This is a genomic window from Methylobacterium sp. E-012, from assembly GCF_057836545.1.
Genome location: NZ_JBYQEY010000004.1, coordinates 1 through 50,194, shown reverse-complemented (window position 1 = coordinate 50,194; position 50,194 = coordinate 1). Strand labels below are relative to the sequence as shown.

Below are 50,194 nucleotides of genomic sequence, written 5' to 3'. Positions count from 1 at the left end.
TGGTAGCCCTGACATACCGCAAGCCTGAATACCTGCAAGCCTGCATCACGCTTTGCAGGCAACGCGGTTTTACCAGAACGCGGATGCGAGGAATCCCGCGGCTGACTGCGCACCTGAGAGAATGACGGCCACAGCCGTCCAACGGGCGGCGCTGGCGTTGAGCGCCGAGCTGGTGCCGCCAGCGGTTATAAGGGCTGCAATCCATGCCATCTGCTGCATGTACGGGTCCGCGGGCTCGGACAGACCCGGCCCCCATCCTGGGTCAGGCGGCACGAGGCTGGCGCGATACCAGAGCCACGCGGCACGCAGCCTGGTACCTGCTGCCCTGATCGCGGCGAGCCCCGGTACCGCCGCGAGGGCTCCGGCCAGCGTCATCGCTTCACCGGCTGACGCCGCTCGACCACCGGCGGCTTGCGGTGCTTGGTCAGCACGTCGTTGAACGCCTCGACCATCAGCGTCTCCAGCGGAACGTCTCGGTCCTGAGCAAGGCGGGACATCTCAAGCCAACCGGCGCGGTTGACGCGGACCTGCATCGTCTTGAGGTCGGCCGGGCCAGCGGTCGGGATCGGATCGGCCTCGGCGGTCTCGTCCGGCGAATGGCCCTCGGCCTGAATTGTAGGAAGCGGTTCGGGCGGGCGCCCCTTCGGCTCGACGATGCTCGACAGGGTGGGGCGCTTCGGTGCGGCCATCTCGGATGCCTCGTTCGCGGTATGCAGCTTTGCAGGGATGCAGGAATGACGGCTTACCGCGTCAGCGGCTTACCGGTTTGCGGGGGAAGTTGCGGGCCAGCTCGGCGACCGCGGACCACATGGCCGCAATCTCGCCGGCCGCCCTGCCCTCGGGGTCGTACTCGTTCACGGCTTGGCCGGAGATGAGCGCGTGCGAGAGGCTGGCGCGCTGCGACACCTGACCGGGCAGCACGGGTGCGCCCATGTCGGCGAGCATGGTCCGAGCCTCTGCGACGATCGAGGTCTCTGTTTCCCGTGTCGGCGGCGGCGCCGCGTTGATGATGCAGGCGATCGGCGCCTTGAGGCTGCGGGCCATGGCAAGAGTCGCGGCCACGGCGTCGAGGTCGAACGGTCCGGGTCGGACGGGGATCACCGTGACGGTCGCGCGGGACATCAAAGACGCGGTTAGCGGAGCGTTGTGCGGCGGACTATCGACGACGGCCCAGGCGATGCCATCGGCGGCCGCCGCGTCGAGGATGCCGGCGATCGTGTTGCCGTCAGCCTTGGCGAGCAGCGGGGTCTCGGCCGCGCGCCGCTTGTACCAGAACGACAGTGAACCCTGCGGATCTGCGTCGACCAGGAGCGTGCGGCCCTCGCGCTCGGCCAACGCGCCGAAGTGAGCGCACAGGGTGCTCTTGCCCGAACCGCCCTTCTGGGTCGCCACCAGGATCACATGCATCGCGGCTTCCCTGCCTCGCGGAATGCCGGAATAGCGGCACACCTTCAGCCCGCGGATGCGCTCTGCCTGTCTGCCTCGATGCCGTTTCTGCGGAGTGGCGTGAAGCCGGTTTGCAGGTATGCAGGCATCCCGGCTGGCAGGCTTGCCGCGGGCCCGCAGATCCTGCACACTCGCGGACGCAAGACAAGAGACATTATCTTGCGTTGGCATTTTTCGATCGTGGCTTGGAGGGGGAGGATTGCGGGCATGGAGATCATAGGTCCAACCCAGTCGCATCCCGGCGGGCCTTGGCATGTCAGTGTGTCCGGTCTCGAGCGGAAGTTCCCCACTCGCGAAGCCGCTCAGTTCTGGATCGACGCTTGCCGGCTGGCCGGCCGTCCCCTGCCCGGGTATGGCGAGCCGCTGCCATGAGCACAGCCCTCGTTCCGATCGCCAACCTTGTCGAGGCGCTGCCGCCCACGCAGGCCGACGACGACGCGCAGATGGTCCGGTTGTGGCTCGCTCGATCGTCCAGCCCGAACACCCGCAGGAACTACGAGCGCGAGGCGCGGCGCTTCCTGGCCCATGTCGGCAAACCGCTCGGCTCGGTGCGGATGGGCGAACTGCAGGACTTCATCGCGAGCCGCCCGGGGGCCTCGGCGACGGTGGCGCTGACAGCGGCGGCCCTGAAGTCGCTGTTCACGTTCGCGCAGGAGGTCGGGTTCCTGCGGTTCAACATCGGCGCAGCCGTGAAGGTGCCGCCGATCAAGAACACGCTGGCCGAACGCATCATGGCCGAGGCCGACGCGCTGCTGATGATCCGGCAAGAGCCGGTGCTGCGAAACCGCGTGCTGCTGACCGTGCTCTACGGCGGCGGGCTACGCATTTCGGAAGCCTGTGGGCTGCGGTGGCGCGATCTCATGGCGCGCGACGAGGCCGGGCAAGCGACAGTGTTCGGCAAGGGCGGCAAGACGCGGGTCGTGCTCCTGTCCGCCTCGACGTGGAAGGTGCTAACGGCGCTCCGGCAGGAGCAAGTCGCAAACTTGGCAACTTGGTCGGCAGATGAGCCGGTGTTCCGCTCGCGGAAGGGTGGGGCGCTCGACCCGAGCGCGGTCCACCGGGCCGTGAAGGCTGCGGCGGCTCGCGCCGGTCTGCCGGTTGAAGTCTCGGCGCACTGGCTTCGGCATGCCCACGCCTCGCACAGCCTCGACCGCGGCGCGCCGATCCATCTGGTTCAGGCAACGCTCGGGCACGCCTCGGTGGCGACGACGGGACGGTACCTGCACGCTAGGCCGAGCGAGAGCTCGGCACGGTTCCTGGGTGTGTAAGTGTCAGGCTGTAACAGCAGCCCGAAACGGGCGCAGGAGACGGCCGCGAACGCGCGTCGGTGTCGGCATGGACTTTTCGGGGAACGCTTCTCTAAGGTTCAGCATCGTTTGCGGCCTTGGAATGACGAAATTCCGCAAGAACTTCTGTCACGATCGTCGGCACCGGCTGCTCGTTCTCCTCCAGCAGCAGAGAAGCTATCCAAAGCGTTTTCGCCTTTGCGACTGGGAGGTTTCCCTCCGTCAAACGCTCCATCAGTATGCGATCGGCAAGCGTCACCGCCATCGCGCTAACTTCGCCAAGTCGTTCCTGCGGCAGTGCAGCATTCATAGCTGATCCTCCACTCCGGTACTGCACACAATACCACCTGACGCTGGTGATGACAGTCTACTCTGACCAATTGCTCACATCTGTTCGCGGCAAATCAATGACCGTTGTACCTCGATGAAAAGCGAGTGGTTTCTGAACATCTGACGTGTCAAAAAAGGGATTGGCGGATTAGGTCGAGGCAGCAGACCCCGGCGGCGGCTCGATGACGATGCGGCAAAGATATGCGCCATTACTAGGCCAGACCTCACAGCCACAGCATCGCGACCGCCAGGACCGCGACCTGGAACGCGAGCATCACGCTAATGAGGGCTCTAGCATCACGGTCGTCGAGCGCCGGATCCTCGCGCTCTTTCGCGGTCATGTTGGAGGAGCTACACTGGCGCGACCGGAATAGGTGAACAGCATGCGCCCGGAGGCATCGGTGACCGTGGCGACACGGGGACGATCGGGCTTACTACCGTCCACCTCGTAAAACGCGATCGTGATAGCGTCCGCCTCGTCCGTCGCTTGGTAAACTCGGGGCGCGCTCCGCGGCACCCCAACCTTCCCGATGCGATCGATCCTGACTCTGTAGGCCATGTCGGACGCCTCCATATCGGAGGCCTGCGCTGGCGGCTCGGGAGGAGAAATTGCCAGCGCAGGCGGTGCCAAAGCCGTTGGTCCTCAGCGTTGACGCACCAACGTTGCACACGTTCAAGATCTCAAATCGGAAATTTGACGACTTTTTAAAACTTAAAACAAAAAGCCGTCTTATTCTGATGATCTAACTCTGCGGTGGCACGAGAAGCGCAAGACGCTCTTGAACGCGTGCGGCAATCAGATGCCGCGACGGAGCGAGTGTCCGGATATGCCCTTAGGGATTGATGAGCGGGCTGTGTTTATCGCCGCCTGCCTTGCCGGTCCCATCGTTGACGCCGGAGTTGTAGGGGTTGACCTCGTGGTGCTGGTCGCGCGGCGGATCGGGATAGTCCGTGAGCGCGCGCCAGGGAGTGGCAGAGGTACCGAGGCGGACAGCGCTTGGAAGGCGGAACAGCCAAAACGCAAGCACCATCCACGGGACGACGAAGAACACGAAAGCAGTCAGACCCATGGCAATCCTCCCAGAGGTGCCTACTGGATCTATGGAGAGCAGCGGGCAGGTCGTTCCTAATCTCGCTGATCTGTACCTGCGCCGTCAAATGATTGAAGCAGAAGCCGGATCGCCTGATCTTAGGCGTCTACAGCTTCCTCGGCCTTCCGCGGCCGCCCAGCTTTATTTGGCTTGTCGGAGACGGTCTCAGCGGGCTCAGCAGCCTTCGCAGCTGCCTTCTTCCGCTGCTGGCCAAGGCCGAAGCTCTTGGCGAGTGCCGAGCGCTGCGCCGAGTAGCTGGCCGCCGTGGAGGGATAATCTCGCGGCAGGCCGAAGCGCTCTCGGTACTCCTCGAACGTCATTTCGCTCTTGCTGAGGTGCCGCTTCAGGGTCTTGTACGGCTTGCCGTCGATGAAGCTGATCAGCGCGTCCGGCGTGATCGACTTGCGGATCTGGGCGGCTGTGAGCTTCTCAGTGGTAGGAGCAGCAAGTGTGCCGGCATTGCCAAGCCCCGTGAGTGCAGCGTGCGTACTGGCGATCAGCTCCGCCATGTCGGCAGGCCGTACCGAATTTCTGGACACATAGGCCGAGACCAGGTCAGCCGTGAGTTCTAAATAATCGGTGGCAGCAGCCTCGATGGTCCGTGTGTTCTCGTTCACGGCGCACCTGCTTGAGTGAAGCAAGCCATCTGCGCCAGCGAACACAACAAATCAATGCACGTTTAGGACTTTTCGCTTCTACCTGCTGATTTTTAGCTTGCCATCGCTCGCATCTCGGGTGCGCCTTCGCGCAGCACGTAGCCGCGGCCCCAGACGGTCTCGATGTAGTTCTTGCCCTGGCTGGCGTTGGCGAGCTTCTTGCGCAGCTTGCAGATGAACACGTCGATGATCTTCAGCTCGGGCTCGTCCATGCCGCCGTAGAGATGGTTCAGGAACATCTCCTTGGTGATGGTCGATCCCTTCCGGAGGGCCAGGAGCTCCAGCATCTGGTACTCCTTCGACGTCAACGGGATGCGCTTGCCGTCGATCGAGGCCATCTTCTCGTCGAGGTCGAGCACGAGATCGTCGATCGTGATTTTGGACTGAGCATGCCCCTTCGAGCGCCGCACAATAGCGTGGATGCGCGCCACCAGCTCGTCCTTGTGGAACGGCTTGGTCAGGTAGTCGTCGGCGCCAAACCCCAAACCTTTCACCTTGTCCTCGATGCTGGCCATACCGGACAGGACGAGGACGGGGGTCTGAATTTTCGACACGCGGAGCGAGCGCAGCACCTCGTAGCCTGACATGTCGGGCAGGTTCAGATCGAGGAGGATGATGTCGTAATCGTAGAGCTTGCCGAGATCGATTCCTTCCTCACCGAGGTCGGTGGTGTAGGTGACGAAGCTTTCCGATTTGAGCATCAACTCAATGCTCTGTGCGACGGTAGCGTCATCTTCGATCAGCAGAACGCGCATGACACCACCTCGAACTGAGGTGCTTCATACTCTCTCAGCAATACTGAACCGTTAACAGGCGGCTTTGCCGTTCAGTGCCCGGTGACGAACCGGGCGGCCCACTCGTCAGGGGATAGCTCCGGGCCGGTGAGGCACAGCACGCCGTTGTTCACGGTCGCTTTCCCTTGGGCAGTCCAGCGTTGCCAGTTCGTGAGCGCGTCGGCCGCGGCGAGGTCGCCGGCCACGTCGCCGATCGGGTGATCCGTCAGGAGTGCGGTCGGGGCGCCCCCGCGGCGACCGGCCTCGATGCGGGCGAGGCGGCGTTCTAGGTCGATGATGTTCATGGTGCGCCTCAGTGCTTCACGACGCGGCCAGCGCGCTCAGTAGCCTCGAACAGCGCATCGTCTCGGCCGCGGATCCGGTCGCGCACGCCTAGCGTCGAGATGGACTGAGCGACGCGCCACATCCTGTCTTCGGTCAGTGAGGTGCGTTCGCCATTGAGCGGAGCGGATAAAACGATCCCGATTAGAACCGCATCACTCATGGCGCGGGTCTTTTCCTCCTGCCTCGGGTCCACGGCATTGATCTCGGCTTCGGTCGGCTGCGGCAGGCCACGCCGGCGCGTCTCTGCTCGGCATGCCGCCAGCAGATCATCATGGTAGCGATCGACCTCGCCCATCAGCGCGCCGAACTCGGTCCTGCTGAAGGTGTGCATGTCGTCGTGCGCCCACTTCGGCGCTGGTATTGGGTACTCAGCCGGCCATGCGCAGCGCACGATCGGCTCGCCGTCCGCGACATGGCCAGTCTCGCGAGCCCGGCTCACAGCCGCCTCAATCTCGGCCGGGGTGCAACCCCAGACCACGAAATACAGGCCGCGGGGCGGGCGCCGGGACGCCTCGATCTTCGCCAGCCGACGCTCAAGGTTGATGACGGTCACAGTCCGCCCTCTTCAATCCGGGCCAGCCGCTCGGCGAGGTCCGCGGTCTTGATGGCGTTCACGTGCGCGTCGACCAGCTTAGACAGCTCGGCCGCCTCGCTCGGCGTGATCTCGCCGGCAGCCACACCCTGCATCAAGGCGTGCGTCGCCCGGGTCAGGTCGGCCGGCTTCTCGATCGGCGGCAGCGTGAAGGTGATGGGGCGATCGCGGCGGACAGGGATGAGCCGGTCTAGGCATAGGCGCATGGCGGTCGGATCGCCGTCCTTCGCCATCTCTACGGCCTTGTTCAGGATCGCCTCGGCGTCACCGTCGAGGATCTTTTCCAGCGCTGCGGTCGCGCGGTTGCGCGCACCCTTGGGGCGGCCGGCAGGATTGCCGCTCCTGCCCTGCTCGAACTGGCCCTCTTCCTTAGGCATCACGCGGCCGTCCCGTCGCTGGCTGTCCTGTAAAGATCAGGATGAAAACAGGCGGATGATAGATAGCACCCGCTATGAGGTTTCACGACTGCGCCCGTCACTGCATCACCCGCAGGCAGCCATCGGTCTCGCATTGCGCGTGCAGGTGGCCGTTGTAGCTGTCGCGGCGCCACGACAATTGGCCCTTGCACGTCGGGCACTCGACGGTGCCGCTCTCGGCCGGGTCCGCGGCGATCGTCGCCATGATGCGGCGCAGAGGATCGGTCTCGGCTGGCGGGGCGATGAACACCGCGTGCATCCCGGCCGCGAGACCGTGGAGCGCTGCGACGGCGGCCTGCTGGCGGACCTCCCGGGCGTCGTCCCGGGTCTCCATCGTCACGGCCGCGGTGAGCGCCATCTGACGGGCGGTCTCGATGCCGGCGGTGAAAGCGGCTTGCTCGCGCGGGGTCATGGTCTCGCCCTCCCGCCGGGGCCGGGGAGCAGATCAGCCCAAGCCGCGCGCAGGATCGCGGTTCTGGCATCGGCGCGGTTCGGGCCGGCGCCGACTACGGCCCCCATCAGATCGTCTAAGGCCGCGAGACCGCCGGCATGGTCCGCCTCGATGCCTTTGCGGCGCAGGGCGGACCGGAAGGCGAGAGCGGCCGGAGCGTTCAGGCCATGCCGCTCAATGCCGTCCAGAAGGGCCAGGATTGCAGCGGGCGTGACGATGTCGCCGCTCACACCCTGCACACTCTGCTCGCTCACGGGCGCGCACGCGCGCGAGGCCGAGGCGCGGCCGGGATGGGGGAGGCGGTCGGGATCGGACTTGCGGGGCATGGCGTCTCCTTTCAGACGGCGGGACGGTTCAGGGCGGCGTAGCTCGCCCAGACGCGGCGCTTGTCGAGCGGGTCGAGGGCGGTGAGGGCGGACAGGGACGGCGCCAGCAGGTCGGGATCCCGCTCGGCACGGCGCAGCAGGTCCGCCAGGGCGTGACCGCGCGGGCCGGTCGACAGGTGGACGATGGCGCGCAGGCACCTCAACCGCGCTTTGCGCTCGGCGGGGTCGATGTCGGGCCGGAACGGGCCCCAGGCGTCAGCGGCGGGGATCACCGGGCGCCCCCATTCCCGAGAGGATAGGGGTTTGACGGATTAGAGGGGTTCGTTTTGGCCGCTACACGCAAACTGTCATGTACGCGTGCGCTTGCGGGTGCGGGCACGCCCGCAACATGCAAGCGCCAATTGATCCTGACAGTTCTTCGCGTTGGGATGAAACAAACCCCTAAAAGGCCTGAAACCCCTATCTCTGGCGCTTGCATCAGAACACCGGTTCTGAAGAGGCCCGATATTCGGGCGCGACCCGGTCGCCGGGGAAGGCGTCAGTCCCGGCGACCCGGCAGAGCGAGAACCGATTTCCGTTGCTGCTGTCAGCGCGCATCTCAATGCGGTGCCCGCCGACGACGCGGCCCTTGATCCGGGACAGCCATTTGCCGAGGCGCCGACTGTTCACCGCCCCGCCGTCGCCGGCTTGGCGCAGCAGCAAGTCTCGGAACTCGGGGGCGCGGAATTCCTGCACATTGTAGTCGAAATTCGACCCCGGGCCTTTCTCACAGGCGGTCTTGGTGATGGCGTTGGTGGTGTAGCCGCTCGACAGGTGCAGATGCTCGCGCCAGTGCTCGAACAGCTCGCGGATGGCGGACAGTTCGGGATCCTCCTCGCGGGCGGTCTCCATGCTCACGACCGGATCGTCATGGCCGAGCCAGACGAGCGGCGAGCGCACCATGGCGGACCAGTCCTCGTAGCTCCCGAGCGAGCCGCAGACGGTCGGCGAGCCAGCCACCTGGTAGGCACGGATTACGGTGAGCGCCGCGGCGACGTAGGCTCCGCGGTCCGCCATCACGCAGTCGATCGGGTTGAAGCTGAAATCCCGCAGCTCGGGCCGGTCCATCTCGGCGTCGAGCGAGCAGAGCACGGCGCGCCTGGTCATGTCACCGGCGAGCACGAGGTTGTTGCCGGTGGCGAAGGTGGTCGACCGGCACTCCAGTTCGGGCGCTTCCGATTTGCCCAGGATGCGGACCCGCACGAGCGGGCGCTCGGTGAGCTGGCACAGCATGTCACCGCCCAACTCGCCGTTGACGTTGTCGATGGACACGACCGGCACCGCGTCACGCAGGAGGGCACCCAATCGCTTCTCTGTCTCCTCTTCGGTCTTGCCAGCGGCGATCACCGGGCAGCGCCGGCCGGTGGCGATGACGGCCGCGAGGTCGACCAAGAAGCTCTTGCCCGTGCCGGGGCTATGGGCCCGGATCGCGTGGAGCGGCGCCGTCGGGAGCACGCCGCGCACCAGGGCCGTCAGGATCCCCGACAGGGCCACGGCGCGGTCGACTGGGCCCACGAACGGGAAGCCGACCAGCAGCGCCTCGATGAAAGCGAGAGCCGCAACTGCCTCCTCGCGGTCAGGCCGCTCCATCAGCTCCGGCATGGTGAAGCCCGGATCATGCGCGAGATAGAGTCGGGTCGCGCGATCGTACCCGGCCGCGGTGAGCAGGGACCCGTCGGGGCGCAGCGTCGGCGTGGTGATGATGCCGGCGACCGGCGGGACGCGCCATTGCCCCTCGCGGGCCAGCAGCGTCAGGGTCATCTCGCTCGGCGGGTTGATGTCCAGCCAGTCTTCAGCGCGCCAATCGAACCGCTGCACCCGCATAATGCGGGCGGCCATGTCGGCGAGGCTGACGGCCACCAGCGGGCTCATCCGCGCCACCGTCGTCATCCGGCCCTTGGCTGCGGGCACCTCGTCAATGACGGGCCGCACGAGGGCGCCGGCACGGGAGTAGATCTGCACCCCGGCCGAGAGCAGCAGCGCTTCCATGCGGTCGACCGCCTCTGGCACCTTGCCGTTGACGAACCGCACGATCGGCCGACCGTCGTCTTCCTCGCTCGGGGCAGCCTCCGGGTCCGCGCTGGCGCGGCGCTCGGTCCGGTCTTTCTTCGGTGCGCCTGAGCGGCCCGCGCCCGGCCGCTTCCACCCGTTCTCGGCGGCGTGCCAGAACAGGGTTGCGATCTTGACGGAGCGGCCGTTAGCGAAGGCCGAATATTTGCCCGCAGTGTGAGCGGCATCGTCCTTGGGTGAGGTCGCGGACCAGCTCTCCCAGAGGTCACGGCCGCCCTCGCCGAGACCATCGTAGAGCGCGTACCCGATGCGGATCCAACCGTCGTAGTCGAAGTCGTTCGGGATGCTGCGCAGCGCGTCGGCGACGGTCTCGCGGTCGGGCTTCTCATGCAGCCCGAAGCCGCCGGCCTTCCGCCCCTTCTTCTCCTGCGACGTCTAGGTTTGGGCCCTCTTCTTCTGGTCGCGCCGTGTCGCCGCTCCGGCTGCGCGCAGCATCTCTTCGGCAACGGCAACGAAATCGCGCAGATCGTCCTCTGTGATCTCCGGCAGGTCGGCGAAGGGGACGGTCAGCGGCGAGGCGTCCGGCCAGCGGTAGGGCGCGGCGGTCTCGGGGTGGATGCCGAAGCTGACGAAGTGCTGGCCGGATAGCAGCACCTCGACCTTGGTGTCCTTCTCCTTGGGATCCTCGGTGAAGAACAAGGCCGGGGTCTGGATCTTCTTGAGGGGGATCGCGAGCCGGTAGCCCAGCAACAGCTTCGGCTCGCGGCCGATCCGAACCAACGGGGTATGCCCGAGCATTCCGCGCGCGCGCTCGGCGATGGAGGCGGCCAGTTCCGGCACCCTCACGTCGATGTCGACGCCGGCCAGCCGGCCGCACAGCAAGCCGGTGTTGGTGCTGTCCGGGTAGGATCTCGCCCATCGGCGGATCTCATCCGGCGGCGCATTGAGACACCTGCGCTCCCAAGCCGGCATGACGGGGCGCTTGCCGGCCGAATTGACGTCCATGCTCGGACTGGAGACCGGCACCGGGTGGTAGCCGTTCTCACGCAGGGCGAGGCGCAGGTCGGTTTCTGACGGGAAGGTGTGCGCCGTCATGCTGCGCCTCCGAAATGGTGGGAAGGATCTTCGAAGGTCGCGCCGAGGCGCTGCGCGGCGTCGCGGGCCAGTGACACAGCCTCTGCGAGAGAGGCGGCCGCGCCGACAGAGCCGACGGAGTCGCCGGAGGCCGACCAATGGTCGACGCGCCAGCGGTCGCCGGCCCGCTTGTCCAGCCAGATCGAAATTTCGCCTCGGCGGCGCCGGCTCGGCACCGACTGATCCAGCACGACCGCGAGCGGCCCGCTGAGCACCGAGACCGGGATGCCCTGGTGCCGAGCGGAGTAGGCCCGCGCGTCTCGGAGCGCGTGCTCTCTGTCCGGCGTGCGCTCCAGAGCGACATAGCGGCCGCAGGGTAAGAGCAGCCAGGCGATCCACACGCCCGCGGTCGGGCATAGGATCACCTCGACAGCGACCGGCGTGCGCTGGGTGGACATGGGCGAGGGGAAGCAGATGACGTTGTTCATGCTGCCTCCCCGCGCTTCACGGTTTCGGGGCGGGCGAAGGCCGAACACCAGTCGTTGCCGAGCACGTCAGGCCACAGGGCGTCGCCGGTTTTCTTGTCCCGGCGCGGAGGCTTGGCGCGGCAGTCGCCGCGGGGCTGCTCGCCGATCGCACCAAGGACCCCACGACCGCCGTAGACGTAGGCGGTGCTGGTCTGGGCGAAGTGCTGGCACCAGGCGCAGGCCTTGGCCTTACGCGGAGGTTTGATGAGGCGCTGCATGTCAGGCCGCCTCCCCGCGCGCGCCCGGCTGGGCGGGCTCGAAAGCCCGGCACCAGTCCGTAGCCGTCACGATCGGCCACGCCGCGTTGGTTGCGCCGATCTCCTCGGGATCGCGCGCGGGCGGGTGGGCTCGGCACTGCCCTGTCGGCTTGCGGCCGATGTGGACGAGAACGCCACCGCGCTCGTCGGCCACGCCGATATCGCCGTAGTCGCCCCAAGCGGTACAGTTGAAGCACGCAAGCGCGCCGGGGACAGGGGTGAGGATTCGGGTGGCGCTCATCGGCCGCCCCCGTCCTGCTGGGCGGGCCGGAGCGCCTGGGCCGTCGAGGCGGCCGCCGCGAGGGCGACCGCGGCCTGCCGAAGCGAGTAGGCCATGCCCTTGGCGTCGCGAGCCAGGGCGAACTCGCCCGCGGCGCGCGTGTAGCTCTCGGCGATCGCTGCGGCTTCGCCGACGGCGTCGAATTGGAGAGCGGCAGTCGGGGTGATGGTGGCGGCTGTCATCAGCGGGCCTCGCGCATCTGCGGGCCGATGCCGGCAAGGCTGGCGAGGACGGCGGCAACTGGATCCGACACGCGGCACCGGTCGGCCAGGCGGCGTTCGATGCGGGCCTGTACGGCGGCCGTGTCGGGGATGGCCTCGTGGGGCCGGATGGCGAGGGAACGGCTGTAGGTCTTGGTTTTCACGGTAGGCACTCCTGCGTTGAGGGTGCCGGTCCAGAAATCCTTGAGACTGTGCGTCGGATGCTATAACTACGACGGTACCAAGCGTTCGTAGATAAGACCCCGCCGCCGTCCCAATCCGGGCCGGCGGCTTTCTTATGCGACGATGGCTGGGCTCCCGCGGCGCCAAGCTTCCCACAGCCAAGCAGTCGAGACGAACTTTTGCCCGCCCACCTCGACAGTGGGGATGTGGCCGGTCTTGGCAGCTTTGTAGGTTGTATTCCGACCAGTCCCGAAAAACCGTCCCGCTCGAACCAGCGGTGTGAACGGCTTGCGGAACAGCTCGCGGTCCTCCTCGGGGAGAAGCGCAAAAAGAGGATCTGCGAACGGAGAAGGTGTTGGGGTCGGCGCCTGTGCGCTGATCGAAGGTTCGGTCATCCCGGCCTCGCTGGCGGATCGTGTTATGGAAACACGACTAAAACCAACTTAGCTCGTTCCATGCCCTTGGCAAGAGGTTTTTGTCGTGCGAGCATAACACGAGTTGGCACACACGGGGATAGGCTGTGACGGATCAGGAACCGCAGCGGAAAAAAGGCGGGCGACCGCGGAAGCATTCTCCGGATGCGAAGCGTCCGACGATGGCCTTCCGGATGAGCTCCCAACTTCACGAGAGGCTTGTCGCTTCTGCTGAAGCTAGCGAGAGGTCATTGAGCGAGGAAATAGAGCGGAGGCTTGAAGATAGTTTTGGAGAGCAAGAGCGTCTAATAGAGCGTTTCGGCGGTCCAGAAAACTTGAACTTGCTGACAACTATTGCGTCGTCTTGGAAGCTCATCGAGATAATGTCCAAGCAAAAATGGACTGAAAGCCAAGATGTATTAAATGCGATGCGCGTTGCCGCATCCGATGTGCTGGCTATGGTGAAGCCGATAGACGACAAAGATGCTGCCAGTTACGCGCCTGGGGGCGGCCTGGCGGCCCTGGGAGAGCCGTATAGGCACTATCAGACCGTCGGGAAGCTCGGGGCAGCATCAGCCGCTTTTGCGGTCTCGCTCGCAAAGCGGATCGATGTAAGCGAACAGATCATGGAAGCCATTTCGATGTCGACAGTGCATTTCAACAGACGGAATGACAAATACGACTCTAAGACCTAAGCCATGCGCTCTTTGCGGAGCTAGGTTGCGATAATTTGGCAAGAAATGACCAAATTTGCTTCAACTTTGGTCTGTTTGTCAGGATTGTTTGGCAGTCGATATTCCATAAATGCGCAAGACGTAGCCTGCGCCTTGTGCGTTAATGCCTCGACAACATCGAGGCACCGCACATGCGCTGCAAGTTTCCTGCTCACCTCTACATCCGCGTCGATCGCGATCTGCGCGCCGCGCTGAGCGATGGCGCCAAAGCATCCGGCGAGAACGTGTCGACCTTCGCCCGGCGCACGCTACGCGCGGCCGTCGGCGCTCCGGACCGCGACCCGCCCCCGCCGGCCGCCCCTGGCGCTCGCCAGCCCTTGCAGGTGGCCGCGTGATGGCCGGCGCCGATCTCCCCGAGGGGTTTGAGCTCGACCAGGCGCCTCCGGCCGACGAGGGCGAGAACCTGACCCTGGACGGAATCCTCCGCGACGCGGGGATCGATCCGCGGGAGGTGCTGCGGCAGAGCCGGCACGAGCGGATGGCCCAGGCCCTGCGCCCAATGGCGAACCCGACCGGTCGCACCGTCGTGGAGTTCGACGACACGCCGGAGAAGGTCGCCACCTGGATCAACGCCAAGGCTGGGCGGCCTCTCGGCTATGAGCCGACGTGGATCCGCTGCATCCGCCCGGACCTCAACCGCGGCGCCCTCTTCGTCCTGCACAGCCCGCACCCCGACAACGAGGCCGAGCTGATCGTGCTCGCCGACCCGGGCGTGCTCACGCGCGGGCTGATCGTCGATGTCTGCAAGTGGGCGTTTTTCGGCCTCGGTCTGTGCCGCGTCGTGGTGCGGATCCCGGCTGATCGCCCCGACCTCGCCGACCTCGCGCGCCGTGCCCGGTTCCAGTTCGAGGGCACCGCCCGCCGGTTCTACCGCGGCACCCTGGACGCCCAGGTCTGGGCCATGACCGGCCCTGACTGCCCGTGGCTCACGCCGCGCTCGGCAGCGACGAAGCCCAAGGCGCAGCCGCTCCCGGCGCCGATGCTCCCGCTCCCGCCCCCTAGCCCGACGGTACACTGATGGGCCTGCTCGACCTCTTCACGGGAGCGGCCAGCCAGACCGCCGCCAAGAATAACCAGTACGCGATCGGCACGGGCGAGACCCAGGCCAATACTGCGCTGGGCGATGCGTACAACAGCGCCAACGGGCTGCTGTTTAACAACGCCCTGCCGGCGCTCGGCGCGGGCTACAATGCCGGTATCTCCAGCCTCGGATCGGGCTACGGAAACCAGGCGATCGCCCTGAATGCGGGGTATTCCACTGGCCAAGACGCGCTTAACCAGCAGTACGGCAGCGCCCTCGGCGCCATCGGCGGCGGCTACGGCAGCGCTCTCGGCGCAGTCGGGGGCGGCTACGCCAACGCGCAGAACCTGATCGGGCAGGGCTACGGGAACGCCGCTTCCGACCTGATAAACCAGTACGGCAACGCGGCCAGCGCCATCAACACCAATTACGGCAACGCTGCGAACCAGCTTTCGGCAGGATACAACTCCGCGAAATCCGACACCGGCGCGCAGTACCAGCTCGCCGCCCAGGCGCTGCAGAACCAGTATGGGCAGGCGACCGCCGACACCAATTCGAACTACGATCGAGCCCGGCAGGATCTCAGCGGCCAGTACGGCGCGACGCAGAATTATTTGGGTCAAGCGACCGCTGCCTATAACCCGCTCGTCTCCGGCGGGGCCGGTGCGTACACGAACTACATGAACGCGATCGGCGCGAATGGCGCCGCCGGTTCGCAAGCCGCAGAGCAGAATTTCACAGCAGCACCGGGCTATCAGTACGCCCTCGACCAGGCGCTCGGCTCGGTCCAGCGCAGTGCTGCCGCGCGTGGCGGTCTAGCGGGTGGCAACGCGACCGCCGACATCCTGAGCACTGCGAATGGTCTCGCGAGCCAAGGCTATCAGCAATACGTTTCAAACCTTCAGAACGGCTCGAATTTCTATCAGACCGGCATCCAGGGGCAGGCTTCCGGGCTGACGGCGCAGGGGAATGCTTCCCAGAATTACGGATCCGCGCTGAGCAGCCTCGGCCAGAACGAGGCGGGGGCTCTGTCGGGGATCTCGCAGAACCTGGGCAACCAGCTCTCGTCCGTGAACCAGGGTCTCGGAAACCAACTGGGCAGCTACGACGCGGCTCAGGGGACTGGTCTGGCCGGGATTTCCCAGGCCCAGGGCAACGCGCTCTCGGGCATCAGCCAGAACCTCGGCAACGCCCTGGCGGGCAACGACACCGGGCTCGGGACCGCTCAGGCCAACCTCGCGACGCAGGGCGGCAACGCCATGGGCACCCTGTACACGGGACAGGGCAGCTCTCTCGGGTCGCTCTACCAGGGCCTCGGCAACGCCCTGAACACCAACAACGTGGGGCTCGGCACGTCGCTCGGCTCCTCCTACGCGAACCTGGGAACGGGCCAGTCGTCGCTTGATGTCGGCAGCGGCACCGGGACGGCTGGCCTCTACGGCAGCGCCGCCTCGAACCTCGCGTCCCTTGGGAACGCGCAGGCCGGCGTCATCAACAACGGCACCAACGCGCTGGTCTCAAACAACAACAATCTGGCTCAGAGCCAGAACGCGGCCGGGGCAAACGCTCTGTCTGGTCTGCTCGGGCTCGCGAACCTAGGGGCCGGTGGTGCCGGCTCTGCTGCAGGTGGTGGCGGGTTCGGCAATACGCTGGCCGGCAACGTCGTCTCGGGCATCAAAAACATCTTCTCGTGAGGGCGGTATGAGTGGTGGGTTCGGACTTCCTGTCCTCGACATCGCGGGCATGCTGGGCAAGGTCAGCAAGTCCTATCATGACAGCTACGACGCAGCGAAGCGCGACACCGCCCTCTCGAAGCTCGGTGATCAGATCCAGGGCGGCGATTATGCCGGCGCGGCGCGCACGGCGTTCAACGCCGGGGATCCGACGGTCGGCCTCAATTTGCTCAAGCTGGGGCAGACGCAGGAGCAGCAGAAGCAGGCGGCTGCGGGGATCGCCGGCCTGACCAGCATGTACGGCGGCGGGTTCGGGGTCGGCGGTTCGACGCCCCAGTACGGCTCGTCCAGCGCCCCAGCCAATCCCTACGGGGGTGTTCCGAGCTTCCTCGACAGCTCTGGGCCGCAGGGCAATTACCTCGCGGGCCTCGTCAAGCGTGAGAGCGGCGGGGATCCGAATGCGCAGGCGTCGACCTCCTCCGCGAAGGGCTTGACGCAGTTCATCCCCTCGACTTGGAACGAGACGGCTCGCCAGCACCCCGAATTGAACCTGACGCCGGTTGGGAACGGTCAGGACGGGCGCACGGACCCTGATCAGTCGATCCGCGCGGCCAAGGCGCTCACGGCGGACAATGAGTCCGTGCTGGGTCGTGTCGGTCTGCCCGTCACCGATGCGTCGCGCTACGCCCTGCACTTCCTCGGGGCGAGCGGTGGCGTGCGTCTCGTGGGCGGGGCCATGCGCAGCCCCGATGCGCCTGCCTTGAGCTACGCCGACCCGAAAGCGGTCGCGGCCAACCGGCCGGTTTTCTTCAACCGCGACGGCAGCCCGAAAACGGCCGGCCAGGTCATGAACGATTTCGGCCGCAGCTTCGGCGGCGGCCAGGGTGCTTCGCAGGCCGGTGCGCCTCAGGTGGCGAGCGCGGATCCGAGCTTCATGCCGTCCGCGCCGACGCCGCTCAATCGGCCGCTCGCGCCCGTGCAAGGCATGAACCCCGACCGGGAGCTGCCGTCCATGTACGGCCAGCCCGCACCGGCCGAAATCGGTGCGGAGACCAACATTCTGACTACGGCGATGCGGCCGAACGGCGGGGCGCCGATGGCTGTGCCGCCCGCTCCTCGCCCACCGCAGACGCTCATCCCTCAGTCCATGTCGGGTGCTGGCATCCCCGGTACCATCATGGATCGCGGCAATCCCGTCGCCCAGGTGGGCGGCACGGATCAGGCGGACCTCCCGGCTCCCAACGCGCAGAACGCGCAGTTTCAGATCCCGCCGGGTTCGCAGCCCATGCCGGGGTCGGTGGCGTCCCTGCCGGCTGGCCTGAGCAGCCCGCAGCCGCGCGCTCCGCTCCAGCCGCAGGGCCCCGCCCTGCCATCCTCGGACAACGAGGCGGTGAACCGACCGCGCGGCGCGCTGGCACCCCCTGCCGCACCCGCGTTGCCGGATCCTGGAGCCCCGGCACCGTCTCGCGTCATGACGATGCCGGGCCAGGATGGGGGCGCCCCGTCGCCTGAGGCTCGTGCGCAGCTCTCCGCGCAGGCGCCGCAGCACCTCGCGCAGGCGGGGCTTCCTCCGGCCGCAGCCCAGGCGCGCGCCGTGGGCGCTCCTGGCTCGTCGCAGCGGGTCGGCGCTCTGATGCGCGTCGCGATGCTGCCGGGTCTGAACGAGGGGCAGGCGGGCGTCGTGAAGGCTCTGCTCTCGAACGAGCTGGAGCAGACCAGGCTCCCGGACGACGTGAAACAGTACATGTTCGCCCGCAGCCAGGGCTTTGCCGGCTCGCTGGTCGACTACAAGAACGAACTGCGGAAGCCACTGACGCCGACCATCGTAGCGCCCGGCGACGCCGCGATTGCGCCGGGCGAGCGGTCTCCGTTCTATGTGAACCCGCGGGCGCCGACGGCGGTCTCTGCCGGCTCGACGCTGTTCGATACCGCTACCAACCAGCCGGTGTTTACCGCGCCGGCTCGGGAAGGTGCAGATGAGGGCGCGAAGCTCCGGGCGCAGATGGAAGTCCGTCGGGAGGCAGCGCCAGGGCTGGGCCTTGAGCCCGGAACGCCCGCCTACCGGTCTTTTGTGGGCGCCGGGAAGATTGGCGCCGATCGCGACATGTCAGCGGGCGACAAGAAAGCGATCATGGATGCGGACAGCCAGACGTTGGCGGCGCAGTCCACCATCGACATGCTGAAGCAGGCCAAGGAGCTGTCGGCGCAGGCCTATGCCGGTCCGTGGGCCGGGCCGCTGGCAACGGTGACTGGCGCCGTCGGCAGCAAAGCCGGGCAGGCGACGCAGGATTACGACAACCTCTTGAAAACCCAGGCGCTCGGTCAGCTCAAGAGCATCTTCGGCGGTAACCCCACCGAAGGCGAGCGCGCGATCCTGCTGGAGATCCAGGGCAGCAGCAGCAAGCCGCAGGTCGTCCGGGATCGGATCCTAGACCGCGCTATCGGCCTCGCCCAACTCCGTCAGCGCCAGAACCAGGAGAAGGCCGACGAGCTGCGCGGCGGGACGTATTTTCGCCAGGGCGGCGGCCCCGGATCGCAGCAGGGCGCGTCTGCAAGCGGCCAGTCCGGTGCTCCGGCCCTGCCGCCACCGACGCCCTCGAACCGGCCCGGTGCCGTCTCGCCGGCCGATCGGTTCGGACAGCTCGTCGGATCCGGGATGAGCAAGGCGCAGGCGTACCAGCAGCTTCACTCGGAGGGGTACTGATGGACGTGTCAGTTCGGCTTGGTGTCAGGCGGCATAGCAGCGGTGAGCCCGTTGATGTGCGCGTCGAGTTGGTCTCGAAGGCGCCGTGCCATGTCGAGGTCGAAGCGCAGGCGCGCGGCGATGATCGGGTCGGCGTAGATGCTTCCGTCGAGGCGCATTCCCATGCGGTCGGTCACGAGGTTGAGCATGACCGTCCCGTTTCCGATGAGCATGCTCATGGCGCCGGTGACGTGACGCACCGGGACCTGATCCGGATCGGGCACCTCGGCAGCTCCTACGGGCGAAGCCTCGGCTTTCTCGGCCATGCGTATTCTCTCCCTGCCCCCCGCGATGATCGTAGCAGCGCCGAAGGTTCGGCGGGAATGGATGAGGTCGCGGCATGAGCGCCGGTCTCGCATTCGATCCCGCCGAGTTCGCCGCGTTCAAGTCGGGGCTTGCGGCACCGGCGCAGGATACCTCAGCGGCGGCACCTTCGGTTGATGCTTTTGATCCAACCGAGTTTCAGGCGTTCAAGGCGTCGCAGCAGAAACCGGCCAGCTTCTCGGATTGGTTCGGTAGCGGCCCGATGGCGTCCACCTTGGACACCTCGACGCCGGAGGGCTCGGCTCTGCGTCGCACGGCGGACGAGGCGTTGATCGGCAAGCCGTCGGCCATCAACACCGCGACCGCGGCGCTGTTCGGTGCTGGGCAGGGCGCCTCGTTGAACCTCGCGGGCAATGCGGCGGCGGGAGTGGCCACGTTGCTGGGCCGCTACGGACCGGCAGGAATGGGGTTTGGCGACGGCAAGCGCTCCTTCGCTGAGAATTACGACCGCTTTCAGGATCTCCAAGGCGCCTATGGCCGGCAGAGCCCCAAAACCACCGTCGCGAGCGAACTTGCCGGGGGCATCGCAGCCACACCCCTCATGCCGGGGTTGCCCATCGCGGAGGGCGCCAACATCGCGGCTCGCGGGCTGCGGTACGGCCTTACGGGTGCGGGCTACGGCGGCGCTGCCGCAGCGATCGGCAGCCACGACCCGCTGAAGACGATCGAGGGTGCCGGAACGGGGTTCGTTGGGGGCGCTGCTCTCGGGCCCATCGTGGAGAAGGTGGCGCCCCCCGTCATCGCAGCGGCGGGCAAGGCACTTGAGCCGATCCTGGCCCGGTTTGGCCGCGGAGCGGTGGCTACGGAAACCGGGTTCACTCCCCGGGCGCGGGCGGTACTCCTCAACGCAGGCCTCGATGCCGATAACCTGCCGCCGGAGCTTGCTCAGCACATCGAGGCGACCTTCGCAGCAAAGGGTGCCACGCCCGCCTCGGTGCGCGAAGCGCAGGCGGCCGAATTTGGGCTGCCGTTGTCTCGGGGGCAGGCGACGCAGGACCCGCAGGCGCTCGCCCTGGAAGGTCGCGCTATCGCCGGCCAGTCCGGTCCGCGAGCGCAAGAAATCGGGCAGGAGTTCGGGACGCGACAGGCCGACGCCATCGCGGCGAACCGAGACCGCTTCCTCGGCATGGCGGCCGGTGACGCGCCGCGGATCGACAACCCGCAGCAAGCGTTCGAGGCGGCCGCGGATCGAGCGCGTCAGATCGCGCAGGCCCAGGCCGAGCGGGAGAGCGTCGCACAGCGTGGGGTGGACGACGCCTTGAGGGCTGTGCGCGGCCGTGGCGGGCCCGACGCGATCGACGGGGCTACCGCAGCCATCCAGGGCGTGCGTGACGCGGCCGAGGAGGCGAAGATGGGCTATCGCGCCGCCTACGGTGAGGTAGGCCTGATCCCGGGCCAATTCGTGCCCGGCGCCATGGATCGCGTCGGGTCTCGCGTGAGGGTCCGCCTCGGGTCCGACGTGCCGCTCGACGACGTGACGACACCCGCCGCGACGCGTGCGATCGGCGATCTCGACAAGGTGCCGGACCTGTTTGGGCTGGCTCCGAACGAGGGGCCGACCCTCCAGCAGGTCGAGCAGCTGCGAAAGCGTCTTATCGCCTACCGGGGGACGACCACGACGAATGCGACCGACCGGCGCGCGGTCGATCAAATCATCGGCCACTTCGACGACCACGTGGAGAACGCGATGGCGTCGGGGCTGTTCGGGCCTTCGCAAGCCGCAGGAGCCCCAAATCTGGCCGCTGACGGGTTCCCCAGGCTCGCGGCGCCGTCCGCCGTCCCTGGCGCTGCCTCGGCCGCTGGCGGGGCCTCTACGGGCAAATCCGAACCGCTGACGCACTACCTCGCCCGGAACGGCGGGATCTCACTCGACGGCGACGCTCGGGCCGCGGATCTGGGCCGGGTCATGACACCCTATGGACCGCTCGGGCGAAAGGCTGGCCGCCCCATCGAGGATTTCCGCGATCAACTCGCTTCCGAGGGCTTCCTGCGCCCTGACAGCGCGGACGGAATGATCTCGCGGCGCATCGGTGATGAGGTCCACGACCTGATCGGCCAGGAGCGGTCGGGTCAGCCGGTTTACCGCCTATCTGACTTCTCCCGCGGCGGTGCCCCTGCCGATGCCGGCGGCCGACTTGCGGACCAGAACGCGGTTTATGCGGAGCGGATGGCGCCGTTCCACCGGCAGGTTGCGGATGATCTCAGGGCGGTGGGCGTGGACCCGCGCCGAGAAGATCCCTCGCACCTCGAAGATGCGGCCGCCCGCCTCTATCGTGGCGAGCACGACAACGGCGCCGACGCATTCGAGGCCGCGGTGATGGGCCATCCGGCCGGCGAGGCGTCGCACGGGCCGGTGCAAGAAATTCCGTTCGATGGGGCCACGGCTCCGGCAGCCTCTGACGCCCTGCCCGGCGGTGATACCGCGCCGCTGGCCGCGATGCAGCGCGCGCGCGGCCTGTTCCGAGACTACAAGCAAGCTTTCGCCCCGCGGTTCGCGGGCGACACGGCGGGCAACAACCTCCGCAAGATCCTGGAGCGTGACGCCTCGCCCAACGAGGTCGCCGGCATGCTGTTCGGCAGCCCAGGCAGCGGGCGCGTGACCAGCGGGCAGGTGCAGACGCTCGCTCGGATCCGCGGTGCGGTCGGCGCCGACAGTCCTGAATGGCAAGCGGTCCAGGGCGCGCTTGTGAACCGTCACCTCGGCGGTGAGGGGCGGGATCTCGGCAGCCGTCTCGACTACCTGCTGTCGGCGGACGGGCGGCCGCTCGTCGATTTCCTGTCGGGACAGCAGGTGGCAGGGCTCCGGGCCCTGAAAGGCGCATCTCGCCAGCTTGAGGCGGCGCGTCAGCCCATGCCGGCTTGGATCGCGGATCTCGAACGGACCGGGTTCGATCCGAATGCAGTCGGCCGGAGCATCTTCGGCGGGTCGGGTGCGATCGGCGCCAAGCCCGGGGCCGTGCTTGAGGCGCAGGCGGCGCGCGGGCTGCTCGGGGAGCGCAGTCACGAATGGGCGGCCCTCCGTCAGGCCGCCGTGCACCGGCTGATGAATCCGGCTCTGTCGTCTGACCCCGCAAAAATGGCCGCGCAGCTCCGAGACTTCACCGATGGCGCTGGCAAGGGCGTGGCCTCGGCCCTGTTCGAGCCGAAGGTGCTGGGGCACATGCGCCAGTTCACGGCGGCCCTTCAAGCCACGGTGCGGCCAGACGGGACGTTCCGAACGGACAAGGCCGGGGAGATGGGCCGCAAGGCAGTCGCGAAGCTCGCGGACCTGATTGCGGGCGCGGTGGCGTTCAAGGTCGGCGGCCTCGGCGCGGCGGCCGGCACCTACGGGGCGAAGGTCGGGACGCGGGCGATCATCGGCGGCCTGGGCGCGGCCTCGGCTCGGCGGTCCTTTGAAGGGGGTGCGCCGCGGCTACTGGCGCCGCCACCGGGCTATGCCGTCTCGGCCGGCAGCTCGACGGGGCGCGTGCTAGCGCCGCTGGGCACGGGGTACTAGCCCCGCGTCCGCCCCGCCGCGATCCTGCGCCGGATCAGGGGCCAATAGATCATCGCCTGAATGACGAGACACACGAGGAGCCCGAACGCGTCGCCCTGCTTCATGAACCGCAGCGCCCCCCAAAACGACGTGCTGCCGGCAACTAGCAGCAGGGCGCCTTCCAGGATGACGATCCAGGTCCGGCGCAGCGGCAGGTCGTGGCGAACGGCCCGCCAGTCGATTACGAACTCGGAGCCGTCGCGGATCGTGCCGTACAGGCCGGTCACAATCATGCCGATGGCGCGGATGAAGCCGTAGGAGAGGCCGGCGAGCATCAAGATAAGGACGCCGGCCCAACCATAATCGGTGGGGTCTGTCGGCGGTCGCTGGGCATAGAAAGCAACCATGTAGACGGTTGCTGCGGCTACGGCGATGCCGATCCCAGCTGCCCCGATCCGAAACGCTTTATCCAACCTCTCAGGGTACGGCCGCTCCTCAAAGCGAAACCAGCCGCCGCGGGGCGTCGGTTCTTGCTGCGGGTTGAAGCTCTGGCCGCGGTGGTCGGGCATGCGCTCAAGATGGCGGCCCGCAGCAAAACTGTCGAGGTAGCCGGCGCCCTAGGCCCGCTCCGGGTGTGCAGCGTCGGGGCCGAGGCCATGGCTCCTGTCGGCGCTGGCGCGCTCTGCAACGAGGCGATCGATCCGGGCGGCGCTGCGCTTCGACAGGGCGAGGCTAGCCCCAGCCAGAATGGCGGTCGCGACGGCGGCAGCGGCGATCGTGAGCAGAACTGCGTCGGTCATCTCAGCCGCTCCAGGGTCAGGAACGCTGCGGAATGTAGGGCTACGGCGAGCAGGAACCAAACGATCATCAGGAGCAGGGTGGCGCCGGTCGGGCTGGACGGGTCTCGAGACACGCTCACGATCGGCGTGATGACGCCCGCCACGATGAAGCCGGCGGCGACGGTGTTGAGCAGCGTCGCGCGGATCTTGGTCTGCTCGTTGTGAACCAGGATCTGCCGGGCGACCTCGGGGGCGGTCTCGGCCATCAGGCGGGGTCAGTCGCACGCATCCGCACGCCAGCCCCGCCGCCGTTGGCGGGGATGAATTCGACGCCGGCCGTTTCGAGAGCCTGTTGCACCTTGGCGAGATTGTCCGCCATCGCTTTTGGTACGCCGTCCACCTCTTCCATACGCTTGATGGTAGCTGGCGATACACCGGCCGCGTCCGCCAGTTCGCGAACGGAGAGCCGGAGATACCCGCGGGCCATCCTCATTTGTGCGCCGGTAAGCATCATCGAACCCATGAGCCTTTTTTGGTCTCCCGAGCACCAAATAGGTTGACACGGGATATTACATGAGCCATTTTAGCTCATCGGCGCTACCAATGAAAGCGCCAAAGAGCCGGACAAGCGCCATGTCCAACCGTTCGATCTCCTGGAACGCCGCCCTCCGCGACATCCGCGCTGACCGCACCAAGGCCCCGGTCGGTTTCCTCTCGGCCCGCGCTCTCTGCCAGGGCTTCGCGCAGTTCCGCAGCCGCCCGTTGGTGGTGGCGGGCCAGTTCGACCGCTCGGCCGTAATGGCGGCGGCCGTCTCTGCCGCGAAGGCGCATCAGGAGCGCCACGGCGGTACGTGGCAGGCCGCGATGTCCGTCTGCCTCAAGGCTTCCTGGCAGGCCGCGCGGATGGCGCGGAACGCCCACGCGCACTGAGTTTCCGAGATCCGGCTTCGGCCGGATGCGGGCGGACCAAGGCGGTAGCGCCACCCACAGCCTGTCTGTCCGCCCGCACCCCTTCACCCACGAACCGAGACCCCTTCAACGAGCCCTCACGGAGCACGATCCATGACGCACGCCCTCGCCGTCGCCCGCCCCGCACCGCTGCTGCGCACCTCGCTCGCGGACCGCCTCGCCGCTACCCGTGCCGCCCTCTCTCGCGCCAGCAAGGCGCCCGCCCCATCGCAGATCCGCGGCGATCTGCTGGCCGCCTATGCCGAACAGCGCGCCGTCATGCCCCTGTTCGATCTGATGGCCGACAGCGACACGCCGGAATACCGGGCCGGGCTTCGCGTCGAGCGGCGTCTCCGCGACCTGCTCAGCGCCATCATCAAGGCCCCAACCCCCACGACGCTAAAAGGTCTCGGCACCCTGGCTCTCGCCATGGCGATCGACGCCGAAGGCAACCTGAACGGCCATCGCGGCGATCGCGAACCGGAATACGCCCGCGCCGCTCGCGCCCTCGTCGTCCTCACGCGGGTGGATCTGCCCGCAGGGTTCACCGGGTTCGGGGACGAGCCCGACCACGAGGCCCGCGAAGAGGCGCTGATGTCTGGCCCGGTGAGCGTCCCCGCCTGGGCCCGTGAGACGGTAGCGCGCTCGGCCTGACAGAGATCCGGCGCTAGCCGGACGCGGCCGGGCCACCGCGGGCCTATCACCCAATGCAGCGATGCCCGGTCGAGCTTTCATTCCAATTCCGTCTCTGGACGGGAGGCCGGCGCTCACTGTTCATCTGCCACCCATTCGTGCAGTGCCGCAGGCCACTTCGTTCTAGCGTAGGCATTTCAAGTCGGAGGACAGATTATCTTTGTGATTTTGACCATGCGCGATGCCGTGCAGAAGTTGAGGGGTGCACTGATGGCATGCCTTGGCGCTGCGACCGTGTTGGCCCATGGGCTGGTGCGGGATATTGACGCCTACGGCAACGAACTAGAGGCAGAAGTCATGCGCAGCACTCGCCATGGCAACCACTGACTGCCTACTGCTCGGGATGCTTGGCGAAGTCCGATGTCAGGCGCACAGGGCAAGGCACAAGCCCCGATCTTTCAGAGTACGGCCACAGGGGCTCTGCGTGCTCCTGTCAGCCGCTGATAGGGAGTAACGGGGGTGTACCGGAGTCAGGGGTCGGCCGCTGATCTAGAACGGCGTTACCTCTACATTCTTCAGGCTCGCGGACCTGGCTCGATCGCTTCCGTAGGCCTTCAGGTTTGTAGACCCTCTCCCTGCGCTTACAGCAGGTGTTGCGGTGTCTAGTACAGTGCCAACGCCGCACCGCACTGTAGGGGTTCCATTAACAACCTAAGGGCACAACAGCAGACGAACGCAATCTCGGGTCCCTGCTGTGCGGCTTCCTTCAATCCTCGTCGCAGAGGACGCGCGCATCGCCGCGCTGGCTCAGTACGATCTCATCGACTCAGCGCCAGCACCAGCCTTCGCTCAGATCGTCGCCCTGGCCGCACGCTTGTTCCAGGTCCCGACCGCGTTCGTCTCTCTGCTCGACCGCGACCGTCAGGTCTTCCACGCCAAGGTCGGCCTTGACCTGTGTGAGACGGACCGAGAGGTGGCGTTCTGCTCGCATACCATCACGCAGCGTGACGCCCTCGTCGTCCTCGACACCGCCCTCGATCCACGCTTCCACGACAACCCGCTCGTCACCGGACCGCCGTACATTCGCTTCTACGCCGGCATCCCGCTGCACGCGCCTTCAGGCCATGCCGTCGGTACGCTCTGCCTCGCCGACACGCGGCCGCGCAACAGCTTCTCCGACGCCGACCGGCAGATCCTGCAGCAGCTATCCGATCTTGTCCTCGACCGCATGGAGCTGCGCCGGCTGGAAGTTGCCGAGCGAGCAAGCCAGTCGCGCTTCGTCCAGATCGCAGCGACTTCGCCGGACGGCATCGTCTGTGCCGATGCAACGGGCCACATCACCTTCTGGAATGCCGCCGCCGAGCGGATGTTCGGGCACAGTGCCGCCGAAACGATTGGGCAGCCCATCGACCTGATCGTGCCCGAGCGGATGCAGGGTGGTCATGGCGGTGGCCTGCACCGCGTCGCCGGCGGGGGCAAGCCCCGGCTCCTGGGCAAGACGGTAGAGCTGCCAGCTCGTCATAAGGACGGGACCGAGTTCCCGATCGAACTGTCGTTGTCGCGCTGGCAGGAGGAGGGGCGGGCCGCGTTCGGCTCGATCATGCGCGACATCCGCGAGCGGCGCGCCAATGAGGACCGTCTGTTCCGCCTCGCCCACCTCGATCCGCTGACCGAACTGCCTAACCGGGCCGTACTGTGCGGGCGGCTGACCGAGATCGTTGCCGCCGCACGTACCGTGTCGGTGCTGATGTTTGATCTCGACGGCTTCAAGGAGATCAACGACAGCCACGGGCATGCCACCGGCGACGCGGCGCTCAAGGCGATCGCCGCCCGTCTGCTGGCATGCGTTCACCCGATCGACACGGTCTCTCGTCTAGGCGGGGACGAGTTCGTACTGCTCATGCCCGACACTGCCGATCCGCTGCGGGCGGCCGAGGTGGCGGATCGGATCATTGCTGCTGTCGCGGAGCCGTTCGAGCACGAGGGTCAGACGCTCCGCCTCGGCACTAGCGTCGGCATCGCCCTGGCCCCGACCCACGGCGAGAGTGCGGACGACCTGCTCTCGTGCGCGGATCTGGCCCTGTACCAGGCCAAAGGCGACGGTCGGCATTGCCACCGGCTGTTCACCCCCGTGCTGCGGCGGCAGGCACAGCGCCTGCACACCTGCCGCGACGAACTAGGTCGGGCCGTCGAGCGCGGTGAGTTCGTGCTGTTCTATCAACCGCAGGTACGCCTCAGCGATGGTGTGCTGGTCGGGGCAGAGGCGTTGATCCGGTGGCAGCACCCGGAGCGAGGTCTGCTCGCGCCTATGGCATTCCTCGACGCGCTGGATACCAGCCGGTATGCCGCCCAAGTCGGCGACTGGGTGCTGCGCACCGCCTCTGAACAGGCCGTGATATGGCGCAACGCGGGAACACCTGAGTTCCGGATAGGGGTGAACCTGTGCAGCGCGCAGGTCCAGCGCGGCGATCTTGCTGAGACGGTCCAGGCGATCCTACAGGACACCAACTTGCCCGCTGCTGGCCTCGAACTGGAGATCACCGAAAACATCGTACTACGCCACGATGCCGAGGTGATCGCAGCGTTGCGCAGCTTACGCACGGCCGGGGTGGGCATCGCATTCGACGATTACGGCACCGGCTACGCGTCGCTCAGCCTGCTCAAACGCTTTCCGTTGACCCGACTGAAGATCGACCGCTCATTCGTGACCGGCATGCTGGCCTCGCACCAGGATGTAACGATCGTGCGGGCGATCCTGCAGCTTGGGTGTGGGTTCGGGCTCGCGGTGATCGCCGAGGGCATCGAGACAGAGGCGGAGTATGCGCGTCTGCGCGAGAAGGGTTGCCAAGAGGGACAGGGCTACTTGTTCGGCAAGCCGATGCCCGCAGACGTGTTCGCAACTCGGTTCGGTCTCGGAGTCCGGCAAAAGGCGGAGGCTACATCGGCCGCCGCCTGATGTCCCAAGCGAGGCAGGCTGTAGCGTTTATCCCGGCACAAGCCCCTTAGCGCTACGCTTTTTTCACGCCGGGTGGCACAGTCCGGCCCTTATGCCGATCCGGCCCGAGCACCGCTTCTTCTACCCGATCGACTGGCGCGAGCTATCGATGGCGATCCGCTTCGGCCGGGCGCAGGGCTGCTGCAAGGGCTGCGGACGGCCGCATGGGCGGATGGTCTACCACCTCGGCGACGGCCGTTGGTGGGACGCTGAGGCTGGGCGGTGGCGCGACGAGTGGAGTAGGCGGATCCGGATCGCTGCGGAAGCTGACATCCTTGGACGAGCTCGCCGGACTTGGGTGGTGTTGGCCGCAGCCCATCGGGACCACGACACCGCGAACAACGCCGACGCCAACCTCGCGGCCTTCTGCCAGCGCTGCCACATGATCCACGACCGTCCGGAACATCAGAGGCGACGCTGGCGCACGCTGTCCCGGCGGAAGGCGCTCGGTGACCTGTTCGGGGGGCCCTATGCTTGAGACGACAGCGACGTGATCGTGTGCATCATCGGCACCAAGAGGCGGCACCACACCACCGGATAGGACCTTTATCGATGGCGCCTGTTGTCGTGGGATCAGCGGACGGCAGGTGCGCGATCGCTCGTTCAGTAGGCCTGTTGGCCTCCATCAGCATCACGGCCGAGAAGCAGCAGAGCGCCAGGGCGGCAATCCAGAGAACGCCTCTCAGGGATCGGGTCGTTCGCTTGGACATGTCGACGACGGTGACGGCCGTCGGTTAGCGAACCCTTGCACGCTCACGATGCGTCCGGCGAGCGCTCGGGACCGGACCTGCGCTTCGGCGCTTGTCGAGGGCCGTGGGCCGGCACCTGCGGTCTCCAGTCCCGCCGCCGCGTCTCACGCGACCATGCAGCGGGTTGATGACGCGCCAGTTGTAGGCGCCTCATGCCGGATGTGAGAGATCTCGGGTTCCCCGATCCACCTGTCCCGTCTTGGGTGCCCCTCGGACGGTCGTACCTAGAGGTCACGGTGTCGCTCTCAATCGCCCAACGCATCCTGCTCGGCTTCGCTGCCGTAACCCTGATGATGGTGGCGCTGGGCGTCTACGCGATCATCCAGCTCGGTTCGGTACGCGAGGCCACCGATGGCATCGTAGCGCGCGACCTCAGGCTCGCCCGCCTCATCGACGATCTTGGCAACGACACCCGCGCGATCGGCAACCTGCGCCGGAACGCCGTCATCGACTTCTTGGTGCGCGAGCGTGGCGGTACCACCGACCCTGCCCTCGTCGGCAAGCCGATCGGCGAGACCGCGGCGGCTTGGCGGCAAACCGCCGATCAAGTCGAGGCTGCGCTGAGGGCGCTGGTCCGGTCGGCCCAAGAGTATGAGCCCTTGGCCTTATCGAGCGATCGGGCATCCAACTGGAAGAAGCTCGGCGCGCGAGCGACCGAGACCGCGGCTTTCTTCACGGGCCTACGCACTACAGCCGAGGCATTGTTCTCTGCCGTAGCCGCCAAGGACGTCGCCGCGGTCATCACTCGGAATGCCGAACTCAACCAGACCCAGGCCGCGTTGCTGAAGCGTGTAGACGGAACTCGCGACGTGCTCGACGACAATTTTGCAGCTGGCCAACGCAGGGTCAGAGAAATCCAAGAGAACTCAGGCTTGTCGATCTATCTCACGCTGGCAGCCGCAGTTCTGCTTGCAATGGCCATCACATGGCTGATCAGCCGCTCGGTGGTGCGACCACTCAAGGGCCTGATGACCTTCGTCGATCGAGTCGGTGAAGGCGACCTCTCAGGCCGGCTGGAAGCGCGTGGGCGTGACGAGGTCAGCCGCTTGGCCACCACCATCAACGCGATGGTCTCGGGCCTGTCGGACCTGGCGCGGACCAACCGTGCGACGACGGCCGACCTGAACGCGGCGGCGGCGGAGATCCGGGCGTCGGCGCAGGAGCAGGCGGCCTCGGTGGAGGAGCAATTTGCGGCCGTTCAGGAGACCGCCGCCACGGTCGACGAGATCACGCATTCGGGGGCGCAGATCAGCAAGCGGGCGACCGAGGTGATCGCCACCGCCCAGGCGACCGCGCAGACCTCGCGGCAGGGCCTGCGGGCGGTCTCGGACACCGCCCGGGCGATGGAGGCGATCCGGGAGCAGGCGGAGGCTGTGGCAGGCAACATCGTCGGCCTGTCGGAGAAGACCCAGACGATCGGGGACATCATCGAGACGGTCAACGACATCTCAGAGCGCACGCACCTGCTGGCGCTCAACGCGGCCATCGAGGCGGCCGCGGCCGGGGAGAGCGGGCGCAGCTTCGCGGTGGTGGCGTCCGAGATGAAGCTTTTGGCCGACCAGGCGAAGGCGGCCACTGGGCAGGTGCGCGGGCTTCTGGGGGAGATCCAGCGGGGGATCAACACCTCGGTGATGCTCACCGAGGAGGCGGTCAAGCGGGCCGCATCCGGCAAGACCCGCTCGGACACGACGCAGCGGACCATCGAGGAGATCACCGCCCGGGTGGAGGAGAACGTGCAGACCTTCCAGCAGATCGTGGCCTCGACCAACCAGCAGCAGCTCGGCATCGAGCAGGTGATGCAGGCCCTACATGGCATCCGGCAGGCGAGCCAGCAGACCGCGGCCGGCACCCGCCAGGTCGAGACGGCTTCGGCCAACATCACCCAGCTGGCCCAGTCACTTATGAGTCTGGCCGAACGCTACCGGCATTGACTCTCCGGGTGCGTGGCTTCCGCCGTGAAGAGTTGCGCACGGGCGATGAACAGGTCGATCTGCACGATGCCATCGTTGATCGCCGTGACGAGATTGGCGTAGGCCGCGTCGAGCTGAGGGTCGGCGGTCGGCTGGCGGCTACGCAGATCGGCGAGCACCGCCATCATCTGATCCCGCTGCTCTCGCATATCTACGAGGATCACCTCAGCCCGTGCCGCCTGCAGGCTCGTCGCTTGGCCGCTAGCAAGCAGTTCCACAGCAGCGGTATCGACCTGGTCGAGAGCAAATTGCTGCTGACCTTTCCTGCGTAGCGGGACGATGCTTTCGGTCATGATCCTTCGCCCACGGGTGTCCAGCATGCCGACTAGACGGATTGATACGCCGTCAGGGCGCCCGACCTGTAGCATGCGCTCAACAACACGTTGTCTAGGTCGGTATTGCGGTAACCGCGCTGCACGGGCATGCCGCTAGGATGGCGAACAGTGGGGCTAGCGTCGAGCGGCGCTCAATCTGCCTGGAGATCCCCTCCCTCGCTCTGCCATCGCTTCCGCTTGAACAGCACGTGATCACAACCTCGTCATGATATGAAAACTTCAGGTATCTTGAGGGGCGATTAACCGAGTTAATTCAATCTCAGCTGAAATTGTGATCTACTTTTGGTGGCCAAAATGTTCAATAACAACCGGAATTTGCTTCCGGTGATTATGCTCGGGACCGTGATCTTGCTGGCTGTGGCCAGCGGCGCCATCGCGAGCCTCCCGGATGCGGATCACATCGTATCGCAGAAGGGCAAACGTTTCGGGCCGGGGGACGTCGCACTCCACGTCGGTGAGCACATCACGGTGGTCAACGATGACGACAACTTCGTCCACCAGGCCTACGTCGAAGCCGAGACGTTTGCCTTCGACTCCGGTGATATCGAGCCCGGCGCCAAAGCCGTCATCACGTTCCCGACGGAGGGTGATTTCACCGTCCTGTGCGGCGTTCACCCGAAGATGAAGCTCGCCGTCCACGTGCGGTAGGCGCGTATTTCGACCCGTCTACCGGTAGCGCTTCAGATCGTGGGGATGGCTGCTAGGCCCGCATACAGGGCTTCGTGGCCGACGTAGTACAGTGCCAGGAAGGTCGCGAGCGCGCCGCCAAAGTATGCCGGCGCCCAAGCGGCGTCGCGGACCCGCACCACGGACCGCACATCGTCTGCGGCGATCCCGAGCAGCACCACGATGATGCCCGAGTGGCCGATCGCGTCGACCTTGCCGAACTCGAACACCGCCGAGACGAAGATTGCCGCCAGGATGATCGCCGACATCCGACGCACCAGGGGCGTCCAGATCAGCGCGAAGGCCAGGGTGAACTCGATGACGCCGGCGGCCTGCATGAACAGCTCGGGGGTCGCGCCCATGGTCATCTGCGGCTTGGCGGCCAGCAGCGGATCGGTCCACTGCGGGTAGGCCCACTTCTCGACCGATGCCCACATCAGCGTGATCGCGGCAGCCCACCGCACGATGTCGAGGGGGCGAACGCCGAAGGGCTTCAAGCCGAGGCTCTGGCAGATCAGGTAGGCGGCCACGCCCAGGAAAACCGGATAATCGGCGAGGTGGAAGACGCCGTACTGCGCCGTGGCGTAGCTGAACAGGAAGACGATACCGAGCCCGGTGAGCGGCATGGTCCGGCGCCAGATCAGGCACGCCGCCATGGCGAGTTGCAGCCCCGGGATCCAAGCCACGTCGGTCTTCAGTTCCGGGGTCAGGATGATGCCGCCGAGGTCGAAGAGCGAAACCAGGAAGAAACCCAGCGTGGTGCGGACCAGCAGCTCGGTGTCGATGCGGATCCGCGTGGTCACGCGGTCGAGGGCGTTGAGCAGCACGCCCCCCAGGGGCGTACCCTCGGCCAAGCATCCGAACATGAGGCACAAAAGAGCGAGCCCGGTCAGCCACTCAAAGTCCAGGCAGAGCACCTGTTCGAGGCCACGCGGTTGGCCGGCGACGTCGTAGGCGCAGAACCACTTCACGTGCGCGCTGGCCGAACCTGTGCCGGCGAGCAGAAGTAGGGTCGGCGGCGCAGCGAGGCTCGCGAGAGCGCGCAGACCCAGGCGGAGTGAGAGCCTGGGCGCCGTGACCCGAACCATGTTGACCTCGGAGGGTGAGACGGGCGGCCAGCCCGCCTACGTATTTCCTCACAAAGCTGAGCTTCGCGCCAACGAATTATTAACCTCTGTTACACGATGGTTAATACGGTGGAATGAGTTGGATAAAGAGCCGGCAACTGTGCAGATCTGCGCTTGGCGTCGTAAATGTGCTTACAAGATAGGCAAATCCGCATCAGCTGCAGGCGGCCCTATCCGTGCAACTGCCCAAGTGACCTGAGGCGACGATGAGCCCTGTGGGACCCCATTCCATCGTTCCATTTGATGAGGTTCAGGGTCTCAGAGCAGCCCTGGCCGGTGCCTTTGCTGAGGGAGTGGATCTGGGGCCCCGTGAGGAACAGATCCGCGCCCTGGGGGAATCGCTGGAAACGATGATCGAGGCCTTGCGCCTAGAGCTTGTCGGCCTCGGCGAGCTACTGCAGGTCGATGACGTGAAAGATGCCGTGGAGTTGGATCTCGAGCAGCTCATCCGTATGGCAAAGGCCGCTCGCACCTACGGCATAGGCGAGGCTGGTTGAGGTTGCTGATATGCAGAGACAGGCCGTGAGCCGGCGCTTGCGGTCTCTAGTCCCGCCGCATCGCACTGACCCTCACGAGACCGCCCGGCCGAGGCGTCACGGGCGAGCCTCGGTGAACTGGACCGGATGCGCCTGTCGTCGCGTGCTTACCCACGCCGGGCCGTGTGACGTCGCGAACGCCTCGGGCACGTATGCGGGAAGGATCAGTGCTGTAGCAGCCGGGCGTAGCGATGTCGCTATAGGCCTCGTATGCGGGCTAGGGCAGTCCCTGCGCTCTCTGCCAATGCCTCTAGCCGATAGACCGTGCCCGGATCGATGGTGACAAAGCTGCACCAATACGCCCCGAGAGCGGCCACGGACTCGGGGGAGCCAATCGGCACCATCACAAGGCTGCGCATTGAGGTATGATGGTAGGCGGCAGCAGACAGACGCGGATCAGCCTCGATATCCGGTACGATCGCAGTCTCATTGTTGAGCATCGCCCAACCCGAGATACAGGCATCCAGTGGAAAGCGGTACCCGCGCCACAGGTAGCCAATCCCATCCTCGGCGACGTAGTGGCAGCAGTCGCCTTCCCGCAGCACGACGGCGATGCTATCGGACCCGGCGATCTGCCGCGCTGTATCGCGCAGGATCGTCACGATCTCGTCCAGCGAACGCGAAGCTTCAAGCCTGCGATTAATCTGGATGAGCGGTTGATCAGACTGAAGACGATCCTCTGACATCCGCTCAAGCTACAGGATCAGCCCTCAACGGTCCACGCGCCGCATCACTGACGTGGCTTGGCGGCAGCAATAACCTTAAGCCGCATCATCCGTAGCTTCGGCGATCCGCAACGACCAGGCGACATGCCCGTCCGAGTTGACGAGGTAGATCGCGTTCGCCTTCAAGCTGGCCATATCCAGTTCAGTGGCTTTGGCACGAGCGACAGCCTCAGAAGTATCCTTGGCCGTGATCGTCTCCTCGTACACCGGTGTGCTCAGCAAACCATCCGGGGCTCGGTAGGCTGCGCAGAGGCGATAGTTTCGCATCGTTCGTCAGATCGTCCAGCTACATGTGTTCAAGACATAGCGTCGCCTAGCTTTGCCGGACCCGCGACAGAATCGCGCCTGGTCGCGACGGTGGCCCGAACCGCTGCCTCCCGGCAGCCCTTCTTCGATTCCGCGTCCACAACCTGCCTCTGTGGATCTCCCTTATCCGTGGGGTGAATCGTTTTGCACCCTATGCCGCCCAACAGCGCCGGGGCCGCGGACCGCCCTCCTCGCCGGAGCCACTGAAGCCATTCCCGCGAGATGATGCGGACCACGTTCGGTTCGTTCTTCCGGCCCTGGTGGCGGCGCTCCTGAATGGTCAGCAGCCCGTCGCCCTCGGCCAGCCGGATCGCGGCCTGAACCAGTCGCCGGCAGACGCCAGCTCGTGCCGCTATGGCGTCGATGCACAGCCCACAGGCGCCGTTGCGGGCCATCTCGTCGCCGACGATCCGCAGGACCGCGAGCTGCCCGGTGGTGAACCGGGATCCGAGCGCGGGCGGCATCGGGCCCGAGAAGGCCAGCCGACGGCGGCGCTCGATCGCCACGGATCGCTCAGGAGCCCGCTGGGGGCGCCTCGGCGGGAACAGCGTCACGCGGCCGAGCGGAATGCCGACGGGCGCCACGGCCTCGCGGATCGCACTCCTGCGGGTGTGCAGGGTCTCAGCCAAGCCCTGCGCCTCTGAGTCGGTCACAGTCTCGGCGGCGTGGGCCTGCCAGATGGATCGCGACAGGCTGTCGAGTTGCGCGAGCGTGCGCGCGTCCTCGATCGCCGACCGCATGGTGGCGTGAAACATCGTCCTCGGTCCTTTTCGGACCGCGGCTGTGAACGAGGCACGACTTCATCGCTCCGGGAATTGGCGTTCCCGTTGACTCCCGGCGGGAGCTATGGCTGATGGGGGATTGCAACTGGTCCCCACCAGGCCATTTCGATTTCGCGGGCTCTCTGTTTGGCGACAGGGGGCCCGTAGTCGTTTCAGGGTCTCAGATCCGCGGCGGCTGCTCTCCTGATAGTGGCCGCGACTCGCCAGGGCGGGTGCGGCCGGAACGGTCCATCTCGGCCGGGCGGCACGGTTAAGTCAACGCTTTGCCGGCACGTGACGCCGCACTCCCTACGCAAAATATGGCCTTGAAACCATATTCTCGGTAATGCATTCTTCAGTGGATGCCGTTCACGGTCGCCCTCCATGACGACTTCGAGCCCGAATTTCAGCGGCTCCCGGTCCCGATCCAGAACGAGCTTCTGGCGCGGCTCTGGCTGCTTGCCGAGTTTGGGCCCGATCTGGGACGGCCGAACGTGGACAGGCTGCACAACTCGCAGTTTCAAAACATGAAGGAGCTACGGTTTCGGCTCGACGGCTTGTGGCGGTTCGCCTTCGCTTTTGACCCGCAGCGCCAAGCGATCGTTTTGTGCGGTGGGGACAAGGAAGGCGCAAACCAGTCCAAGTGGTACGAGCAGCTTATCCGAACCGCCGACGAGCGGTTCGCAGCGCATCTGAAGACACTCAACCCCGTGAGGCGGTCGAGGAGGAGAAGGCCATGAAGACGCTTGATCAGATCCTGGAGGCTCTACCGGAAGAGCGCCGCGAGCAGATTGCGGCCCGATCCGAGGAGCTAATCCTTGAGGAACACGCGCTTCGACGCATGCGCAAGGCTAGGAAGCTCACCCAAGAACGAATGGCAGAACTGCTCAACGTCCGACAGGACAGCATCTCGCGCCTTGAGCGGCGCAGTGATCTGCTCCTCTCGACGCTGCGGAGCTATGTCGAGGCCATGGGCGGCACGCTTCAGCTTATGGTCAAGTTCGACGATGAGCGGACGGTGGCACTCCCTTCACTGGCGGAAGCGGACGAACGGGCGCCTGTCACCCTCTGCACGTCCGTTCTGACCGGCTGGGATAGGCTGATCGCCCATGAGCTTGGTCATTGGGTGTACGACAACGCCAATACGAACTGTGTCGTGACGGTTCCGCTCATGCCGGCGCCGGCGACCCCGCGTCCGGAGCCACATACCTGTCGTCATGCCCTGACGGCGCTGGGAGCCTTCTTCAGCCCGATGATCGTCTACCGGTATGACCCCCCGCACCAACGGAGCGCTCTTGGGTGCGATGGTGCGCCTTGGCAGGGCGAAAAAGTCTGCTGGTGAGACAGCCGTCCTTTGGATCGTGCGGCCTCGCACTTGCCGCGCGTGGTTTGGCGGCGGCACCTTCTGGGCATGATCCGATCCGAGCTCGTCGACCGCATCGCGGAGCAGAACCCGCACCTCTACGCCAAGGATGTTGAGGCGGTGGTCGACGCTATCCTCGACCGCATCACCCGTGCCCTGGCAGACGGCGACCGCGTGGAAATACGCGATTTCGGCACGTTCGCTACGCGGGAGATGTGCCCCCGCATGGGTCGCAACCCGCGCACGGGCCAGAGCGTCGTCGTCGTGGCCAAGCGGAACGTCCAGTTCAAGCCGGGTAAGGCCATGCGGGCGCGGCTGAACCTGAGGCCGAAGGACCAAGTGCGCGAGGTGGAGCGACTACTGCGGGCTTCGTGACATTGCCTGCAGTATCTACTTTTTCGCTCGAAACACGACCGGAATGGAGAAGATAAGCCCCTCGTCTGCGACCAGTGGCGGCGGCGGCGGTACCGGATCAGAACGCTTCATCATGGCCAATGCCGCATCATCTAGTGCGACGTCGCCCGAGCCCTTCACTACGGTAGCCGACACTACCCGCCCAAGACGATCCAGCATGAACGTCACCATCACCTGGCCGGTCGGACGCCGCACTCCGCCAGGGTAGCGCTTGTGCCTTTCGAGATGGGCCAGAAGCTGCTTCTGCCACGTAGTGCGAATGCGCCGCGCGCTCTCGCCGGTCCCCAGGACTGGAGCGGTCGAGTGTGGCGCCTCTTTCATCGTCTCCGAAGTCGGCGCAGCTGCAGCCTCGGATGCAACTGACTCCATCGACGGGCTAGTCTCGACCGCCTTGACCTTGGTCTCGTCCTCTTGCGGTTTGCGCGTCGCATCAGGCGAGACGATCCGGTCCGGATCCTCCGTCTCAGTCGGCACGGCCTTGGGCAGTTCGGTCGGGTCGTCGACGGCTTTCTGTTGCACCACAGCCGGCGCAGCGGTGGCGTCGTCTGCCTCAGGACCGGCGGGGAGGTCGGTAGGCTCGTGCCGTACCGCCATCATCTCTAGGCCGATCTCCAGGGCATTCGCGCCGAGGTCGTCCGCCTCGTCGGGCGGCGTGTAGGTCACGGCCAGCACGATCCCGCTCGCGTGGAGGCCAAGCACGAAGGCGCCAGCTGCGAGCCAAAGCGGCCAGCGGCGCCCGGCGAGCCCGTATTCGAGGCGCGCCTCGCCTGTCACGGTTTTAGCGGTGGCAAGGCCTGCGTCCCGTCCCTCACCTCTCCCGCCGACCCGCCGGGCAAACCCTCCAGAGCGACGAGAGCGACCTTGAGGTAGCCACCTGCGCGCAGGATCTCCAGGACATCCATCAGCTCACCGTAAGGCACCGCGCGGTCGGCGCGCAGAAAGATGCGACGCTCCTTGTTGGGATCGCCCTGCGCGTCGAGGACCTTGGCCAGATCGATCCGCTTGACCTGTGCCTCGCCGACCGCAACCGCCAGATCCGCCTTGATCGTGACGTAGGTCGGCTTGTCAGGCTTCTTCTGCGGGACGGCGCTGGAAGAAGGCAGGTCGATCGGCAGGTCGACCGTCGAGAGTGGGGCGGCGATCATGAATATGATCAGCAGAACGAGCATCACGTCGATGAACGGCGTGACGTTGATCTCGTGCGCCTCGCCGAACTCGTCGCCGTCATCCTCGTCGCCGCCCAGTGCGATGGCCATGACCGTCCCCGCTCACTCGGCCGCGCGGGCGAGCGGCGCATGACGCCCGCCCGCGAAGCCGTGGTCCAGGTCACGCGACAGCAACCGCATCGTGACTCCCGAGGCGCGTTGGATGAGGTCGCCGTAGCCACGGGTCGCCCGGGCGAAATGGTTGTAGATGATCACCGCCGGGATCGCCGCGCCGAGCCCGATGGCAGTGGCGAGCAGCGCCTCGGCTATGCCGGGGGCCACCACCGCGAGGTTGGTGGTCTGCGCCTTCGAGATGCCGATGAAGCTGTTCATGATTCCCCAGACGGTGCCGAACAGTCCGACGAACGGCGAGATCGCACCGATCGTGGCGAGCGCCCCCATCCCGCGTCGGGCGGTGCGCCCTTCTGCCTTGACGATCTCCGAGCAGCGCGAGACAGCCCGCTCCCTGATGCCGTCCGGTGGGCCGCGCGAGATCCGCATCTCGTCGGCGACCGCCGCGACCAGCCTATCGAGTACCGTGCGGCCGGCGAGCGTCTCCCCGGCCTCGGTCAGCGAGCCGGCGCTGGCGATGCGACCCAGGGCGTGGGTGAGCGCGCGGCGGGCGAGCCCCAGCTCGATCGACTTGGCCACCAAGATCGTCCAGGTAATCACCGAGGCGAGCGCCAGCCCGGCCATCACGATTTTCACCAGGATGTCGGCGTTCAGGAACATCGACCACGGCGACAACTCGTGACCGGCGGGTGCCGCGACCCGGACGGCCACCCGTTGTGGCAGATCCGGCGCCGATTGGACTTCGGTCGGCGGGACCTGCTCAAGGGGAAGTCCCGTCTCGGACGGGTGCATGGGGTGCGGCGTCGCGGAAACGGCTGGCGCAGCCGCAGTTGGCGTGGGGGTACCTGGCGACTGCGCGAGTGCCGGCCCTGATATGAGCCAAAGCGCGGCCAGCAGTATGCGGCCCACGTGGGCGACGATGGACGCTCGGCCCACTGCCACCCGGTCCATCGACTCTCGGTGTCCGGTCATACCTCGGCCCAGGTCCGAATGAGGTTGTGGTAGATGCCCGTCAGCCTGACCACTTCGGTGTGGTCACGACCGAGCTCCGCGACGAGGCCCTGGATCGCAGTGTCCAGATCGTAGATCAGGCTGCGGGCCTGGGGGCTCCGGACCATGCTCTGAAGCCAGAAAAATGAGGCCACCCGCGTACCCCGGGTGACCGGCGTGACCATGTGCAGGCTTGAGGCCGGGTACAGGACAAGGTCGCCGGCGGCCAGCTTCACTTCCTGCGAACCGTAGTAGTCCTCGGCTACGAGCTCACCGCCGTCGTAGGTGTCCGGCTCTGCAAGGAACAGGGTCACCGATAAGTCGGTACGGATGCGCATTCCCGTCGCCGGATCGCCGCGCACGGCGTTGTCGACATGGATGCCGAAATGATGCCCCTCGCCGTAGCGGTTAAACAACGGCGGGAAGATGTGAAGGGGGATCGCGGCGGAGACGAACAGGGGGTTGGCCAGCAGTGCCTTGACGATCCGATCGCCCAGATGACGAGCGGGTTCGCCGTTCGGCGGAAGCTGCTCGTTGCGCTTGACCATGGCCGATTGGGATCCCGCCGTCGAGCGACCGTCCTCCCATTCGGCGGCGTCCATGATACGGCGGAAGTCGGCGACCTCCGCCTTGCTCAGGATTTCTGGGATGCAGATCAACATCGGTCAGAACTTCGTCTGCGCGATGAGGTACACTGCCCGGCCAGGGGCGATGAATGCGAACGGGGCGTCGCTGCGGTAAAATGCGTCGTAGTAGCGGCGATCGAGAAGGTTCTGAGCGTAAAGCTTGACGTTTAAATTCTCATTGACTTTGTATTCTAGGAAGGCGTCGAAGCGCCAATACGACGGCAAGACGTTGGCGTTGGCAGCGAGAGTTCCGCCCGAGATGCGAGAGTTGTTGATCGCCTGCGCGCCGAATTCGAGCCACGGCGTGATCCTGTACTTGGACAGCATGCTGAACGAGCGATGGGCGATGTTGGCCAGCCGGTTGCCGATCACCGTGGGGTCGCCCGACCGGGTGACCTTGGTGTCCATCGCCACATAGCCGCCGAACACGCTCCAATCGTCGGTGATCTTGCCGGCGACCTCCAGGTCGACGCCCTCGACCCGGTATGCCGCATCGGCCGCGATGAATTGAGCGGCACCGGTGCCGAGCGTCTCGCGAGCGTTCTCCTTGAGTGTGCGGAACACGGCGAAAGTGGCAAGGAGGCGACGGTCGAACAGCTCGGCCTTCACGCCGACTTCGTCGGCGGTGTTCTGCTCGGGCTTGAAGACTTGGTTGCCGGTGAAGGTCGCGCTGAGGCCGCCATAGGCCGAGCCGGAGGCGTCAAGCTCGGCCCCGACCGGGTTCGACGAGGTAGCATGAGCACCGTAGACGCTCAGCCAAGGCTGCGGCTTCAGCGTCAGGCCAATGTTGTAGTTCAAGTTACCAGAATGGACGCTGGCTGAGCTCGTGCCCTGGGTCGACGAGATATTGTAGTCGTCGTAGCGGACACCGCCATTCAGCAGGACGAGATCCTGATAGTTCATCGTCTCGATGAGGTATCCGGCCTTCGTATCGACGGGGATATAAGCCGGATTTCCAGTCAGATATGGCTTTGTGCTGAAAGGTAAAAGGTTGGGCGGTGCTAAGATATTGATGCCAGCCAAGCTACCCGTGCCACTGAAGATACCCGTTGTCCCGAGGTTCGAATTTTCGGAACGCAGGCCAGCGTAAGTGTCGCGACTGACGGCCTCGCGGCTGAACTCGGTACCCAGGACCGCCGTATGCAGGATCGGACCGGTCGCGAACTTGAAGGTCGCGTCGGTGGTGTCGGCCACGACGTCGACGGTCTGATAGCGGCTCTGTGGGTTGAGGCTCAGCGTCGTGCCATAGAGGTTGCCATTGCCCGGGATGACTGGCCGCTCCGGTAAGGTGCCAACATAATCGAGTACCGAGTGCCCAGCCCGGAAGCGGTTTGTGATCTTGAAGTCCTCGCTCGGCGCATACTCCGACACCAGTGTGCCGATGTCCTGCTGCACGCGATAGAAGTCGCGATTGACGAAGCCGTAGTAGGTGTCGCGTGGGACGATGCTTTCGGTGAACGGGCGTCGCGACTGAACGTTGAACGGCACGCCGAAATCCGGAAGGCTGTTCAGATCCGTGTGAAAGTAGTTGGCGTTGAACGTCCAGCCGTCGGCCGGCTTGAGCGTGACAGCGACGGCAGCTCCATTGCGATCATCGAAGACGTACTTGCGGCCCGCGACGTTCGCCTCCTGGTACAGGCCATTCACGCGGATCGCGAGAGCTGGGCTGACGACCTGATTGAGGTCGAGCGTGACGCGTCGGGTGTTATCGGTCCCGAGTTGCCCCTCCGATTTGTAGAAGTCGCCGAACGTCGTCGCCTGCTTTGTAACGATGTTGACAGCACCGCCCGCGGTGCCGCGGCCCGCGAAGCTCGATGCCGGCCCGCGCAAGATCTCGATCTGCTCGGTGAAGAAGTTCTCGCGCACGCTGACGGACGGATCGCGGATGCCGTCGACAAACACGTCGTTGCGCGCATCGAAGCCGCGAATGAAGAAGCGGTCGCCGAAGGCGTTGCCCCCCTCGCCCGTACCGAGCGTTACGCCGGCGGTCGTGCGGGCGATCTCGCGGAAGCTGGTCGCATTCTTATCGTCGATCACCTGTCGCGTCAGCACGGTGATCGACTTGGGCGTGTCGAGGATCGGCTGTGTAAAGCGCGGTGAGGCGACGTTGAGCGCTTGGTAAGGCGAGCTCGGGTTGGCGTAGGGATCTCGGCTCGGATCACCGATGCCCTGGGCCGGAGCACCAGCCCCCGTCGCCGTGCCGGAGCTTGGAGCCGGGGCAACAATTGGAGGTGAAGTAACGCGCCGTTGCGTTCGAACAGCCTGTCGGAGGGCGGTACGGGCTTTGACCTGCGCTTGGCTCGGCTTCGGCGCCGGTGGACGAGGCCGGGCTATAGGTGCATCCACAGTCATCGGAGGCAGCGCTGTAGCAGGCCCAGACTGTGCTTCCGCGCTGCCGACAGACCCCGCTGCCGCACATGCTAAGCCTAGCGCTCCCCTCGATGTAGAGAACGTCGGTTTACGGCCGCATATCGGATGTTGGCGCAGTGATGTCGGAACACGCGACTGACGCAGCACAGTATTCTTGCCTCCAATCACCAGCGTTTGCAACGACCGGTGATAGACCAGCGTGAAAACCACCCGTCTATTTGAGTCAAGAATTCAACATTAGAACTATAATAAGAAGCGAGTGCTAAACCGCGCTAAAGGCGTTGTTTCGTAGCTTCGCCAGTTTGTATCTATTACAAATAACAACTGACAAACTATTGATGCGTAAAAAAACCATTGCGATAACAGTGCGTTACGAGCAGCACCACAACATCCGGCGACCGGCGGACGAGCGACCATGGGGCACTGTCACATGACAGCAACAATTCACAGTCCTGTGCGCGGTCCGTAGCAGGCATACGGATTAACAGCTCAGGTCCGTCGTCCACGAGGCCCGCCGAACCATTCGACCTGCCTGATCCACTGGGCATTTAATCCTGGCTCGGCGGCTTCATGAGCGAGAATAGTTCGTCAATCGCGCCGAGGGCCTGGGCGCGCATCGCTGCCTCATCGTCAGATCCGGCTATTCGGATACCGCGCACGACTGCCTGGATCTCATCGCGGAACTCCGTGAGGAACCCCACGGGGTCACGCTTCTCTCCTGCCATGCGGGCGATGACTCCGGTGAGCAGGATCTGCAACCCAAGCATGCGGCCGTTGAGTTCGTTCACGGCATCTCTCCTCAAGCCGCTTTGCCCTGGGCAGAGCCGGCGTCGCCGCGGGGCAACGCAAGCCTCCAGTCATCTTTCCTCTATGCCAGTTCGAGTAAGTCGAGGAGCGCCACCCCAGCCGCCGCGAGCAGGTTGCCCCGGCCGCCCCAGCGCAGGGGCTCGACGTGGATCACGGTCGCCTCGGCCGGCACCTCCGGCAGCACGGTCTCCAGCGTCTCGGCCTCGCGGTCCTGATCGTTGCCGCGCAACCAAGTGATCTGCGAGCCGGTGGCGTTCTCGGGGGCCGCCAGGGATGGTTCCGCGTCCCCGGCGTCCTCCAGATCGGTATCCCCGTCCATGCGGTCCAGAACCGCGATGATGCGATCCGCAGCGTCGAGGGCGGAGATAGCTGAGAATTGGATATGCGACCGGCGCCACTCGCGTGACCGCCAGTCGCTTTCGCCTCGAAGGCGGATCTGAGAATTCAAGCGGCGGCAGAGGCTTCGACCCGCGCCCATTCAGGGAGGCGGCCGGGAAGGGCGAGCAACGCTGTCTCTCGGGTCTCGAACTCTGGCTCGTCACCGAAGCCAAGGAAACTGGCCGGCAGGGTGATGCCGGTCAGGATGACGAGCGCGCGGGCAGCGCGGGCATACTCGCGGTCGCTATCACCGCGGAACTGCATCCTGCCCTCGGCATCGATCGCCATGACTAGCGCCAGCGTCGCCAGCCCATCACGAGTGGTCGGTGTCGGCGCCTCGATCACCTCCGACACGAGGCGGCGCAGCCGGGTTTCGACCTTGAGGGCCGCACGATAGGACGGCGTGCCGAGGTCGTCCTCGTGCTCAAAGATCGGACGCACGTCCTGCGCCTCGGTGTAGGCCGTCAGCAGGGCGGTTCGGGTATCGGACTGCGGCGCGGCCGGGGTCCGACGGACCCGTGTGAGGGCGGCGCTCAGCGCAGCGGTGCGCTCAGCGAGCGAGACACGCAGGGTCGGGGTGGTGCGGGCGGTGGCGAAGGCATGGGACATCGATCGAGCTCCCGTGGAGGTTCGTGAGGGTACGCAGGTGAAGGGGATGGAAGGCTCAGCGCGCCGTGGCGCATCCGGCCCGGTCGGGTGCGGGCTGGGTCAGAGGAGCGTTGCGAGGCCGGTGAGCACCATGCCCCCGCCCACGATGACGAAGGCGGCCAGCAGCTCGGCGCCGACGTCGAGGAAGCGCAGGCTGCGGCTGTACGCGGTGTCGGGCCGGACGGGCGCCACGGCCTGCCAGGGCTCGATCTCGCCGGGCACGGGTTCGTTCGGCAGGTTGAGGTAGCGACCGTCGGCCGAGAGGCGGCGGCGGCCGGTGCGCGGGCTGTCGCTACGGGCTGGGACGGGCTGGCTGAAATTCGGGATGCGGGCATAGGTCATCGTTCGGGCTCCGGTGAGGGCTCGTGGCGGTGGGTCGGTGGTGGTGAAGGGGGTGCGAGCCGGGGCTCAGCCCGGCATGGTCAGGGGATCAGTGAGCGGCGGCGCGGCGGGCGGCCTTGGCGACCTGCCAGGCGGCCTTGAGGGCGGAGGACATCGCCTCGCGGCGGGAGACGCCGCAGCGCTCCATGATGCCGGGGGCGGCCTTGCAGGCGGCGGCCATGATGGCGGCGCGGTCGTACTGGCCGGCGGTGGCGAGGGGACGGGTGCGGGCGCCGAACTGGATGAGGGCGCGGGCGCTGAGAAGGCCGGCGGGGATTGCCGGCTTGCTGTCGTGCAGCGAGCGGGAGAGGCGGGTCCAGGAGACGGTGCGGTGGGACATGGCGGGCACCAAGTGGTGTAAATCTCACCACTAGTGGTAACGCCGTCACCGGTTTGATGTCAACCACATTCGGTGATAAAATCACCATATGAAGCCGTTTCAATGCCGAATGGCCCGCGCCGCACTTGGGTGGACCACGCAGGATCTCGCGCGCGAGGCCAGCGTGGGAGCCAACACCATCAACCGGTTTGAGGCCGGTCAGGACGCGCGTGTCAGCAGCGTCGATAAGATGCGGGCCGCCCTTGAAGCGGCAGGCGTCGAGTTCATCCCGCAGAACGGCGGCGGGGCCGGCGTGCGGATGCGCCAGCCGTGAGCCGGCGCTGGGCCCGGATCGGCGGCACCGTCTCGCTGGCGGGCTTCACTGTCATCGTCACGGCCCTGGCAGTCTGTGGACTCGTGGGTCTGGTGCCGTGATAGCTGCCTTGGAGTTCATCCCTAAGGACGGCGGCGGTGCCGGGATCCGGTTCCGGGAGCGAAAGGGGTAGCATTCTCGGCCGCGAGCAGTTGCCACACGGTGTACCCGGAACAACGATCTCTGAGCCCCCTTCCCTTAGGCTAAGAAACTGGAGGAACCATGTCCAAGGCCCTGAATATCGCCACCGCCACTGCGATGCTCACGCTGTCAGCGAGCTTCGCTGTTGCCGCTCCTTGCAATGTCGGCACGACCACGAATGCAGCTACCGGGAAGGATACCAGCTCGAACGTCGATGGCGGTTCGACCTCAAAGGTGAGCCCTGGTGCCAAAGCAGAGTCTCCCGGCACGGTCGGCGCAATGAACAACACCGGCGCGGCGATGAAAGATGATGGCTCGAAGAAAGCGCCCGAAGGTCAGCCCGTGAAGCCCGGCGCTGATAACTGCTGAGCCTGCACCACCGACCGCGCCAGCTTGGTGCAGCCGACTAGCATCCCGATCCGGGATCACGTCAAACGAGGCCGTTCCGTATCCGATAACCGCCCTCCCCCATATTGCGTCTCGGGCCGTGTCGCGTGCCGGCCCCTCGCCGTGAGGAACGGCATTAAGCCCCGCCGACCCGTGATTGGACCGGGCGGCGGGGCAGTGTTCGATATCTCGCGGTCCTGATCGTCACCGCGGCCTCGGCGAGCCTGCTGTATGTGCAACCTCTACAGCCTGATCCGCTCGCAGTCCGAGATCGGCAAGGCGTTCAGCGTCGAACGCGATGACACCGGCAACCTGCCGCCGCTGCCCGGCATCTTCCCGAACACGGCTGCGCCCGTGATCCGCATGCGCGACGGTGCTCGTGCCCTGTCGATGATGCGCTGGGGCATGCCCTCCCCGGCCTTCGCGCTGAAGGGTAAGAAGGTCGATCCCGGCGTCACGAACGTCCGCAACACCGCCTCGCCGCACTGGCGCCGCTGGCTGTCGCCCGAGCACCGCTGCCTCGTGCCGTTCACGAGCTTCAGTGAGAACGAGAAGGCCGCGGACGGCTCGCACCCGCCCGTGTGGTTCGCCCTAACAGAGGACCGGCCGCTCACCTGCTTCGCGGGCATCCTGGTCGAGGGCTGGCAGAGCGTGCGGAAGGTGAAGGACGGCGAGACGACCGACGACCTGTATGCCTTCCTAACCACCGAACCGAACACCGAGGTCGGCGCCGTGCACCCGAAGGCGATGCCGGTGATCCTCACAAAGCCGGAGGAGTGGGCGACGTGGCTGTCGGCGCCCTGGCCGGAGGCGAAGGATCTCCAGCGTGCCTTGCCGGATCATGCCCTCGTAGTCGTCGCCCGAGGCGCGCGCCGGGATGGGTTAGACGACGCGGATTAGTGGCGCCGGGGCTGACGGGACAGTGAGGGCTCTGCCCTGCTGCAACGATCGGTTAACCATAACGGCTGAGGTAGCTGTCAGCGATCGGCTGGGGGCTGAGCGTCGAAAGAGCAGCACCGAGACCCGGATGTACGGTCTCGCGGTGCGGCCTCCTTGGCGCAATCGCAACAAGCCCGCACCTGGAACACCAGGGCGGGCTTTCTCATCATATGGGGCGGCGGGGCTATCCCAATCCATGTTGGGCAAGGTCGCTTCTGGCCGCATGGTTTGACGGTGACGCTTGCCGTAGCTCGGCCGTATGGCCTCCGATTTCGCACCCACCATGCTCCCGAACGCCGCTGCCGTGTGGCGCAGTGCCCTTGAGGATCTGTCCCCGCACGCCTCGCCGTGCCGGTATCTGACGCCTACCCGCTGGGTGCCGATCCGCGAGGCTGCCATCGATTTCTGCGACCGGCTCGGGGCTGAGGCCCATGCGCTCGGTTGGACGGCGGCCGAGCTGTTCGCGCTTCATCCAGAGCATGGAAGGCTGCGGATCGACTACTGCGGGGTGATGATGGTCTCCGGGAGCAAGGCTTTGGCGGTGGAGCCAACCAGGGTCGTGTTCGCAGACGGATCAGGCTACCGGACCAAGCAAGGTCAGGTCTGGGGCATTCCGGTCTGGGAGTATGCGAAGAAGGCCGCAGGCCGATGACGCGTGGGGCTCATGGCGGGATCGGCGGCACCGTCTCGCTCGTCGGCTTCACGGTGCTGGTGACGGCGCTGGCAGCCTGCGGGCTGACGGGGGTCGTACCGTCATCAGCCGCTGGTTTCTCGAACTCAGCGACCCAAACAGAGAGCAGCAACGCGCTCAGCGAGTCGCTCGCTCGTAAGAGGCGCCTCAGGGTGATCGCGTCTCACCGCCGCTGAAGGCATCTCGGGGAATTCGGCTTCTTCCAGGTCCTGGACCAAGCCGAGGCCACCATGCGCCGTGATCACTCGCATCCCCTCGGCGCCGTCACTGTTCGCCCCACTGAGCACGACCCCGACGACGCGCTCGCCGTAGGTTTCGGCCGCTGAGATGAACAGGGGATCGGCGGCCGGACGCGCGAAGTGCACCTTGATCCCCTGATCCAGACGGATCGCACCGAAACGCAACTGCATGTGGTGGTCGGGCGGCGCAACGTAGATCCGGCCATGCTCAATAATCTCACCGTGCTGCGCAAAGGCTGCCGGGAAACCGGCGCACCGACCGAGGATGTCGGGTAGGCAGCTTCGATGTGTCCCAATGTGCTGCACGACGAACACGGAGGCGCGACATGTGCTGGGCAGCGCCTCAACGATCCGCACGAGCGGACCGAGGCCACCAGCAGATATAGCGATGACTATGATTGGGCTCATCTCAATGCAACAATCACCGGGCCTGGCGATGGTTCGTTCGATTGCAGCTAAACGTCTGAGGCGACGAGCAAATGGCTCGACCCTGTATTGCGCTTACTGGGCGGTTCATATCATCACGGTTCGGCTCGTCAGCCTGTGATCGGACAGGGCATGGAGGCAGCGTTCGCTGTGGACATGCAGCTCAGGCCGGCTTCAGATGCCGTCGTACCCAGCGGCTCGCCTCTTCCAGGGCCGGAAAGGCAGGGACCCTCAGCCCTTGCAGCCGGCCGAACCCCGCCTCCATGAACCAGCTTCCGACATTGGCATGCTCGGGTTCGGCGAGGCGCACCAGCACGGCTACGAGCAGGCCGTTGGCGATCACCAGCATGCCGTCGTGGTCAAGGCTGCCCGTGTCGACCGCGATCGGCTGCAGCACAATCAGCGTCTCGACGTTGCCCCGCTCGGACATCGGCTAGCCCTCCTGGGCCATACCGGGCCAACTCAGGTCGCGACGATCACCCCAGCGCGTGCTGCGCAAGTGCAGGTAGTTCGGTGCGAAGCTGCAGAAAGCCTTCATTCGCTCGACGTCGAGGATGGTCAGCACGCGGCGCTTGAGGTGGATCAGGCCGAGGGCGCGAAGCTCGCGCAGCGTCCGGTTCACGTGCACGTCGGACAGGCCCATCGTGTCAGCGATCTCAGACTGTGTGAGCGGAAACGCGTAGCTGTTGTCGGTGACACGCCCCACCGCCTCCAGGCGCATCAAAAGTTCGCAGAGGAGGTGAGCGATGCGCTGGTCCGGAGCGCGCGCGCCCATGTTGACCAACCACGCGCGCAGGACGGCACCGTCGACCAGGGAGCACCACCAGAAGGCGCGCGCGATGCTCGTGTGATGCGCCGTGATCTCATCGATGGCCCGACGGGGGATGTCCACAACCTGGCACTGCGAGATGGTGCCGATGGTGTGATCCATCTCGTCGAGGATGAACACGTTCAGGTCGCAGAAATCGCCGGGCAACAACAGGGCCATGATCTGGCGCTGGCCGTCCGGAAGGACCTTGTACCGGCAGGCAAAGCCGTCGAGGATCAGCAGGACGTTGTCGGGCTTATCGCCTTCCCGGATCAGATCCTGGCGCGCGCCGACCTGCCGGACCTTGAGTATCAGGTTGTTCAAGGCCGAGCGAGCTGGGTCGGAGAGGGGTTCGAAGCTCTCGAGCTTCCGCGTCAGCGCCTGCTGCATGGGGCTCACATCGCTGCGCCTCGATGCCTGCCAATATGTCAGATATCCGACAAGATCTCCATCATTTGACCGATATCTTGTGCTCCTAAGAAATTAGGCTCAAAGATAGGCAGGCGTCGTACGCAGGCACGTCCAGGTGCTCGTGACCGAGGGCTCTTGGACCTCCCGCTCCAAGTGAACGGGACTAGGTCTCAACCGATGCAGCACAGCTGCCTCAATCGCCTGCTCAGATCCCTAGATCCGGACGATTTCGATCTCCTGCGACCGCACCTCGAACTCGCGATCCTGTCGTTGGGCGATGTGCTGATCAAAGCCGACACCCCGATCACGCGGGTTGCCTTCGTCGAACGAGGCATCGTCTCGCTCGTCAGCGTCGCGGCGGATGGCCAACAGGTCGAGGTCGGACTGGTCGGATGCGAAGGCATGGTTGGCGTGCCGATCCTACTCGATGCCCAGCGGACGCCGGACGAGGCTCGGGTTCAGGCTATCGGGCTAGCGCAGGTCATGCCGGTAAGTGCCCTCACTGATGCGCTTCGGCACAGTCGGCGCCTGCACAATCAGCTATTGCGGTATGCGCACGTCCTCGGCGTGCAGGCCACGGCCACGGCCCTAGCCAACGGCCGCTACACCCTGGAGCCGCGTCTCGCCCGCTGGCTGCTCATGTGTCACGATCGGACCGAGGGTGACGAACTTCCGACGACGCACCGGTTTCTGTCGCTGATGCTCGGGGTCAATCGTCCGGGCCTGACGGGCGCAATTTCGGTCCTGGAGCGTTCCGGCGTGATCGGTCGACAGCGCGGTACCCTGATCGTTCGCGATCGCGCGGCGCTGCTCGCTCTAGCCGGCCCCTCCTACGGCACTCCCGAGGCCGAATACGAGCGCCTGTTTACGGGTCCGGCACCGGGCGGCCACTGAGAACCTTCTCAGCCCCACCCCAAGCTACGATGAGGAAGACGTCTAAGCCGGGCGGCCCTATCATCACGGCTCGCCCGGCCTCGCGCACCTTCCGACCGCGTCCGCGGCTGGTAGCCC

At 65.9% G+C, this 50,194-nt stretch carries 64 protein-coding genes and 1 pseudogene; 22 read left to right on the top strand and 43 right to left on the bottom strand.

Annotated features, from left to right (window positions below):
* Positions 1 to 371: 371 nt before the first annotated feature.
* Positions 372 to 689 (bottom strand): hypothetical protein, encoded by a 318-nt coding sequence (locus tag AC3IF1_RS29665; protein ID WP_489220696.1) that lies wholly within the window; start codon positions 687 to 689, stop codon positions 372 to 374.
* Between the two features lie 61 nt (positions 690 to 750).
* Positions 751 to 1,617: a nucleotide-binding protein gene (locus AC3IF1_RS29660; protein WP_489220695.1), complete on the bottom strand. Its 867-nt coding sequence runs from the start codon at positions 1,615 to 1,617 to the stop codon at positions 751 to 753.
* Positions 1,618 to 1,814: 197 nt separating this feature from the next.
* Here AC3IF1_RS29660 and AC3IF1_RS29655 point away from each other — a divergent pair, with 197 nt between their 5' ends.
* A complete protein-coding gene (locus AC3IF1_RS29655; RefSeq protein ID WP_489220694.1) occupies positions 1,815 to 2,714 on the top strand; it encodes a tyrosine-type recombinase/integrase in 900 nt (299 codons plus the stop codon).
* Positions 2,715 to 2,805: 91 nt separating this feature from the next.
* On the opposite strand, the gene AC3IF1_RS29650 is transcribed toward AC3IF1_RS29655, so the two are convergent.
* From AC3IF1_RS29650 to AC3IF1_RS29565, 18 genes and pseudogenes are all read right to left on the bottom strand, one after another.
* The gene (locus AC3IF1_RS29650; protein ID WP_489220693.1) at positions 2,806 to 3,042 is read right to left on the bottom strand and encodes a hypothetical protein; all 237 of its coding nucleotides are present in this window, start codon (positions 3,040 to 3,042) and stop codon (positions 2,806 to 2,808) included.
* A gap of 853 nt (positions 3,043 to 3,895) precedes the next feature.
* Positions 3,896 to 4,132 (bottom strand): hypothetical protein, encoded by a 237-nt coding sequence (locus AC3IF1_RS29645; protein ID WP_489220692.1) that lies wholly within the window; start codon positions 4,130 to 4,132, stop codon positions 3,896 to 3,898.
* Between the two features lie 119 nt (positions 4,133 to 4,251).
* A complete protein-coding gene (locus AC3IF1_RS29640) occupies positions 4,252 to 4,770 on the bottom strand; it encodes a Ros/MucR family transcriptional regulator (RefSeq protein ID WP_489220691.1) in 519 nt (172 codons plus the stop codon).
* A 92-nt stretch (positions 4,771 to 4,862) separates the two neighbouring features.
* The gene (gene ctrA, locus AC3IF1_RS29635) at positions 4,863 to 5,564 is read right to left on the bottom strand and encodes a response regulator transcription factor CtrA (protein ID WP_489220690.1); all 702 of its coding nucleotides are present in this window, start codon (positions 5,562 to 5,564) and stop codon (positions 4,863 to 4,865) included.
* 71 nt (positions 5,565 to 5,635) lie between these two features.
* Positions 5,636 to 5,887, bottom strand: coding sequence for a hypothetical protein (locus AC3IF1_RS29630; protein ID WP_489220689.1), 252 nt, complete (start codon positions 5,885 to 5,887; stop codon positions 5,636 to 5,638).
* Positions 5,888 to 5,895: 8 nt separating this feature from the next.
* The gene (locus AC3IF1_RS29625; RefSeq protein ID WP_489220688.1) at positions 5,896 to 6,480 is read right to left on the bottom strand and encodes a hypothetical protein; all 585 of its coding nucleotides are present in this window, start codon (positions 6,478 to 6,480) and stop codon (positions 5,896 to 5,898) included.
* Positions 6,477 to 6,896, bottom strand: a complete 420-nt coding sequence (locus tag AC3IF1_RS29620) for a DUF5681 domain-containing protein (protein WP_489220687.1) — start codon at positions 6,894 to 6,896, stop codon at positions 6,477 to 6,479. The genes AC3IF1_RS29625 and AC3IF1_RS29620 overlap by 4 nt, the downstream gene beginning before the upstream one ends.
* A 97-nt stretch (positions 6,897 to 6,993) precedes the next feature.
* Complete coding sequence (locus AC3IF1_RS29615) at positions 6,994 to 7,347, bottom strand: hypothetical protein (RefSeq protein WP_489220686.1); 354 nt, start codon at positions 7,345 to 7,347, stop codon at positions 6,994 to 6,996.
* The gene (locus AC3IF1_RS29610; RefSeq protein WP_489220685.1) at positions 7,344 to 7,712 is read right to left on the bottom strand and encodes a hypothetical protein; all 369 of its coding nucleotides are present in this window, start codon (positions 7,710 to 7,712) and stop codon (positions 7,344 to 7,346) included. The genes AC3IF1_RS29615 and AC3IF1_RS29610 overlap by 4 nt, the downstream gene beginning before the upstream one ends.
* An 11-nt stretch (positions 7,713 to 7,723) precedes the next feature.
* Complete coding sequence (locus tag AC3IF1_RS29605; RefSeq protein WP_489220684.1) at positions 7,724 to 7,984, bottom strand: hypothetical protein; 261 nt, start codon at positions 7,982 to 7,984, stop codon at positions 7,724 to 7,726.
* 205 nt (positions 7,985 to 8,189) lie between these two features.
* A complete protein-coding gene (locus tag AC3IF1_RS29600) occupies positions 8,190 to 9,782 on the bottom strand; it encodes a hypothetical protein (protein ID WP_489220683.1) in 1,593 nt (530 codons plus the stop codon).
* 138 nt (positions 9,783 to 9,920) lie between these two features.
* A pseudogene (locus AC3IF1_RS29595) lies at positions 9,921 to 10,115 on the bottom strand (PriCT-2 domain-containing protein); the annotation flags it as partial.
* A gap of 81 nt (positions 10,116 to 10,196) precedes the next feature.
* On the bottom strand, positions 10,197 to 10,856 hold the full coding sequence (locus AC3IF1_RS29590) for a bifunctional DNA primase/polymerase (protein WP_489220682.1): 660 nt from the start codon (positions 10,854 to 10,856) through the stop codon (positions 10,197 to 10,199).
* On the bottom strand, positions 10,853 to 11,323 hold the full coding sequence (locus tag AC3IF1_RS29585) for a hypothetical protein (protein ID WP_489220681.1): 471 nt from the start codon (positions 11,321 to 11,323) through the stop codon (positions 10,853 to 10,855). Before AC3IF1_RS29585 ends, AC3IF1_RS29590 begins: the two co-directional genes overlap by 4 nt.
* Entirely contained in the window at positions 11,320 to 11,580 is a 261-nt protein-coding gene (locus tag AC3IF1_RS29580) for a hypothetical protein (protein WP_489220680.1), read from the bottom strand. The genes AC3IF1_RS29585 and AC3IF1_RS29580 overlap by 4 nt, the downstream gene beginning before the upstream one ends.
* 1 nt (position 11,581) lies before the next feature.
* Positions 11,582 to 11,860 carry a hypothetical protein gene (locus AC3IF1_RS29575; RefSeq protein WP_489220679.1) on the bottom strand — a complete coding sequence of 93 codons (279 nt, stop codon included), beginning with the start codon at positions 11,858 to 11,860 and terminating at the stop codon, positions 11,582 to 11,584.
* Positions 11,857 to 12,081: a hypothetical protein gene (locus tag AC3IF1_RS29570; RefSeq protein ID WP_489220678.1), complete on the bottom strand. Its 225-nt coding sequence runs from the start codon at positions 12,079 to 12,081 to the stop codon at positions 11,857 to 11,859. Before AC3IF1_RS29570 ends, AC3IF1_RS29575 begins: the two co-directional genes overlap by 4 nt.
* Complete coding sequence (locus AC3IF1_RS29565; protein WP_489220677.1) at positions 12,081 to 12,263, bottom strand: hypothetical protein; 183 nt, start codon at positions 12,261 to 12,263, stop codon at positions 12,081 to 12,083. The genes AC3IF1_RS29570 and AC3IF1_RS29565 overlap by 1 nt, the downstream gene beginning before the upstream one ends.
* Positions 12,264 to 12,877: 614 nt before the next feature.
* Here AC3IF1_RS29565 and AC3IF1_RS29560 point away from each other — a divergent pair.
* From AC3IF1_RS29560 to AC3IF1_RS29540, 5 genes are all read left to right on the top strand, one after another.
* Complete coding sequence (locus AC3IF1_RS29560; protein ID WP_489220676.1) at positions 12,878 to 13,390, top strand: TraY domain-containing protein; 513 nt, start codon at positions 12,878 to 12,880, stop codon at positions 13,388 to 13,390.
* Positions 13,391 to 13,560: 170 nt separating this feature from the next.
* Positions 13,561 to 13,764, top strand: a complete 204-nt coding sequence (locus tag AC3IF1_RS29555) for a hypothetical protein (RefSeq protein WP_489220675.1) — start codon at positions 13,561 to 13,563, stop codon at positions 13,762 to 13,764.
* Positions 13,764 to 14,447 carry a hypothetical protein gene (locus AC3IF1_RS29550; protein ID WP_489220674.1) on the top strand — a complete coding sequence of 228 codons (684 nt, stop codon included), beginning with the start codon at positions 13,764 to 13,766 and terminating at the stop codon, positions 14,445 to 14,447. Before AC3IF1_RS29555 ends, AC3IF1_RS29550 begins: the two co-directional genes overlap by 1 nt.
* A complete protein-coding gene (locus AC3IF1_RS29545; RefSeq protein ID WP_489220673.1) occupies positions 14,447 to 16,144 on the top strand; it encodes a beta strand repeat-containing protein in 1,698 nt (565 codons plus the stop codon). Before AC3IF1_RS29550 ends, AC3IF1_RS29545 begins: the two co-directional genes overlap by 1 nt.
* A gap of 49 nt (positions 16,145 to 16,193) precedes the next feature.
* Complete coding sequence (locus tag AC3IF1_RS29540) at positions 16,194 to 18,827, top strand: transglycosylase SLT domain-containing protein (protein WP_489220672.1); 2,634 nt, start codon at positions 16,194 to 16,196, stop codon at positions 18,825 to 18,827.
* 8 nt (positions 18,828 to 18,835) lie between these two features.
* On the opposite strand, the gene AC3IF1_RS29535 is transcribed toward AC3IF1_RS29540, so the two are convergent.
* Entirely contained in the window at positions 18,836 to 19,132 is a 297-nt protein-coding gene (locus tag AC3IF1_RS29535; RefSeq protein WP_489220671.1) for a hypothetical protein, read from the bottom strand.
* A 74-nt stretch (positions 19,133 to 19,206) separates the two neighbouring features.
* Here AC3IF1_RS29535 and AC3IF1_RS29530 point away from each other — a divergent pair, with 74 nt between their 5' ends.
* Entirely contained in the window at positions 19,207 to 22,686 is a 3,480-nt protein-coding gene (locus AC3IF1_RS29530; RefSeq protein ID WP_489220670.1) for a hypothetical protein, read from the top strand.
* Here the strand turns inward: AC3IF1_RS29530 and AC3IF1_RS29525 are convergent.
* The 4 genes from AC3IF1_RS29525 to AC3IF1_RS29510 are packed head-to-tail and all read right to left on the bottom strand — an operon-like array spanning position 22,683 to position 23,967.
* The gene (locus AC3IF1_RS29525; RefSeq protein WP_489220669.1) at positions 22,683 to 23,234 is read right to left on the bottom strand and encodes a hypothetical protein; all 552 of its coding nucleotides are present in this window, start codon (positions 23,232 to 23,234) and stop codon (positions 22,683 to 22,685) included. The two genes, AC3IF1_RS29530 and AC3IF1_RS29525, sit on opposite strands and share 4 nt — an antisense overlap.
* Before the next feature lie 48 nt (positions 23,235 to 23,282).
* Positions 23,283 to 23,465 (bottom strand): hypothetical protein, encoded by a 183-nt coding sequence (locus AC3IF1_RS29520; protein WP_489220668.1) that lies wholly within the window; start codon positions 23,463 to 23,465, stop codon positions 23,283 to 23,285.
* On the bottom strand, positions 23,462 to 23,710 hold the full coding sequence (locus tag AC3IF1_RS29515; RefSeq protein ID WP_489220667.1) for a hypothetical protein: 249 nt from the start codon (positions 23,708 to 23,710) through the stop codon (positions 23,462 to 23,464). Before AC3IF1_RS29515 ends, AC3IF1_RS29520 begins: the two co-directional genes overlap by 4 nt.
* Positions 23,710 to 23,967 (bottom strand): helix-turn-helix domain-containing protein, encoded by a 258-nt coding sequence (locus AC3IF1_RS29510; RefSeq protein ID WP_489220666.1) that lies wholly within the window; start codon positions 23,965 to 23,967, stop codon positions 23,710 to 23,712. The genes AC3IF1_RS29515 and AC3IF1_RS29510 overlap by 1 nt, the downstream gene beginning before the upstream one ends.
* 110 nt (positions 23,968 to 24,077) lie before the next feature.
* On the opposite strand from AC3IF1_RS29510, the gene AC3IF1_RS29505 reads away from it, so the two are divergent.
* The 5 genes from AC3IF1_RS29505 to AC3IF1_RS29485 all read left to right on the top strand — a co-directional run bounded on the left by AC3IF1_RS29505 (position 24,078) and on the right by AC3IF1_RS29485 (position 30,700).
* Positions 24,078 to 24,374 (top strand): hypothetical protein, encoded by a 297-nt coding sequence (locus AC3IF1_RS29505; RefSeq protein WP_489220665.1) that lies wholly within the window; start codon positions 24,078 to 24,080, stop codon positions 24,372 to 24,374.
* 132 nt (positions 24,375 to 24,506) lie between these two features.
* Positions 24,507 to 25,046 (top strand): hypothetical protein, encoded by a 540-nt coding sequence (locus AC3IF1_RS29500; RefSeq protein ID WP_489220664.1) that lies wholly within the window; start codon positions 24,507 to 24,509, stop codon positions 25,044 to 25,046.
* Positions 25,047 to 25,779: 733 nt separating this feature from the next.
* Entirely contained in the window at positions 25,780 to 27,981 is a 2,202-nt protein-coding gene (locus AC3IF1_RS29495) for a putative bifunctional diguanylate cyclase/phosphodiesterase (RefSeq protein WP_489220663.1), read from the top strand.
* 91 nt (positions 27,982 to 28,072) lie between these two features.
* A complete protein-coding gene (locus AC3IF1_RS29490) occupies positions 28,073 to 28,498 on the top strand; it encodes a hypothetical protein (protein WP_489220662.1) in 426 nt (141 codons plus the stop codon).
* 564 nt (positions 28,499 to 29,062) lie between these two features.
* On the top strand, positions 29,063 to 30,700 hold the full coding sequence (locus tag AC3IF1_RS29485; protein ID WP_489220661.1) for a methyl-accepting chemotaxis protein: 1,638 nt from the start codon (positions 29,063 to 29,065) through the stop codon (positions 30,698 to 30,700).
* On the opposite strand, the gene AC3IF1_RS29480 is transcribed toward AC3IF1_RS29485, so the two are convergent.
* On the bottom strand, positions 30,688 to 31,032 hold the full coding sequence (locus AC3IF1_RS29480; RefSeq protein WP_489220660.1) for a hypothetical protein: 345 nt from the start codon (positions 31,030 to 31,032) through the stop codon (positions 30,688 to 30,690). The two genes, AC3IF1_RS29485 and AC3IF1_RS29480, sit on opposite strands and share 13 nt — an antisense overlap.
* 336 nt (positions 31,033 to 31,368) lie before the next feature.
* Here AC3IF1_RS29480 and AC3IF1_RS29475 point away from each other — a divergent pair, with 336 nt between their 5' ends.
* The gene (locus AC3IF1_RS29475; RefSeq protein WP_489220697.1) at positions 31,369 to 31,722 is read left to right on the top strand and encodes a cupredoxin domain-containing protein; all 354 of its coding nucleotides are present in this window, start codon (positions 31,369 to 31,371) and stop codon (positions 31,720 to 31,722) included.
* Positions 31,723 to 31,754: 32 nt separating this feature from the next.
* On the opposite strand, the gene AC3IF1_RS29470 is transcribed toward AC3IF1_RS29475, so the two are convergent.
* Positions 31,755 to 32,828, bottom strand: coding sequence for a hypothetical protein (locus tag AC3IF1_RS29470; RefSeq protein ID WP_489220659.1), 1,074 nt, complete (start codon positions 32,826 to 32,828; stop codon positions 31,755 to 31,757).
* Between the two features lie 254 nt (positions 32,829 to 33,082).
* On the opposite strand from AC3IF1_RS29470, the gene AC3IF1_RS29465 reads away from it, so the two are divergent.
* Positions 33,083 to 33,364, top strand: a complete 282-nt coding sequence (locus AC3IF1_RS29465) for a hypothetical protein (RefSeq protein ID WP_489220658.1) — start codon at positions 33,083 to 33,085, stop codon at positions 33,362 to 33,364.
* Positions 33,365 to 33,600: 236 nt separating this feature from the next.
* Here the strand turns inward: AC3IF1_RS29465 and AC3IF1_RS29460 are convergent, their stop codons facing one another.
* From AC3IF1_RS29460 to AC3IF1_RS29450, 3 genes are all read right to left on the bottom strand, one after another.
* Positions 33,601 to 34,089: a GAF domain-containing protein gene (locus AC3IF1_RS29460; protein ID WP_489220657.1), complete on the bottom strand. Its 489-nt coding sequence runs from the start codon at positions 34,087 to 34,089 to the stop codon at positions 33,601 to 33,603.
* A 75-nt stretch (positions 34,090 to 34,164) separates the two neighbouring features.
* Complete coding sequence (locus tag AC3IF1_RS29455) at positions 34,165 to 34,335, bottom strand: hypothetical protein (protein WP_489220656.1); 171 nt, start codon at positions 34,333 to 34,335, stop codon at positions 34,165 to 34,167.
* Positions 34,336 to 34,424: 89 nt separating this feature from the next.
* Entirely contained in the window at positions 34,425 to 35,189 is a 765-nt protein-coding gene (locus AC3IF1_RS29450) for a hypothetical protein (protein ID WP_489220655.1), read from the bottom strand.
* Positions 35,190 to 35,557: 368 nt separating this feature from the next.
* Between AC3IF1_RS29450 and AC3IF1_RS29445 the strand changes: the two genes are divergently transcribed.
* The 3 genes from AC3IF1_RS29445 to AC3IF1_RS29435 all read left to right on the top strand — a co-directional run bounded on the left by AC3IF1_RS29445 (position 35,558) and on the right by AC3IF1_RS29435 (position 36,933).
* Complete coding sequence (locus tag AC3IF1_RS29445; RefSeq protein WP_489220654.1) at positions 35,558 to 35,935, top strand: type II toxin-antitoxin system RelE/ParE family toxin; 378 nt, start codon at positions 35,558 to 35,560, stop codon at positions 35,933 to 35,935.
* The gene (locus AC3IF1_RS29440) at positions 35,932 to 36,537 is read left to right on the top strand and encodes an XRE family transcriptional regulator (RefSeq protein ID WP_489220653.1); all 606 of its coding nucleotides are present in this window, start codon (positions 35,932 to 35,934) and stop codon (positions 36,535 to 36,537) included. Before AC3IF1_RS29445 ends, AC3IF1_RS29440 begins: the two co-directional genes overlap by 4 nt.
* Before the next feature lie 69 nt (positions 36,538 to 36,606).
* On the top strand, positions 36,607 to 36,933 hold the full coding sequence (locus AC3IF1_RS29435; RefSeq protein WP_489220652.1) for an HU family DNA-binding protein: 327 nt from the start codon (positions 36,607 to 36,609) through the stop codon (positions 36,931 to 36,933).
* A 15-nt stretch (positions 36,934 to 36,948) separates the two neighbouring features.
* Here AC3IF1_RS29435 and AC3IF1_RS29430 read toward each other — a convergent pair whose 3' ends face one another.
* The 10 genes from AC3IF1_RS29430 to AC3IF1_RS29385 all read right to left on the bottom strand — a co-directional run bounded on the left by AC3IF1_RS29430 (position 36,949) and on the right by AC3IF1_RS29385 (position 44,789).
* On the bottom strand, positions 36,949 to 37,746 hold the full coding sequence (locus AC3IF1_RS29430; protein WP_243966176.1) for an energy transducer TonB family protein: 798 nt from the start codon (positions 37,744 to 37,746) through the stop codon (positions 36,949 to 36,951).
* A complete protein-coding gene (gene exbD / locus AC3IF1_RS29425; RefSeq protein WP_243966173.1) occupies positions 37,743 to 38,228 on the bottom strand; it encodes a TonB system transport protein ExbD in 486 nt (161 codons plus the stop codon). The genes AC3IF1_RS29430 and exbD overlap by 4 nt, the downstream gene beginning before the upstream one ends.
* Before the next feature lie 12 nt (positions 38,229 to 38,240).
* Positions 38,241 to 39,221, bottom strand: a complete 981-nt coding sequence (gene exbB, locus AC3IF1_RS29420; RefSeq protein ID WP_409564776.1) for a tonB-system energizer ExbB — start codon at positions 39,219 to 39,221, stop codon at positions 38,241 to 38,243.
* Entirely contained in the window at positions 39,218 to 39,901 is a 684-nt protein-coding gene (locus tag AC3IF1_RS29415; protein WP_243966159.1) for a Fe2+-dependent dioxygenase, read from the bottom strand. Before AC3IF1_RS29415 ends, exbB begins: the two co-directional genes overlap by 4 nt.
* A 3-nt stretch (positions 39,902 to 39,904) precedes the next feature.
* The gene (locus tag AC3IF1_RS29410) at positions 39,905 to 42,379 is read right to left on the bottom strand and encodes a TonB-dependent receptor (RefSeq protein ID WP_409564778.1); all 2,475 of its coding nucleotides are present in this window, start codon (positions 42,377 to 42,379) and stop codon (positions 39,905 to 39,907) included.
* 404 nt (positions 42,380 to 42,783) lie between these two features.
* On the bottom strand, positions 42,784 to 43,023 hold the full coding sequence (locus AC3IF1_RS29405; RefSeq protein ID WP_243966155.1) for a hypothetical protein: 240 nt from the start codon (positions 43,021 to 43,023) through the stop codon (positions 42,784 to 42,786).
* Positions 43,024 to 43,103: 80 nt separating this feature from the next.
* Positions 43,104 to 43,361, bottom strand: a complete 258-nt coding sequence (locus AC3IF1_RS29400) for a hypothetical protein (RefSeq protein ID WP_243966152.1) — start codon at positions 43,359 to 43,361, stop codon at positions 43,104 to 43,106.
* A 125-nt stretch (positions 43,362 to 43,486) separates the two neighbouring features.
* Complete coding sequence (locus AC3IF1_RS29395) at positions 43,487 to 44,029, bottom strand: hypothetical protein (RefSeq protein WP_243966150.1); 543 nt, start codon at positions 44,027 to 44,029, stop codon at positions 43,487 to 43,489.
* A gap of 99 nt (positions 44,030 to 44,128) precedes the next feature.
* On the bottom strand, positions 44,129 to 44,410 hold the full coding sequence (locus AC3IF1_RS29390; RefSeq protein WP_243966142.1) for a hypothetical protein: 282 nt from the start codon (positions 44,408 to 44,410) through the stop codon (positions 44,129 to 44,131).
* A gap of 88 nt (positions 44,411 to 44,498) precedes the next feature.
* Positions 44,499 to 44,789 carry a hypothetical protein gene (locus tag AC3IF1_RS29385; RefSeq protein WP_489220651.1) on the bottom strand — a complete coding sequence of 97 codons (291 nt, stop codon included), beginning with the start codon at positions 44,787 to 44,789 and terminating at the stop codon, positions 44,499 to 44,501.
* A gap of 109 nt (positions 44,790 to 44,898) precedes the next feature.
* On the opposite strand from AC3IF1_RS29385, the gene AC3IF1_RS29380 reads away from it, so the two are divergent.
* The 4 genes from AC3IF1_RS29380 to AC3IF1_RS29365 all read left to right on the top strand — a co-directional run bounded on the left by AC3IF1_RS29380 (position 44,899) and on the right by AC3IF1_RS29365 (position 47,260).
* Entirely contained in the window at positions 44,899 to 45,102 is a 204-nt protein-coding gene (locus AC3IF1_RS29380; RefSeq protein ID WP_489220650.1) for a helix-turn-helix domain-containing protein, read from the top strand.
* Between the two features lie 261 nt (positions 45,103 to 45,363).
* On the top strand, positions 45,364 to 45,651 hold the full coding sequence (locus tag AC3IF1_RS29375) for a hypothetical protein (protein ID WP_489220649.1): 288 nt from the start codon (positions 45,364 to 45,366) through the stop codon (positions 45,649 to 45,651).
* A 249-nt stretch (positions 45,652 to 45,900) separates the two neighbouring features.
* A complete protein-coding gene (locus AC3IF1_RS29370) occupies positions 45,901 to 46,569 on the top strand; it encodes an SOS response-associated peptidase (protein ID WP_489220648.1) in 669 nt (222 codons plus the stop codon).
* Between the two features lie 298 nt (positions 46,570 to 46,867).
* Entirely contained in the window at positions 46,868 to 47,260 is a 393-nt protein-coding gene (locus tag AC3IF1_RS29365; RefSeq protein WP_489220647.1) for a hypothetical protein, read from the top strand.
* A gap of 125 nt (positions 47,261 to 47,385) precedes the next feature.
* Here AC3IF1_RS29365 and AC3IF1_RS29360 read toward each other — a convergent pair whose 3' ends face one another.
* The 3 genes from AC3IF1_RS29360 to AC3IF1_RS29350 all read right to left on the bottom strand — a co-directional run bounded on the left by AC3IF1_RS29360 (position 47,386) and on the right by AC3IF1_RS29350 (position 49,162).
* Positions 47,386 to 47,946 (bottom strand): chemotaxis protein CheB, encoded by a 561-nt coding sequence (locus tag AC3IF1_RS29360; protein WP_489220646.1) that lies wholly within the window; start codon positions 47,944 to 47,946, stop codon positions 47,386 to 47,388.
* 181 nt (positions 47,947 to 48,127) lie between these two features.
* Positions 48,128 to 48,394, bottom strand: a complete 267-nt coding sequence (locus tag AC3IF1_RS29355) for a hypothetical protein (protein WP_489220645.1) — start codon at positions 48,392 to 48,394, stop codon at positions 48,128 to 48,130.
* A 3-nt stretch (positions 48,395 to 48,397) separates the two neighbouring features.
* Positions 48,398 to 49,162: a Crp/Fnr family transcriptional regulator gene (locus tag AC3IF1_RS29350; protein WP_489220644.1), complete on the bottom strand. Its 765-nt coding sequence runs from the start codon at positions 49,160 to 49,162 to the stop codon at positions 48,398 to 48,400.
* A gap of 198 nt (positions 49,163 to 49,360) precedes the next feature.
* On the opposite strand from AC3IF1_RS29350, the gene AC3IF1_RS29345 reads away from it, so the two are divergent.
* A complete protein-coding gene (locus tag AC3IF1_RS29345; RefSeq protein WP_489220643.1) occupies positions 49,361 to 50,077 on the top strand; it encodes a Crp/Fnr family transcriptional regulator in 717 nt (238 codons plus the stop codon).
* The last annotated feature ends 117 nt before the right edge of the window (positions 50,078 to 50,194 follow it).

Bases quoted from the DNA above. Each gene is read 5' to 3' on its own strand.
- AC3IF1_RS29650 (WP_489220693.1), bottom strand. From the start codon at position 3,042: ATGAATGCTGCACTGCCGCAGGAACGACTTGGCGAAGTTAGCGCGATG.
- AC3IF1_RS29365 (WP_489220647.1), top strand. From the start codon at position 46,868: ATGGCCTCCGATTTCGCACCCACCATGCTCCCGAACGCCGCTGCCGTG.
- AC3IF1_RS29445 (WP_489220654.1), top strand. From the start codon at position 35,558: ATGCCGTTCACGGTCGCCCTCCATGACGACTTCGAGCCCGAATTTCAG.
- AC3IF1_RS29645 (WP_489220692.1), bottom strand. From the start codon at position 4,132: ATGGGTCTGACTGCTTTCGTGTTCTTCGTCGTCCCGTGGATGGTGCTT.
- AC3IF1_RS29500 (WP_489220664.1), top strand. From the start codon at position 24,507: ATGACGCACGCCCTCGCCGTCGCCCGCCCCGCACCGCTGCTGCGCACC.
- ctrA (WP_489220690.1), bottom strand. From the start codon at position 5,564: ATGCGCGTTCTGCTGATCGAAGATGACGCTACCGTCGCACAGAGCATT.
- AC3IF1_RS29385 (WP_489220651.1), bottom strand. From the start codon at position 44,789: ATGTCCCACCGCACCGTCTCCTGGACCCGCCTCTCCCGCTCGCTGCAC.
- AC3IF1_RS29510 (WP_489220666.1), bottom strand. From the start codon at position 23,967: ATGGGTTCGATGATGCTTACCGGCGCACAAATGAGGATGGCCCGCGGG.
- AC3IF1_RS29415 (WP_243966159.1), bottom strand. From the start codon at position 39,901: ATGTTGATCTGCATCCCAGAAATCCTGAGCAAGGCGGAGGTCGCCGAC.
- AC3IF1_RS29470 (WP_489220659.1), bottom strand. From the start codon at position 32,828: ATGGTTCGGGTCACGGCGCCCAGGCTCTCACTCCGCCTGGGTCTGCGC.
- AC3IF1_RS29355 (WP_489220645.1), bottom strand. From the start codon at position 48,394: ATGTCCGAGCGGGGCAACGTCGAGACGCTGATTGTGCTGCAGCCGATC.
- AC3IF1_RS29450 (WP_489220655.1), bottom strand. From the start codon at position 35,189: ATGTTTCACGCCACCATGCGGTCGGCGATCGAGGACGCGCGCACGCTC.
- AC3IF1_RS29630 (WP_489220689.1), bottom strand. From the start codon at position 5,887: ATGAACATCATCGACCTAGAACGCCGCCTCGCCCGCATCGAGGCCGGT.
- AC3IF1_RS29360 (WP_489220646.1), bottom strand. From the start codon at position 47,946: ATGAGCCCAATCATAGTCATCGCTATATCTGCTGGTGGCCTCGGTCCG.
- AC3IF1_RS29620 (WP_489220687.1), bottom strand. From the start codon at position 6,896: ATGCCTAAGGAAGAGGGCCAGTTCGAGCAGGGCAGGAGCGGCAATCCT.
- AC3IF1_RS29460 (WP_489220657.1), bottom strand. From the start codon at position 34,089: ATGTCAGAGGATCGTCTTCAGTCTGATCAACCGCTCATCCAGATTAAT.
- exbB (WP_409564776.1), bottom strand. From the start codon at position 39,221: ATGACCGGACACCGAGAGTCGATGGACCGGGTGGCAGTGGGCCGAGCG.
- AC3IF1_RS29380 (WP_489220650.1), top strand. From the start codon at position 44,899: ATGGCCCGCGCCGCACTTGGGTGGACCACGCAGGATCTCGCGCGCGAG.
- AC3IF1_RS29485 (WP_489220661.1), top strand. From the start codon at position 29,063: ATGGTGGCGCTGGGCGTCTACGCGATCATCCAGCTCGGTTCGGTACGC.
- AC3IF1_RS29615 (WP_489220686.1), bottom strand. From the start codon at position 7,347: ATGACCCCGCGCGAGCAAGCCGCTTTCACCGCCGGCATCGAGACCGCC.
- AC3IF1_RS29350 (WP_489220644.1), bottom strand. From the start codon at position 49,162: ATGCAGCAGGCGCTGACGCGGAAGCTCGAGAGCTTCGAACCCCTCTCC.
- AC3IF1_RS29530 (WP_489220670.1), top strand. From the start codon at position 19,207: ATGAGCGCCGGTCTCGCATTCGATCCCGCCGAGTTCGCCGCGTTCAAG.
- AC3IF1_RS29520 (WP_489220668.1), bottom strand. From the start codon at position 23,465: ATGACCGACGCAGTTCTGCTCACGATCGCCGCTGCCGCCGTCGCGACC.
- AC3IF1_RS29390 (WP_243966142.1), bottom strand. From the start codon at position 44,410: ATGACCTATGCCCGCATCCCGAATTTCAGCCAGCCCGTCCCAGCCCGT.
- AC3IF1_RS29505 (WP_489220665.1), top strand. From the start codon at position 24,078: ATGTCCAACCGTTCGATCTCCTGGAACGCCGCCCTCCGCGACATCCGC.
- AC3IF1_RS29370 (WP_489220648.1), top strand. From the start codon at position 45,901: ATGTGCAACCTCTACAGCCTGATCCGCTCGCAGTCCGAGATCGGCAAG.
- AC3IF1_RS29515 (WP_489220667.1), bottom strand. From the start codon at position 23,710: ATGGCCGAGACCGCCCCCGAGGTCGCCCGGCAGATCCTGGTTCACAAC.
- AC3IF1_RS29660 (WP_489220695.1), bottom strand. From the start codon at position 1,617: ATGCCAACGCAAGATAATGTCTCTTGTCTTGCGTCCGCGAGTGTGCAG.
- AC3IF1_RS29555 (WP_489220675.1), top strand. From the start codon at position 13,561: ATGCGCTGCAAGTTTCCTGCTCACCTCTACATCCGCGTCGATCGCGAT.
- AC3IF1_RS29585 (WP_489220681.1), bottom strand. From the start codon at position 11,323: ATGAACAACGTCATCTGCTTCCCCTCGCCCATGTCCACCCAGCGCACG.
- AC3IF1_RS29395 (WP_243966150.1), bottom strand. From the start codon at position 44,029: ATGTCCCATGCCTTCGCCACCGCCCGCACCACCCCGACCCTGCGTGTC.
- AC3IF1_RS29550 (WP_489220674.1), top strand. From the start codon at position 13,764: ATGGCCGGCGCCGATCTCCCCGAGGGGTTTGAGCTCGACCAGGCGCCT.
- AC3IF1_RS29490 (WP_489220662.1), top strand. From the start codon at position 28,073: ATGCCGATCCGGCCCGAGCACCGCTTCTTCTACCCGATCGACTGGCGC.
- AC3IF1_RS29375 (WP_489220649.1), top strand. From the start codon at position 45,364: ATGTCCAAGGCCCTGAATATCGCCACCGCCACTGCGATGCTCACGCTG.
- AC3IF1_RS29665 (WP_489220696.1), bottom strand. From the start codon at position 689: ATGGCCGCACCGAAGCGCCCCACCCTGTCGAGCATCGTCGAGCCGAAG.
- AC3IF1_RS29435 (WP_489220652.1), top strand. From the start codon at position 36,607: ATGATCCGATCCGAGCTCGTCGACCGCATCGCGGAGCAGAACCCGCAC.
- AC3IF1_RS29475 (WP_489220697.1), top strand. From the start codon at position 31,369: ATGTTCAATAACAACCGGAATTTGCTTCCGGTGATTATGCTCGGGACC.
- AC3IF1_RS29540 (WP_489220672.1), top strand. From the start codon at position 16,194: ATGCTGGGCAAGGTCAGCAAGTCCTATCATGACAGCTACGACGCAGCG.
- AC3IF1_RS29525 (WP_489220669.1), bottom strand. From the start codon at position 23,234: ATGCCCGACCACCGCGGCCAGAGCTTCAACCCGCAGCAAGAACCGACG.
- AC3IF1_RS29345 (WP_489220643.1), top strand. From the start codon at position 49,361: ATGCAGCACAGCTGCCTCAATCGCCTGCTCAGATCCCTAGATCCGGAC.
- AC3IF1_RS29570 (WP_489220678.1), bottom strand. From the start codon at position 12,081: ATGACAGCCGCCACCATCACCCCGACTGCCGCTCTCCAATTCGACGCC.
- AC3IF1_RS29535 (WP_489220671.1), bottom strand. From the start codon at position 19,132: ATGGCCGAGAAAGCCGAGGCTTCGCCCGTAGGAGCTGCCGAGGTGCCC.
- AC3IF1_RS29655 (WP_489220694.1), top strand. From the start codon at position 1,815: ATGAGCACAGCCCTCGTTCCGATCGCCAACCTTGTCGAGGCGCTGCCG.
- AC3IF1_RS29575 (WP_489220679.1), bottom strand. From the start codon at position 11,860: ATGAGCGCCACCCGAATCCTCACCCCTGTCCCCGGCGCGCTTGCGTGC.
- AC3IF1_RS29560 (WP_489220676.1), top strand. From the start codon at position 12,878: ATGGCCTTCCGGATGAGCTCCCAACTTCACGAGAGGCTTGTCGCTTCT.
- AC3IF1_RS29545 (WP_489220673.1), top strand. From the start codon at position 14,447: ATGGGCCTGCTCGACCTCTTCACGGGAGCGGCCAGCCAGACCGCCGCC.
- AC3IF1_RS29610 (WP_489220685.1), bottom strand. From the start codon at position 7,712: ATGCCCCGCAAGTCCGATCCCGACCGCCTCCCCCATCCCGGCCGCGCC.
- AC3IF1_RS29580 (WP_489220680.1), bottom strand. From the start codon at position 11,580: ATGCAGCGCCTCATCAAACCTCCGCGTAAGGCCAAGGCCTGCGCCTGG.
- AC3IF1_RS29400 (WP_243966152.1), bottom strand. From the start codon at position 43,361: ATGGACGGGGATACCGATCTGGAGGACGCCGGGGACGCGGAACCATCC.
- exbD (WP_243966173.1), bottom strand. From the start codon at position 38,228: ATGGCCATCGCACTGGGCGGCGACGAGGATGACGGCGACGAGTTCGGC.
- AC3IF1_RS29440 (WP_489220653.1), top strand. From the start codon at position 35,932: ATGAAGACGCTTGATCAGATCCTGGAGGCTCTACCGGAAGAGCGCCGC.
- AC3IF1_RS29590 (WP_489220682.1), bottom strand. From the start codon at position 10,856: ATGACGGCGCACACCTTCCCGTCAGAAACCGACCTGCGCCTCGCCCTG.
- AC3IF1_RS29480 (WP_489220660.1), bottom strand. From the start codon at position 31,032: ATGACCGAAAGCATCGTCCCGCTACGCAGGAAAGGTCAGCAGCAATTT.